Genomic DNA, 57671 nt, shown 5'->3' on the forward strand with positions numbered 1-57671 from the left:
ACGCAATGGGCCTCGTCGATGGCGAACAGCGCGATGCGAACCCGGTCGAGGACGCTTAAGAAACGCTCGGTCAGCAGCCGCTCCGGCGCCACGTAGAGGAGGTCCAGCTCGCCCCCCAGGAATCGGCTCTCCACCTGGCGCTGGGTGTCGAAATCCAGGCTGGAATTGAGGAACGCGGCCTTCACGCCCAATTGCAGCAGGGCGCCGACCTGGTCTTCCATCAGCGCGATCAGGGGCGAGACCACGACCCCAGTACCCGGCCGCAGCAGCGCCGGAATCTGGTAGCACAGCGACTTGCCGCCGCCGGTGGGCATCAGCACCAGCGCATCGCTTCCCTCCAGCAACTGCCCGATGATCTCGGCCTGCAGGCCGCGGAAACGCTCGTACCCGAAGACGGTCTGCAGCGTTTTCAAGGGACTGGAAGCATCGGCAGGCATAAAGGCGGCGGCGGAATCCAAAAAGGCTCCACTATAAAGCATCGAAGGGAGATAATGGCGCCCGACTTCCCCGAGAGCACCGGTATGCCGAAAACCGACAACCTGTACTCCGCCATACCCGCCGACCTGCCCGAAGAACTGTTCGAAACCCTCGAACAGACCGACGGCTTCCGGCTGGAACGCATCGTGTCCCGCGGACACGTCACACCGGAAGGCACATGGTACGACCAGCCACAGGCGGAATGGGTGGTACTGGTGCAGGGCGAAGCCTCGCTGCGATTCGAGCACGAATCCGAACCGCGGTGCCTGGCTCCCGGCGACTGGCTGCGCATCCCGCCGCATTGCCGGCACCGGGTGGAATGGACTTCGAGCCAGCCGGAAGCGGTCTGGCTCGCCCTGCATTATCCCGAACCGGTCCACACCGAAACCCTGGAATCCGAATGACCCGCGGCAAGTCCGTCTACCGCCTGTTTCCCCCGCCGTTCGAGGAGGTCGCGCTGCATGGCCTGTACCTGAGCCTGAACCTGCATCGTTTAGGCCGTGCGGGCAAACCTTTCGTGTACGCCAACTTCCTCACCAGCCTGGACGGGCGCATCGCCCTGGAAGATGCGAGCGGCCAGACCTATTTGCCGAAGTCGCTGACCACGCCGGACGATTTCCGGCTGTTCCTCGAGCTGGAAGCCCAGGCCGACTGCCTCATCACCCACGGCGGCTATCTGCGTTCGCTGCAGGAAAGACGGCTGGGCAACATCCTGCAGATCGGGCAGGAGGAACGCTCGCGCGACCTGGCCGCCTGGCGCGTAGCCCAAGGACTCAAGCCCCAGCCGGACATCGTCGTCGCCAGCGCCAGCCTCGACTTCCCCATGCCCGCCTCGATCCGCGAACACGGCCAGCGCTGCCTGATCGCCACCGGCCAGCAGGCCGATCCCGGCCGGGTCCTGCATTGGCAGAAGCAAGGCCATCAAATCCTGTTCGCCGGCGGCGGCGCCATGGCCGAAGGCGACACCCTGGTCGACCAGCTCGACGCGCTCGGCTACCGCTCCATCTATCTGATCGCCGGCCCCCACATGCTCGACACCATGGTCCGCAACGGCCGCCTGTGCCGGCTGTTCCAGACCATCACCCACCAGCTGCTCGGCGGTGAAGGCTTCCGTACCCTGGTGCCGGGCCCGGAACTCGGCCCGCATGGCCACCTGAAGATGCAGTCCTTGTACTACGACCCGACCTCGCCACTCGACACCGGGCAGTGGTTCGCGCAGTTCGAAAACCTGGCCGGCACGGCTTGAGCTACACTGCCCCGTCGATACCACCGCGTTAAGCCGCATGCTCGTCGAAACCTTCAATACGCTCCGCGACTTCGTCCGCCTGCACGAGATCGCCTCAGTCCTGGTCCGGTTCGGATTCGGCGAGGCCGTGCACCGGCTCGGCATCCATCATGTCCTGGAAAAGGCCGGCAAGTCCCTGGCATGGAAATATGCCGAGGAGCAGGCGCAACTCTCGCTGCCGGCCCGCATGCGCCGCGCCTTCGAGGAAATGGGACCGAGCTTCATCAAGCTCGGGCAGATTCTGTCCACACGCGTCGACCTGCTGCCGCCGGAATGGATCGAGGAACTGAGCCACCTTCAGCGGCGGGTGCCTCCGCTCCCCTTCGAGGCGCTGCGGCCGGAGCTCGAAAGGGACCTGGGCGCGCCCGTGGACAAGGTGTTCGCGGCGTTCGACACCCGGCCGATCGCCGCCGCCTCGATCGCCCAGGTGCACCGCGCCAAGCTGCACGGCGGCGAAGACGTCGTAGTCAAGATCCGCCGGCCCGGCATCACCAAGACCATCGACGCGGACCTGCGCCTGATGGCGAAGCTGGCGAAGCTGATCGAATTCGAGTTTCCCGAGCTCGATTACCTGCGCCCCGGCGAAATCGTGCGCCAGTTCGGGCTTTCGATCCACCGCGAGCTCGATTTCATCAACGAGTGCCGCAACACCGACCGGCTGGCTGCGAATTTCCGGACCGACCCCAGGATCGTCATTCCGCGAGTGCACTGGCAGTACGTGCGGGAGCGGGTCTGCGTCCTGGATTACATCGAAGGCATCGACGCCATGAATCTGGATGCCGTCCGCGCGGCCGGGCTGGACCAGCGAACCCTGGCACGGGTCGGTGCCGATGCCATGCTCAAGATGATCCTGCTGGACGGCTTTTTCCATGCCGACCCGCACCACGGCAACCTGCTCTATCTGCCGGACAACCGCATCGCCTTCCTGGATTTCGGCATGGTTGGCAGGCTGCCGGAACTGCGCCGCCACCAATTGGTCGATCTCCTGTCCGCCATCGTCGGCCGGGACGCGCAAACGGCGGCGGACGTCCTGCTGGACTGGGCGGGCACGGTCAACGTCGACCCCGACCTCTTGATCGCCGACATGGACAATCTGATCGACGACTATCACGGCGCCACCTTGAGGCAGCTCAGCCTGACCCAGATGCTGACCGACCTGACCCAGCTCATGCGGCAGCACCAGTTGGCATTGCCGCCGGATCTGACCCTTTTGTTCCGGGCGCTCATCGCACTGGACGGCATCGGCAAGCAGAACGATCCGGACTTCGACATCTTCACCCAGGCTGCGCCCTTCATCGAAAAAAGCCTGAAGGAGCGCTACGACCCCGAGAAGATCGGCCGCAATGCCTGGCGCAACGCCCTGCACGCCCTGGACATGGTCGCCGGCCTGCCGACCGAGCTGCGGCGGGTGTCGCGCGCCGCGCAGAAAGGCGCGCTCAAGCTCAACATCGACCTGGCCCGGCTCGATCACCTGGGCTGGCAGGTGGAGCGGGCGCTGGGCTGGCTCAGCCTCGGCCTGGTGGCCTCGGCGCTGATCATCGCCTCGGCCATCGTCATGACCGTGCAGGGCGGCCCGACGCTATGGGGACTGCCGGCGTTCGGCTTGCTGGGCTACGTCGGCGCCAGCGCCATGGCGACCTGGCTGCTGGTCGCGATCTGGCGCGGCACCCGGGGCAAGCACTGATCGCGGCGTCCAGACACTGCTCCCGGTGTCTTCGGCCGCTCGCTCCCAGCGGGTGACGGCCAGCGTGGCGACGGCGTTGCCGATCAGGTTGGTGAGCGCCCGCGCCTCCGACATGAACCGGTCCACCCCGAGCAGCAGCGCCAGCCCCGCTACCGGCACCACGTCCAGCGAGGACAGCGTGGCCGCCAGGGTGATGAAGCCGGCCCCGGTCACGGCCGCCGCGCCTTTGGAGGTCAGCAGCAGCACCGCCAGCAGGGTGAGCTGGTGCCCGAGGGTCAGCGGCGTGTCCGTCGCCTGGGCCACGAACACTGCGGCCATCGTCAGGTAGATCGCCGTCCCGTCCAGGTTGAAGGAATAGCCGGTCGGCACCACCAGCCCGACGATCGAACGCGGGCAGCCCGCGCCTTCCAGTTTTTCCATGAGGCGAGGCAAGGCGGCTTCCGATGAAGAAGTGCCCAGCACCAGCCACAGTTCCTCCTTGACTAGCTTCAGCAGCCGCCACAGGCTGAACCCGGAAACTCTCGCCACGGCCCCCAGCACCAGGACCACGAAGGAAACGCAGGTCAGATAGACCCCGCCCATCAGCTTGCCCAGCGACAGCAGGGTGTCCGGCCCGTACTTGCCGATCGTGAACGCCATCGCCCCGAACGCGCCCACCGGCGCCGCACGCATGATGAGGCCGATGGTGGCGAACAAGGCTTCCGACACCCGTTCCAGGAAATCCAGCACCAGCTTGCCGCGCTCGCCCTGCCTGCTCATGGCGACGCCGAACAGGACCGAGACCAGCAGCACTTGCAGAATGTCGCCCTTGGCGAAGGCGTCGACGGCGCTGGCGGGGATGATGTTCAACACGAAATCGACGCCGTTCAGGGCCTTGGCGCCACCGGTGTATTGGCCGATCGCCGCGGCGTCCAGGGTCTTGGGATCGGCGTGGATGCCCGCCCCCGGCTGCAGGGCGTTGACCACGACCAGGCCGATCACCAGTGCCACGGTCGTCAGTACCTCGAAGTAGATCAACGCCTTCAACCCGACGCTGCCGATCTTGCGCAGATCGCCGACCTTGCCGATGCCCAGCGTCACCGTCAAAAACACGATCGGCGCGATCATCATCTTGATGAGCTTGACGAAGCCGTCGCCCAAAGGCTTCAGCTTCACCCCCAGCTCCGGCCAGAGGGCGCCCAGCGCCACCCCGACGATCACCGCCAGGATCACCTGGACGTAGAGTTCCTTGAATATGCGCCGCCCGGCCATCCGCCGTCCCCCGCCAAAAGATTCAAGCATACCCGAGCGGCCGGCATCACAGTCAGCCGCAACAGGGAGGGTAACGGCTCTCCTTTGCGGCGGCTCGGACACCGGGTTTTTCCAACCCCAAGATAGACCGTTACGCCCGACGGGATGACAATAGGAACCGTCTCCGGTTTCTCCGCCCCGGCGATCTGCCGACACGTCGGCGATGCCGCAGTCATCCCCTGATCGGGACAAATGAGCGGATGATTGGATTCCGAATAACAACACCTGGGAGAGATCGACCGTGAAACGCATCCTGAACCTGTGCCGCACCAGCCTCCGCCCCGCCGCCTATGGCCTGCTGCTGCTGATTCCGGTGGCCCAGAAACCGGCGCACTCGCAGCAAACGCAGTGCCAGGTGAAACTCTACCGGCATGTCGGCGAATACCTGCGTTGCCGGATGAACGCCGAGGCCGCCTTGGCCAGAGGGCAGGATCCGGCCAGGAACGAGCACATCCGAAAAGCCTGCGACGATGCCTACAAGAAAGGCTACCGAGCGGCCCTGAAGCTATCGACCGAAGGCTGCCCCGCGGTCGGCGACACCGAATCCGGCGCACAGTCGCCGTTAGAGCAAGAGGTCCGGCAGACGGTGGCCGAAGTGCGCGGCATGGTTGCGGGAACCCCGCCCGAGCCGGTACCGGGGCAACTCATCGTCTACAACAACTGTACCCAGCCCATAAAGTTCATGTCGCCCACCAGCAGCACGATCAACGGCACCACGCTGCAGCCGTATGACAGCACCTTTTACCCGACCGCTGCCGGCGGGGGTTTGGGCCAGAACACACCCAACACCTTCATGTTCGCGCCGATCACCACCGATGCCCAGTGCGCCCAGGTGCAATGCGGCAACTGGAAGGACATACAGACCGCGGGACAGCGCACGGGCTACATGTGGATGGACAACACTTCCAACAACCCTCCCGGCAACGACAACCTGGTTTATGCGGCCTATTGCCAGCCCACGAATGCAGCGGCGGGACAGTGCACCACCACCTCCACGACCCCGTGCTGCGGCTCGCAAATGAATTACGACAAGACCTTCGGCACGACTTTCGAGATCACCCCGAACGGCGGTAACACGAATACCCAGGATTTCGTCGATCTCAGCACGAATTACGGCTCGGGTCCTAACTCGCCTCCCACCTTGTGCAGCGCTCCCGGTGCCGACTCCAACAATTGCGTGACCGCGACCGCGAACATCTTTTTCAACGTCCCGATCGGCGTGACCATGAGCAGCGGCGCCGGCTGCACGTTTCCGCAAGGCGGGTCGGATCTCACCTGCACGGATGTCTCGTGTCCGGACGCGTACCAGTATCCCGAAGACAATAAGCAGGTCGCCTGCCCGGCCGGCACCGGCTACGTCGTCACGCTCTGTCCGGGCACCAGTCAACTGCCGGCACTGGGCCAGGCCGGGGCCAGTCAGAACAAGATCACGGTCCAGAACAACCTGAGCAAGAGCTCTCCCTGCGCCAACGGCAACACCGTGAGCATCTTCACCTCCGGCGGACAGCAGGTCGTCCAGCCCGGAGGCGGCTCGGTCACCTTCCAGGGCGATTATTCCGCCTATCCCGGCCTCGGCCTGCAAGTGAACAACTGGTACTGGACTTCGGAAAACCTGCCGGTTCAGAAGGGTCCGCCGCAGAATCCGGACAACTCGGGCGCGCAGTTCATGATTTCCGACCAGTGCGTCTTGTCGCAGGCGCCGCCGGTCTACGGCAAAGGCATCGAGACCTATAAGATCTCAACGGTAACCGCCCAGAAAAGCGGGACCAACGCGTGTCTGATAACGATCGGTGAGACTCAGCCCTACACCGACGCCGTCACGCCGGGCTGCTGCGCCCCGCCCCTGCAGAACATGGGCAACGTCTGCACCGGTCCGTGGGGCGTGACCAACAACCAGCAGCCCTGGCCGCCGCAATGATTGTCGGCGGACTCGGTTCAGTGCCGTCTCAGGCGTCCGCGTCTATATAAACCAGCTCGCCGGCCGGCACCCGGTCGAACAGATCGATGACGTCGGCGGAAGTGAGGCGGATGCAGCCATGGGACTGGGGCGTGCCGTCGACGCCGGCATCCGGACTGCCATGGATGTAGATGTAGCGCCAAGCGGTGTCGACTTCGCCGTAGCGGTTGAAGCCGGGCTGCAGGCCGCCCAGCCAGAGGATGCGGCTCAAGATCCAGTCGCGGCCGGGATGGCGGGCGGCGAGTTCGGGCGTGTGGATCTCCCCGGTGGGCCGGCGCCCGACCAGCACCGTGCCCGGCGGAAGGCCCGCGCCGATCTTGGCGCGGACCCGGTGCCAGCCGCGCGGCGTGCATTCGGAGCCGCGCTTTTCGCCCACGCCGTTCTTCGCGGTGGATACGCGGTAGCGGGCCACCACCCTCCCCGCTTCGATCAGCTCCAGACATTGCCGCGGTACGCTGATGCGCAGGAAATCGGTGGCGTTCTCAGGCGCTGTCATGTTCTTGTCCCAGGGCTTTGCTGGACAGGCCAGACTTGATTGCCCTCACCCCGCCCCTCTCCCAGAGGGAGAGGGAGAGGGAGCGCCATTGGCTTCGGTGTATCCGGTACAAGCAGCGGCAATTACTTGTAAACTTCGCGGTTTGTCTTCCATGGCTTCCGACGATGCTTCGAATCTGCAATTCATTGGCGAACCTGTTTCCGGTCTGGGTGCTGCTGTGCTCGGGGCTGGCGCTGTATTTCCCCGCCTGGTTCACCTGGTTCACCGGGTCGATGATCGTCTGGGGACTGTCGGTCATCATGCTCGGCATGGGCATCACGCTCACTTTCGACGACTTCCGCCGGGTGGCCAAGATGCCGCGGATCATCATCGCCGGCACGGTCGCGCATTTCGGCATCATGCCGTTCCTCGGCTGGTCGATCGCGCATGGATTGGCGCTCGAACCGGAACTGGCGGTAGGGCTCATCCTGGTCGCCTGCTGCCCCTGCGGCACGGCGTCCAACGTGGTGAGCTACATCGCCCGCGCCGACGTGGCGCTGTCCGTGCTGCTGACCATGGTGTCGACCTTCACCGCCGTCGTGATGACGCCGCTGCTGGTGAAGTTCCTGGCCGGCGCCTACACGCCGGTGGACGGCTGGGGCATCTTCCTGAACACCCTGCAGGTGATCGTCATGCCCGTCACCGCCGGCCTCCTGCTGAACCGCTATGCGCCGCGGCTGGTGCGTGCCGTCAGCCCGGTGACGCCGCTGGTGTCGGTGATCTTCATCGCCTTCATCTGTGCCAGCATCATCGGCGCCAATGCGGAAACCATCAAGGCTACCGCGCTCAAACTGTTCGGCGCCGTGGCGCTGCTGCACGTCGGCGGATTCGGGCTGGGCTATGTCTTCGCGCGCGTTCTGGGCTACCGCGATGCGGTGGTCCGCACCATCGCCATCGAGGTCGGCATGCAGAACTCGGGACTCGCCACCGTGCTGGCCAAGGCCAATTTCGCCAGCATGGCGCTGGCGCCCATTCCTTCGGCGATATCCGCCAGCTTCCATTCCATCATCGGCAGCCTGCTGGCGGGCTGGTGGCGGCTGCGCACGCACCAACCCTTACCGGCCATGGGGCACGGATTCGACGCCCCTATACCAGCCCCAGCGGATTGTCCGGATCGATGTGAGCCATGAAGGGCTTGCGGCGGTCCTGGTCGGTAATCTGGTATATCTTGCCGAGCCAGTTGTTGAACACTGCCTTGGCGGTATCGCGCCAAGTGTTGTCCAGGTGCCGCAGCACGAACTCCTCCGGGAATTCCGGCGGCGCCTTCCCCGAGCGGCGGGCGCTGCGCAGGGCCTGGCCGTAGTCGTTGAGCGCAGCGCCCACCTCCAGCGAGAAATAGTGTTCGGGGAACGGCGGGTAATCCTCGCGCTCGCCGGAATAGTGCCTCAGGATTTCTCGCTTGTATTCCTTGAGGAGGCTCACGGTGTCGTATTCCGGATGGGCCTGGAAGTAGACGACGCGGAACAGGTCCGGGCTCACCGCGAGATGCACCCCGGCTTCCTCACTCTCGACCAGGACCCGCAGCCCCGCGGCCTCCATGTCCTCTCGGAAGATTTCGTTGTAGCGGGAATGGGGCACGTCGAAGCGGGTGTTGATGTCCGCCACCAGCGGATGCAGCGGCTCGACAACCCGGTGCGAATACACGCCCCAGCGCTTGAAGCCGAGATGGGTGCGCTCCACGCCGTAGCTGTACTGGAACAGCGCGTGGGTGGCGAGGCACGAGCAGAGAATGGAGGTGACGTTGCCGCGCGCCCAGTCGAACACTTCGGTGAGCGGCTGCCAGAACTGCTCCTGCTGCAGATGCGGCTGGGTGACGTTGGCCCCACTCACGATCAGGCCGTCGAGGCCCTCCTCGCGGATGCGGTCGAAGCTCTCGTAATAGCGGGCAATATGCTCCGCCGCCTGTTCGCCGCGCGGTAAGCCCTCGATGGTGAACGGATGCATGTGGAACTGCACGATCGGATTGGCACCGCCGACCAGGCGGAAGAACTGCCGCTCGGTCGCCTCCAGCGCGGCGTCCGGCATCATATTCAACAAGCCCACGTGCATTTCCCGGATGTCCTGCCGGGCGGCCCGCTCGACGCTCAGGACATCCTGGCCTTCTTCCCGCAGGCGCTGAAAGGTGGGCAGATCGGTGTGTGCGACCAGGGGCATGGCTGACTTCCCTCAGCCGCCCAGGACCGAGGCCACGAGCCTCACGAAATCGCTCTCGTCGCGCACCTTGGCCACATCCGCCACGTCCACCGTATAGCCGTAGCGGTCGGCGATGGCCTGATAGCGCGGCAGCCGCGATTTGAACAGGTACGGAAACACCCAGCTCACGAATTCGTCGGGCGGCATGGCCTCGACCGCAGGATAGCCCTTGTCCTTCAGAAAAACCGGCAGGTGTTCGTCCAGGAAAGCCTCCCGGTAATACAACGGTTTCGGATCGCGGGCGGCGCGTTCAACCAGCATCTGCTCCAATTCCGGGCTGGTGCGGATGTACAGGATCAGCGTGGTTTCCGCCAGCGCTTCCAGGGTTTCCGGATCGTCCAGCTCGCACACGCTGCCGCCGGCATCGTTGATGAAATGCTGGTAGCCGTAAATCTCGCGCACCTTGTCGATGAATTCCGGTACGTCGCGCATCGCCGCGATCTCGGCCTGGCGGTGCAGCGCCTGGCGCCGCTTGAATTCCTTCAGCGGCAGGCCGCCCCGGTCCGGATCGCCCAGTTTGCCCAGGAAGGACGAGATCGGGGCGAGGTTGTCGACGGTGATGTTGCTGCAGATGTAGATCGAATCCGACATCAGCAGATCGCGCAGGAACGGCACGTCCATGGCCTGGCGCTTGATGTTGTCCAGGATCGGCTCGTCCAGATAGCGGGTGCCGATCCTGTAGTCGCCGGAATAATGGAACCAGGTCCGCTTCGGCAGCCTGTTGGCCAGCGTGGTCTTGCCGGTACCGGACATGCCGAGCAGGGTGATCTTCTTGCGGTCCCAGTCCAGGAATTCTTGGGGGGTCAAACGCATGGAGTGCTATCGGTCTTCGCGGTTGATCATGTGGTGGGCGGTGCGTGCCAGCGCTTCGTACAGCGCCTCACGGAACGGGCTGTCCATCGGGATGTCGTCGAGCGCCCTGCGCATGCACAGCAGCCACTGATCGCGCTCGGGCACCCCGATCGAAAAAGGGAAATGCCGCGCCCGCAAACGCGGATGGCCGAACTCCTGCATGAACAGGTCCGGGCCGCCCAGCCAGCCCGAGAGGAACTTGAACAACTTGGATTTGGCGCCCGACAGGTCATCGGCATGCATCGCCCGGATCGGGGCCGCCTCCGGCAGCGTGTCCATGTAGCCGTAGAAGCGTTCGACCAGTTCGTGCAGCACTTCTTCGCCGCCGAGGCGCTGGTAGGGCGTCTGTGTCACGGGTTCCTGCATGGCTGAAACGATCTCACTTGGCGTAAAGCGAATCCCGACGGATCAGTTCGAGCACCGCGTCCGGCATAAGATACTTGGCGCTGCGCCCTTCCCGCAGCATGCGGCGGATCGAAGTGGAGGCGATGGCGAGCTGGGTCACCTCCAGGAAGTAGATCATCCCGTCCGGTTGCGTGGCGAGTTGCGCGGGGTCCGCCACCTGCCGCTCTTCGACGCAATGCTCCAGGTCTTCGACGTATTCGATGTCGTAATCCGGGCGCTGCAGCACCACGATGTGCGCCAACCCGAACAGCCGGCGCCAACGGTGCCAGGCCGGCAGCGCGAGGAACGCGTCCGAGCCCAGGATGAGGCAGAGCGGCTCGTCGCCGATCTCCTTGCGGATCGAGCTCAGGGTGTCGACCATGTACGACGGACCGCTGCGGTCCAACTCGCGGGTATCGAGGGCGAAGCCGCCGTCGGCGTCGGCAAGTGCGGTCTGCAGCAAGCGTAGCCGCGCCTGGACATCGGCCACAGGCGGCGGACGGTGGGGTGGCTGGCGGCAAGGCAGGAAGCGCAGTTCGCGCAGCCCCAAAGCTTCCCGGACCTCCAACGCAGCCCGCAGATGCCCGTAATGGACCGGATCGAAAGTGCCGCCGTAGATGCCGATCATCCTTGCGCCATCTCAAGTTCTGACCTGGCCGTCGCCGAGGACGATGAACTTCTGGGTCGTTAGCCCTTCCAGCCCGACCGGCCCGCGCGCATGGAGCTTATCGGTGCTGATGCCAATCTCCGCCCCCAGGCCGTACTCGAAACCGTCGGCGAAACGCGTCGAGGCGTTCACCATGACCGAAGCCGAATCGACCTCGCGCAAGAAGCGGCGGGCGCGGCCGTAGTCCTCCGTGACGATGGCGTCGGTGTGGCCGGAGCCGTGACGGTGGATGTGCTCGATCGCCTCGTCCAGGCCGGCGACCACGCGGACCGCCAGGATCGGCGCCAGGTATTCCGTGTCCCAGTCCGCCTCGGTCGCCGGAATGCAGCCCGGCACGATGCGGCAGGTTTCGGGGCAGCCCCGCAGTTCGACACCCTTGTCCCGGTAAAGCGCGGCCAGCTCCGGCAGGATCGCCGATGCGACGCCCGCGGCGACCAGCAGGGTTTCCATGGCGTTGCAGACCCCGTAGCGCTGGGTCTTGGCGTTGATCGCGATATTGCGGGCTTTGGCAAGGTCCGCACCGTCGTCGATGTAGACGTGGCAGATGCCGTCCAAATGCTTGATGACCGGAATCCGCGATTCGGCAACGATGCGCTCGATCAGCGAACGCCCGCCGCGCGGCACGATGATGTCGACATATTTGTCCGCCCCCAGCAGCGCGCCGACCGCCGCCCGGTCGGTGGTCTCGACGAGTTGGACCGCATCGGCCGGCAGGCCGCCGGCTTCCAGCCCCTGGCGGATGCAGGCCGCGATGGCCTTGTTGGAGTGGATCGCCTCGGAGCCGCCGCGCAGGATGCAGGCGTTGCCGGACTTCAGGCACAGCCCCGCGGCGTCGGCAGTCACGTTGGGGCGGGATTCGTAGATGATGCCGATGACGCCCAGCGGCACCCGCATCCGTCCGACCTGGATGCCGGATGGCCGGTAGGTCAAACCGCTGATTTCGCCGACCGGATCGGGCAGCGCGGCGATCTCCCGGAGGCCCGCGGCCATGGCGGCCACGCGTTTGGCATCGACACCCAGCCGCTCGAGCTGGGCCCGGTCCAGCCCCTTGGCCGCCCCCGCATCGAGGTCCTTGCGGTTCTCCTCGATCAGCCTGCCCGCCGAATTCTCGAGCGCATCGGCGATCGCCAGCAGCGCCCGGTTCTTCGCCGCCGTCTCGGCCCGCCCCAGCACCCGGCCGACTTCACGGGCGCGCCGGGCCAGACCGTCCACATACGCCGCCACGGCCACCGGTTCGGCCGGACGCGGTGCGCTCGCCGCCGTCATTATTCCTTCGGCCCGCTGCGTTCGATCGCCTGGCCCATGCAGGTCATGATGTAGTCGGTCATGCGCAGCGCCGCCTGGTTCGCGGCCTTGACCGATCCGAACAGGTCCTTGTACTCCTCTGCGACTTTCTCGAAATCGCCCGAGCCCCTCACCGAATAGAATTTGGCGTAAGCCGTCAGATACTGCTTGCGCCTCGGGTCCCCCGGAAAGCCGGGCAGATCGTTCGTCAGATCGTTGACCACGCAGTCCGCGATTTCACCCGGATCGAGCTTGTAGTCCTTGAGATCGCTGTCGTCCTGGAGCTTGGCCAGCAATGCTTCGCGCAGATCGCCCTGTTCCTTGGCCGCGCAGGCAGTCAGCAGCGCGAGCAATAGAACCAATGAGAATTTCCCCTTCATGGAATCAACCGTTTGATGATAATAATGCCGAGTCGGCCGGTCGCCGTCATCGGTCTGGATTGTACTCGCAACTCGGATATACGAGGCGTCAAGATAGAAATGATACAGCGAATCCAACCCTTTTGCGGCATGGATCGGCACCGGCGCTCGCCGCCCCCGACGAGCATCCTATAAATGTCCAATGGCTTACACGTCTTGAGGCTATTCTGGGTCAGAGCCACGGCACTGCGGTAAGAACGTATAAGGTGCAGAAGATGACGGATTGCTACGCGCTTTCGCCGATGCAGGGAAACATGCTCTCGGCGACGCTGTTCGATCAGCGGGAAGGTACCTACATCCAGCAATTGGTCTTGCGAACCAGCGAAAATCTCGACGAAGCCGCTTACCGGGAGGCCTGGACCCGCCTGGTCGCCAGGCATGACATCCTGCGGACGGCGTTCGTCTGGCGAAACCTGGAGGCGCCGCTGCAACGGGTCGAGCCCGCGGTGACGATGCCCTGGGCCGACTTCGACTGGCGCGGTCTGGCGCGGGCGGAACAGGAGAGCCGGTTCGACGCTTTCCTCGCCGAGGACAGGCTGCACGGCTTCGACATGGCCGAGGCGCCTCTGCACCGCCTGAGTTTGATTCGCATCGCCGGGGACGAACACTGGGCGGTCTGGACCTACCACCACGCGCTGCTGGATGGACGGGCGCGGCTCATCATCATGGAAGAGCTGTTCCTGATCTACCAGGCACTGCGGGACGACCACGAGCCGGAGCTGCCGCCGGCGACGCCGTACCGCGGCTACATCGACTGGCTGGACTCCGTCGACTTCGCGGCGAGTGAAGACTACTGGCGTGGTCTGCTGGCGGATTCCGAAGAACCCAACCGCGTCCTGAGCGCCCTGCCCGAGCCGCGGCCCTTGTCGCCCGCCCACACCGGCGGACTGGTTCAAGCCTGGGCGCCTCCGGCCCTTTATGAGGCGCTCCAGGAACTCGCGAAGAAGCAGGACGTCACGCTCAACACCCTGGTCCAGGCCGCCTGGGCCCTGCTGATTGCACGCCACAGCGGGCTCGACGATGTGGTGTTCGGCGCCACGCGTTCCTGCCGTAAATCCGTGCCGGCGGGCGAGGCCATCGTCGGGCCGATCATCAACACCACGCCGGTGCGCCTGAAGGCAGACCCCGCCAAGTCCGTCGCCGAATTCATCCGCGAGCTTCGGCGCCAGCACCTGAGCGTGCGCGACCACGAGCACACGCCGACGGCCCGTATCCACGCCTGGAGCGGCCTGCCGGCCGGGATGCCGTTGTTCACCACCATCGTGGTCTTCGAGAACTACCACGTGGTGAAGTCCCGGGGCGGCGACTGGGACAAGCGCCGCTTCGAACTGAAGGAACAGACCGACCACCTCATCCTGGCGGGCTACCTCGCCGACGGCCTGCTGCTCAAGATCGAATTCGACCGCCGCCTGTTCGAGGACGACACCGTCGAGCGCATGCTGCAACAACTGCTGACGATCCTCGAGAGCCTGGCGGCCTGCGCCGACGGCAAACTCGCAGACCTGCGCAGCCTCCCGGACGGCGAACTGCACCGGCTGCTGGTGGAGTGGAACGACACCGGCACCCGCTACCCCGAAGTCACCCTGGGCGAACTCTTCTCCGCGCAGGCGCGCCGCACGCCGGACGCCATCGCGGTCCAAAGCGGAAACCAGCGCCTGAGCTACGGCGAACTGGAACGGCGCTCGAACCGGTTGGCGGCCCTTTTGCTGAGCAAAGGCGCGGGTCCCGGTTCCGTGGTCGCCCTGCTGCTCGACCGCAGTTGCGAACTGGCGGTCGGCCTCCTCGGCGTACTGAAGGCCGGTGGCGCCTACCTGCCGCTGGATCCCGCCTATCCCGAAGACCGGCTCGCCTACATGCTCGAGGACTCGGGCGCGCGGATCGTGCTGACCCGGACCGCCCTGGCCGATGCCCTTCGCCATCCCGGCGTCGAACTGCTGCGGCTGGACACCGGCTGGGAATCCGACCCCGCCGGCTCGGACGAAGCTCCCCCGTGCTGCGCGAAGCCGGACCACCTCGCCTATCTGATGTATACCTCCGGTTCGACGGGCCTGCCGAAGGGCGTGATGGTCCCGCACCGCGGCGTCGTCAACCTGTGTGGGGCGATGCAGCGCCGCTATGGACTCGGCCCGCACGACCGCGTCCTGCAGTACGCCTCCATCAGTTTTGACATCTGCGTGGAGGAGATTTACCCGACCTGGCATGCCGGCGGCACGGTCGTGTTCCGCGACGAGACCCAGGGCCATTCGGTCCACGAGTTCCTGGACTGGGCCGCCCACGAAGGCATCACCGTGTTCAACCTTCCTACCGCGTTCTGGAACGAACTGGTACGGGGACTCGGCACGAGCGGCGCAGGTCTGCCCGACAGCCTGCGATTGACCGTGGTCGGCGGGGAAAAGGCCTCCCGCGCCATGCTGGAGGCCTGGAACCGCCTGCCCGGCGCAGCCCGCGTTGCCTGGCTCAACACCTACGGGCCGACCGAAACGACGGTCACCGCGACCGTCTACCAGCCGCCGCAGTTCTCCCCTGCCGGCCCGCCGGCCACCGATCCGCCGATCGGCCGGCCCATCGACAACGTCCGCCTGTACGTGCTCGACCGCCATCTGCAACCGGCGCCTATCGGGGTGCCGGGCGAGCTGTACATCGGCGGCGCCGGCGTGGCGAAAGGCTATCGGCGGCGTCCCGAACTCACCGCCGCGGCCTTTGTCCCCGATCCGTTCGCCGGCGCCCCCGAGGCCCGGATGTACCGCACAGGCGACCTAGTGCGTTACGGCGCCGACGGCCAGTTGTCTTTCGTGGGGCGCAACGACAACCAGGTCAAGATCAGCGGCTTCCGGGTCGAACCGGGCGCAATCGAAGCGGCGATCGAGCGTTATGACGGCGTGGCCCAGGCCGCGGTGAAGGCCGTCGAAGCGCCGGGCGGGAAATATCTCGCCGCCTACGTCGTTCCGGCGCCGGGCGGCCGGTTCGACGCCAAGGACCTGGAAACCTTCCTGCGGGACACCCTGCCGGAGCACAAAATCCCCCGGGTGTTCCTAGCCTTGGCGGAATTCCCGCTCACACCGGGCGGCAAGCTGGACCGCAAGGCCCTGCCCGATCCTGCAGCGCCCTCCCCCTCAGCCGGCGGCGCCGAAGTTCCCCGCAGCGGCAGCGAGAGGAAACTCGCCGCGATCTTCGAGGAGCTTTTCCCGGCACGCTCGATCGGCCTCCGGGACAACTTCTTCGCCATCGGCGGCGATTCGCTGCGGGCCTTCCAACTGCTCACGCGCATCGAACTCGCCTGCGGCCAACGGCTTTCGTTCGCCGCCCTGGCGAGGGCCGCCACGGTCGAACAACTGGCAGCACTGATCGACGGCGGGGGCGATGCGGAGACTCCGAACACCCACATCGTTCCCTTGAGCCTGGAGGCCGCCCAGGGGCCTGCGCTTTTCCTCGTCCACGGCGTGGGCGGCAGCGTGCACTGGTATCACGCCCTGGCCGAATCGCTGAAAGCCGACTTCAACCTCTACGGCATCCAGTCGCCCGGCATGGACGAAGGCGAGGACGCCCTGATCGGCGCCGACGTCGAAAGTCTGGCCCGCCTCTACATCTCGGAAATCAAGGCCGTCCAGGCGCAGGGGCCGTATTGGATCGGCGGCCACTCCATGGGGGGCATCATCGCCTTCGAGATGGCCCGTCAGTTCCACGCACTGGGAGACGAGGTCGCGCTGGTGGCGAATTTCGACAACTGGAACCGCGCGGCGGACGCCCCCGGTTTCGGCACCAAGCTGCTGCGTCTCGCCGTCCATTTCGTGAAACTCGGCACCGCGGACAAGCTGCGGTTCCTGCGCGATAAGATGCAGTGGGCGAAACAGTGCCTCAGCGCGCGCTTGGCACCCGGCCGGGCCGACGCCCGTCCGCTGGAGGAAATGAAAGCCGCTAACGTCAAGGCCGCCTACCGCTACCTGCCCGGCTTCTATCCCGGCACCCTCACGCTGTTCCGGGCCCGCCAGCAGGCCGCCACCGCCCTGGACGATCCGCTGCTCGGCTGGAACGGACTGGCGGAGGAAATCGACGTCGTGGAAGTACCCGGCAATCATTACACCCTGCTCGGCGAACCGCACGTCCGCACGCTGGCCGACGAACTGAGGCGCCGGGCGCGGCCCCTGGGGAGCAGCGGGCGCTGACCCCGCATCCCCACCTCGCCGGAAATCATGCCGTTCAGCCATTCCTACCCGTTCGATCCGACCTACGGGTTTTCCCTCGACCAGCTGCTCCGGGTGGAACCGCCCGACCCGCCGGAAGACTTCGCCGCCTTCTGGTCGGCGAGGTATGACAATGCGAGAACCGTGGCTCCCCGGCCGGAACTCCGCCGCTGCGGCTGGAGCCATCCGCGCTTTCAGACATTCGACCTCACCTACCGCTCGACCGGCTCGATCGACATCGGCGGCTGGGCGCTGATCCCGGCGCACGGCCGGATCAACCGGGGCTTCGTGGTCGGCCACGGCTACGGTGGCCGCGGCGGTCCCGATCTCGATCTCCCGTTCGACGACGCCGCCGTCCTGTTTCCCTGCTTCCGCGGCCTCTCCCGCAGCCGCTGTTCCGGCATTCCCGACGCTCCGGACCGGCATGTGCTGTGCGGAATCGAGGATCGCGACCGCTACGTCCTCGGCGGCTGCGTGGACGACCTCTGGCTGGCCGTCAGTGCCCTGCTCGAACTGTTTCCCGAGGTCGAAGGCCGCGTGGGCTACCTCGGCATCAGCTTCGGCGGCGGCATCGGCGCCCTGAGCCTGCCGTGGGAGCCGCGCATCCGCAGGGCCCATCTCAACGTGCCGACCTTCGGCCACCAGCCGCTGCGGCTGACGCTGCCGACGGTCGGCAGCGGGGAATCGGTCCGGCGCTATCAAGCCACCCACGGTAACGTGACGGCAACCTTGGCCTATTACGATGCCGCCATCGCCGCGCGCTTCACCGGCATCCCGGTGCACGTCGCCGCCGCCCTGTTCGATCCGGCGGTCGCGCCGCCCGGCCAGTTCGCCGTCTACAACGCGCTCGCCGGGCCGAAAGAGCTGTTTGTGCTGGACGCGGGACATTTCGACTATCCGCGCAAGCCCGAACAGGACCGATCGTTGTCCGCCGCCATTGCGGCATTTTTCGAGCCGCTATGAACCGGGAATATCACCGCTGGTACACCGAACGCCTGGGCCGCAACATGGAACTGCTCGTGATCGGCCATGCCGGCGCAAAAGTGCTGGTCTTCCCGACCCGTGACGGACGCTTCCACGAGTACGAAGACCTCCGGCTGGTGGAAAGCCTGCGGCACAAGATCGAGGCCGGCCACCTGCAGCTGTTCTGCCTGGACAGCATCGACCACGAAGCCCTCTATTGCTTCTGGCGCCATCCGGCCGAGCGCATCCGGCGCCACGTCCAGTTCGAGGAATACATCCTGAACGAAGTGTTCCCGCTGATGGCCGCCAGGAACCCGCATCCCTGCACCATCGCGCACGGCTGCAGCCTGGGCGCGTACCACGCCGTCAACATCGCCTTCCGCCACCCCCACCTGTTCCGCAAGGTGGCCGCCTTCTCCGGCCGCTACGATCTGACGCTTGGCGTGGAACACTTCCGCGACCTGTTCGACGGCTATTACGACGACACCATCTACTACCACACCCCCTCGCATTTTCTCCCCAACCTGGAATGCCCTTGGCGGCTCGAATCGCTGCGGCGCATGGACATCGTGCTCGTGGTGGGCTGCGACGACCCCTTTCTGGGCAACAACCGCGACCTGAGCCGGATTCTGTGGTCCAAGGGCATCCCCCATGCCCTCCATACCTGGGACGGGCGCGCTCACCAGGGTCATGCCTGGCGGAAGATGGCGCCGCTGTACGTCTAAGCAGGGAATGTTTCCAACTGGTGTCTGCCCTGTTCGATTCGGGCATTGAGCAGGCCGGCTGATGTGGCATCTGTTCTCGTAAAGGGACCGCCCCCCGGCCGGTAGCTCAACACGCCGAAGACAGCTCGCGACCCGTTGCCGCCAGTCAATCGGAAGGGTCGAATGGGTGGTTTTCGGTCACTAAGGTATGGGTTATCCAGAATAGCGGACGCCGAATCTGCTGGTGATGCTGGTGGGCAGATGCGGTCTAGCTAGGTATTCCAGATTGGACGCATCACGATACTACGAAGAGGGCATCAACCTATGTCAATGGTCGCTGGCCAGCGGCTATTGAGCGAACCGGCGGCTCCGGTGGGCCGGATTCACCGGATGAAGGATGGGGGCGGAAAGACTCAGTGGTTGTCCGGTGGACGGTTCGGGTATCATTATTTCATAGTAAAGCTCGATTGCATGATGGACCCCTTACCGCTGGAAGTCAGATAGACAGAAGGATAGAGCAGGCAACTCAAAGCATGTTGCCGGGCGGCATGATGAGAATGACCGGAAGCTATACGGAAACAATTTAATCAATTGTTATGCATAGCATCGAAATCACCCTGGATGTATTCAAAAAACCCGATGGCACCTGGAAACAGTGCAAATAGATTCGATGCCCGCCTTGGACTCGGCCTCGCAGTACTGGTCACCAGTAACTTGCTGTTCATTGTTCCTTTCCTCATTCAGGAACATTGGCCGGGATGGCTTAAAGCCGTGGCCGGCTCCATGCTTCTCGCGCCGGATATTGGAACCCTGGCGGCGGTCGCAATCATGGGCAAGGAGAACTTCGAGCGCATAGTGTCCACCGCGAAACGCTGGCTTGCCAGCAACAAGCCCGCTGGTAACGTCGGGCCAGTCCGTCATTTCATCGGGCTGGTCCTATTTCTATCGCCACTGGTCGTAACTTATGTCCAAGGCTATGCCCCTGAATGGCTTCCAGACCGTTCGCCTTGGAGGCTCTACACGAACATTGCCAGCGACCTGGTATTCATTACTAGCCTCTTCGTACTGGGCGGCGATTTTTGGGACAAACTCCGAGCCTTATTCGTACGCGAAGCCCGTGCGGTGTTTCCGGAAACGGCGCAGGTGGAAAGTCAACCGCTATAATAGGCCAGCGCGGGGCCGGCCGGACATCAAACCCCGCCGAATCAGCGCGGCGCCGTTCCGCCGCAAGTGATCCGGCGTTGTCTTAATTCATCGAGGCAAACCCCCAGGCATTGCCGGGGGTAATCTAACTTATTATTATTGCGCCAGCGGCAATAAGTAATTCCCATGACAACTCCCCTTCCCACCCATCGCCCTTCAACCCATCTAGCCTACCAGAAATACCGCCCTGATATCGACGGCTTACGCGCAGTTGCGGTGTTTGCTGTCGTTGGTTTTCACGCCTTTCCCGATTTCCTCAAAGGTGGATTCATCGGTGTTGATATATTTTTTGTCATCTCAGGTTTTCTCATCTCTAATATAATCCTCAGCAGTCTCGAACAGGAGCGGTTCAGCTTTACCGAGTTCTATGGACGTCGTATCCGTCGCATATTTCCTGCATTAAGTACGGTGTTGATGACTTCTTTTGCATTTGGCTGGTTTGTACTGCTGGCCGACGAGTATAAGCAACTCGGAAAGCACGTGGCTGGCTCGGCAGGATTCATTTCCAATTTTATTCTATGGCAGGAGAGCGGCTATTTCGATAACGCAGGGACGACGAAGCCTTTACTTCGCTTATGGAGTCTTGGAGTCGAAGAACAATTCTACCTCGCCTGGCCGTTCCTACTCTGGCTGGCATGGAAATATCGTTTCAACTTCCTGGCAACAACTATTGGGATTATAGTCGTTTCTTTTCTGGTGAACATGACGACATATCGCAGCGATGCCGTAGGAGATTTCTATTCGCCACAAACACGGTTTTGGGAGCTCCTCACGGGCTCCATCCTAGCTTATTCCATTCAGCATAAGGGTTGGCTTTCGGGTAACTCCAGGCAACTTCTAGGCATCTTGGCAGGCAAAGTTAATTCCGTATGGCACGCTGATCAAAATACCATCCAAACCAGGACTCTCCAATCAGTACTGGGCATACTTATCATTGGCACGGGGATATTTGCTATATCCAAAGAAGATAACTTCCCAGGGTTTTTGGCTACGGTGCCGGTCGCCGGTGCCGCATCGATTATCGCGGCCGGGCCTCATGCATGGGTAAACCGCGCCATACTATCAAAGAGGTTGATCGTCTGGTTCGGACTGATCAGCTACCCGCTATATTTATGGCATTGGCCGCTCTTATCGTTCGCGAACCTCGTTGAAGGTGAAACCCCCAGCCACTCCGTTCGCATCGCCGCAGTGTTATGCTCAATAGTACTCGCTTGGGCGACATACCAAGCAATTGAGAAGCCGATTCGCTCTGGGAAACATGGTAAGCCGGCAGCTATTTCCTTGTTTATACTGATGACGCTTATCGGGTCTCTTGGATACGGCGCGTACGAAAAAAACGGGCTGCCTGATAGATTCTTTGCCGAACAACACAATAAGATTTCTGAAGCTATCGATGACTGGGAGTGGCCAAACGGCCTGAAAAAAATTGAAGCCGATGGCTTGACTCTTTATGGAAACTCCACCCAGCCCGCCCAAATGATTATCGTTGGAGATTCGCACGTCATGCAATTCAGTCCCAAAGTAGCGCATGCCAGCGAACAGGGACAGATTCCGCCTGTATTATTCATGGCTGACATAGGCTGTCCCGTAGTTCCTTTTGTTTTTGACGATGCAATACACCAGCATTGCAGGAGTTTCGTAGAGAAATTTCTGGAGCTGCTAAAAAAATCGCCGGATATCAAGAAGATCGTCATTGGCGGGTGCTGGAATTGCTACTTCATCGACCAAACCCGCACAAAAAGGCTTAAAAACGATCCGCAGGATTTCTACTATCAGAAGGACGGTGACAAGGTGTTATTCCGAGGCCAGGACGGCAGGAGGCTGGCTCTGGCGTCCCTTAAGGAGCTGCTCACCGAACTTTCGAGAGGCTACTCTGTTTATTTGCTGCTGGACAACCCAAATGGACACTTCTTTAATCCGCGTAAAATGCTTAAGAACAGGCTCGACATTGGACGGAATTCGGAGGGAAATGTCATGACCCTTCCCCAGGAGCAGATCGACCTGAACAATGAGTTACGCATGATTGCTCTCGAATCGGGGGCTCAGGTTATCGATCAAGTCTCAAGCCTATGCCCGGACTATAGATGTTCACGGCTCGACAAGGATGGCCGCCCCATCTACAAGGATGAAAACCACTTGCGCTCCAGGTTTGTTATCGAAAACAGAAGCCCTATAGATGCCGCTTTATCGCCATAGCTGAAGCTCGGAGTTCGAGTTGAGTATTCTGCCTAACCCTTCTATGCGCCAGGATATACGGAATCTCGAGAAAGAGGACTCCCTATTCTAGGCAAGCGGATTATCCGGGCCGCGCCCACCACAGGGCTGTTCAATGCTGAAAAATTGATGTAAGACACTTAATGCTTAGTATGCACCAACGCCCCAGATCTCGGAAAAAGGTTTGCATTGCTAAAAGACCTCGTCGCATAAACGGTAACCGATACCGGCTTCGGTCAACAAATAGCGGGGCCGGGCTGGATCTGCTTCGATCTTGTGACGGAGTTGTCCCATGTAAATTCGTAAATAATGACTATGTTCTACAAAGGAAGGCCCCCAGACCTTTTCGAGCAATTGTCTGTGAGTAACCACGAGCCCGGCGTTGCGCGCCAGTACGCAGAGCAAGCGGAACTCGATAGGCGTTAGGTGAATTTCCTCCACACCCACGAAAACCCTGCGTTTCGTCAACTCTATTTTCAGCTCGCCGACGTGGAGAAACTCCTGAGAACCACCGGGCATTCTTGCAATGCGTCTAAGCAGGGCTTTAATGCGAGACACGAGTTCGGCCGCATTGAACGGCTTAATCAGGTAATCGTCGGCTCCATTGTCCAGCGCTTGGGTAATATCGTTTTCCTGATTACGGGCAGAGAGAACGATGATGGGCATATCAGACCACTTGCGCAAACGACGGATGACATCCTGACCATCCATGTCTGGTAAGCCCAGATCCAGTATCAACAGGCTTGGCTGTCGATTACGGGCAGCGATCAACCCGTCCCGGCCATTAGCAGTAGCAAATACCGAATAGTCTTGGGCTTCCAAAGTGGTGTTCAACAACTGTCGAAACTGTGGGTCGTCTTCGACGACTAATAGCAAGGGGGCGGGTTGTATCATCGTCAGCCTCTCTCTTCCGGCGTAATGGTGGGAGCATGTTCCGGAATGGGAAGACGCAGCTTAAACACCGCGCCGCCCCCATCGCGGTTACTCATCTCGATCATGCCGCCGTGGGCCTCCACGATAGAGCGGCAGATGGATAAACCCAAGCCAACCCCGCTCTGTGCAGTTTCTGCGTGCACGCGAAAAAACTTATTGAAAATTTTTTGCTGCATGCTGTCAGGAACTCCAGCACCCCGATCTACGATGGATATGAATAAGCCGAGGGGCGTTGTTTGCAACTCTATGTCGATGGGCAAGCCTGCAGGGGAATATTTGTCGGCGTTGTCCAACAGATTGACCAAGACCTGCTGCAGCAGGACGGCATCGACATAGATCAGCGCCTGACCATCTTTCATATTCAAATTGATTGACCGACCTTTAAGTCGTTTGTCGAGTCGGCGTAATGCGCTGCCGATGATTTCCTCGGGGGCGTACCATTGTCGATTGAGGACGACTTCACCGGCCTCCAGTCTCGCCATTGCCAGTATTTTGGTGGTCAGGTCCGACATACGCTGGGCTTCCTCACTGATGGCGGCCACCAATTTTTTCCTGTGGGCATCGTCCAAACGCTCCCCATCCGCTTCTAGCGTCGTGGCCGCCGTGACGATTGTGGCAAGGGGCGTTCTCAAATCGTGGGAGATACTGCTGAGCAAGGAGTTCCGCAGGGTTTCCGCCTCTATCTTCAAGGTTGCATCTTGGGCTTGCTCAGCCAGACGAGCCCTTTCGAGGGTATGAACGATCTGGTTAAGAAACGTGTCCAGGAGTTGGCGTTGTTCCGGTGCCGAAATCTGCGGCAAATCGACAGCTTCCAGTGCGAGAACGCCAAGAGGTCCCGTCGATCCGTTGAGGGGCACGTATAACGCAGTGACATTAGCGACCGGATCAGTCCCATAGCCGGTTATCTGGCCTTTCTGAAATGCCGATTGAGCCCTGTCCAAATCGGCTCCCTGCAGAGAGATCTCCAATGGAGGTTCGCCGGGATAACCGATGAGCCCATTGTGGTCAGGAAACAGCAATGTGTTTCGACTGCCGAACTCAGAATAGACATGACGTACGCCGATTTCTACTATTTCGCTTTCGAGCTGCGCCTCCGCCAATTCCTTACTCAGTCGGTAAAGAGCCGATGCTCGATGTTCGCGCTGTTCTGCCTCCCGTTTCTGGAAACGGATTGTTTGAGCCAGCTTGCTGGTGACAGCGCCGACCAATATTGTCACTGCGAGTCCTGCCAAATTTTCCCGATCGGCGATCGCAAAGGAAAAGATGGGAGGTGCGAAGAAAAAAGCAAAGGACGCGGCGTTGATCAAGGACGCCAATATGGACGGCCAGAAGCCGAAGCGAATAGCGACGAAAAATACCCCCAGCAAATCGAACATCAGGATGTTACTTGAGGTGAGCCACTGACGGAACAGCCAATCGAGGAGAGTCAATATCAAGGGAACGACGACCCCCCAAAACCAAGGCCAATAGCCGTACCTAGCTCTACTAACACCGGTACAATTACCGTTTGATTTACTGTCCTGGCTCATCATTATCGAAGCGCTGAACACCTAATATTGGGCCTGTAACGGATGATGTCGTTCCCTTTTTTCATCCAATTCATTGGGATGCAACAAAGGCCTTGCTCAACTTTTCTCTGACACTGTCGGAGCCATCATAGAGGCAAGACTGCATCAATTTCCAGTTGCGTTGGCACCCGATTTTCAAAGCGGGAAAAGCCCAAAAATTTGAAAAGCGGCTTAACCGTCAGATCATAATAACCACTAGAACGTTCATAGACCAGGTGGGCAATGTCCAGCATTACTGCAATCTCCGCCTATACAGGCAGCCAATCGGCTGTCTCTTGCTGATTGATATGAGAGATCTCCGAATCAGCCCGGTAATTGGATAGCATAGCGTCGATCTCAGTGAGGGAGGCTGTCACCTGCTGCTTGATCTCTTCTAGGGAGGCTTGACCATCGTCGAGCACGAGCTTGATATGGTAGGTGGTGTCTTGTGCTTCGCCAGAAATTTCGGCTTCGGTGGGCGACTGACTACAGCCCGACAGCGCCAAGATCATCAACAACGGAGCAGTCATCCAAAACCTGTTCATGTGCGGCGATCTCAGGTGTGAACGCATAGTCAAAACATGCCGCCGTTAACGGAAAACAGCGCCAGAATACTGGCAAAAAACCCTAACAAAATGGCTGGCAACCAGCGAAAATGAAACGAGAAGGTATAACCTTCGCCTTCTCCCAGGCTTCCCTTCATTAATCCCAACACATGCAACCCGGGGGCCGAGCCTATCGCCAGTAGACTGCCACCGACGCCCAGTGTGAGAGTGAGTAATAACCATTGCCCAATGGGGAATGGCGGGCGCATATTGAGAACCGCGAACATCAACGTGCCATTGTCAATGGAGGAAGAAGCCAAACCAATAATGATGTTGGCAATTGTGGCACTAATTTCCGTGAACAGAAAATGCGCCATCGCATCTAGATACCCTAAGAAATTGAGGGCACCGACTATCATCATCGCGCCATAAAAGAACAGCAAGGTATCCCAATCCACGCCGGCAATGCACTTGAAAACATCAAATCCTTTTTGTGAATCCAAATAGATTTGCCTTTCATTAGCCTCATAGTCGGTCAGGAAATGGTGCAATTTCTCTGACTTGGTTAAGTAATAGGCGAAGAATTGCAGTATGGCTAAACCAAACATCATGCCTGCTATCGCCGGCATGTCGAGAAAGACATTGGATAGGATAGTGATACTAAAAGTCAGGACGAATATTAAAATAATTCGCTTGCTGCCGCGCTTCAGCATGGGCGTTTCTTTCGGGAAGCTCGGTTTACCCTTCGTCACAGAGAAATGCATGATGGCGGCCGGTACCAGGAAATTGACGATGCAGGGGATCGTCAGGTCGAAGAAATCCGTGAAGTGCAGCATGTTCTGCTGCCAGACGAAGAAGGTGGAAATGCCCCCCAAAGGGCTCATGGTACCGCCCGCGTTAGCTGCAATCACCGCATTCAGGCCTGCAAGACCGACAAACCGGTGCTGACCTTTTCCTATCTCTAAGACGATGTAGCCCATCAGCAGGCCGACCGTCAGACTGCTGATTACTGTAGACAGCACAAAGGCCAAAATGCCGGTAATCCAAAATAACTGCCGATAACTGTATTGCCGATTCGCCAGACCGATGCGCAATGCGTCGAAGATTCCGCGTTCTGTCATGGAGTTCAAGAACGTCATCGACACGGTAATAAACAAAAATAGCTCCGCATAGGCCATCAAATTGGATTGAAAGGCGGGAGTAACATTTTTTGCGGTTCCCGTTTCTACGGAGTAATACACAAATATGATAAACCACATGAGCGCCGATCCCAGCACCATTGGCTTTGCCTTGCTCATTTGATGCAAGTCCTCCGTCATAGCAATGGCATAGGCGAGTACCGTTATTACAATCGCGGCATACCCGACGAAATGATGCTTCAAGTCTATCTGCATTGCCGCCGTTGCTTCTTGTGCGAAACCCAAGCCAGGCATAAGCAAGCCAAAGATAAATATCAGTAGATTACAATAATAAAATCGTTGCGTTGATGTTTTCATTTAGACTCACTGGTATTCTTGGATTTGGCGGTCGCAGCTTTTTTGGAGAAACGCGTTCGACAACGAATTTGTCGAGGAATGTCTCTTTGAAAGCCCTCCACCTTGCGTTGAAAGCGCGTGAGCTAAGCTAAGGCATCTCGGCTAAATTTTTCGTAAAGAAATGTGCTCAGGATAGAAACAGTGCTTTGTCTTTATGCGGTATTTCCAGGCAGACAAAGAACTCGCTCCGTCCATACTGAAACGGGGAGACTCATGAAGATAGAGGACGTTCGTGAACGGCCGATATTGATCAGGGCGAATGGCCGTTGAGGCCGAGGAGGAGTCATTCCCTGCAGCGTCCTGCGGAAATCGCTTCCTGACCGAAAGAAGCCGAAAAATACATGAGCCTCCGGAGGAGGGACACTTCCATCCCGACGTCCATCAACTCAGATGCGATCCTGTGGCGAATGGTAAGCAATCCTTCTGCCCTTAACTTGCCTCCCTCGCGTTTCGATAAACCTTTCCGCGCCGCCGAGGCAATGCAAATCCTGCCTTCGGCAACCAAGCCCTCAAACAAGGCGTGGTCAGAACGGTGCTGACGATGGCCATCAGCACCAGCATGGTGAAGACGTTGCGGGAGATCACGCCGAGGTCGTAGCCCACGTTGAGTACGATCAGCTCCATGAGGCCGCGGGTGTTCATCAAAATCCCGAGTATCGCCGATTCGCTGCGGCTGAGGCCGGACAGGCGGGCGGCGAAGTAAGCGCCGCCGAGCTTGCCGAGGGTGGCCAGCAGGATGATGAGAGCGCACCAGCCCCACAATTGCAGGGTGTCCAGTCCGCCGATCTCGGTGCGCAGGCCGGTGAAGGTGAAGAAGATGGGCAAAAAGAACACCGTCACAAAGTGCCCTACCTTCTCCTTCCAGGCAGCCCGGAGTGCGGGTTCGTCGTGCAGCACGACGCCCATCATGAAGCCGCCGAAGATCGCGAAGATCCCCAGCTTGTAAGTGCACATGCCGGCGAGGAATATCCCGGCCAGCAGCACGCCGAGCAGGTTGCCCGACAACCCGGCTTCGGACTTCTGGAAGCGCCGCACCAGCCACTTCATCGCCGGCCGCACTACGAACCAGCTCAGCACGATGAACGCGGCGACCAGTCCCACTTTGAGCGCGAATTCGGCATGGGAGTATTCGGCGACCGTCAGGGTGGTCACCAGCGCCAGCAGCAACCAGCCGACCACGTCGTTGATCGCCGCAACGCTGATGGCGATGACGCCGAGTTTGTGATCGGTCATGCCGAATTCGATCATGATCCGGCCCAGGATCGGCAGGGCCGTGATCGAGAAGGCGGTGGCAATGAACAGCGACGAGGCGAGGCGGTCGGCCTCGGGGGAAAGCAGCGGTGCGGTCTGATAGCCGAACCCCAGACCGAGCACGAACGGCAACACCAGGCCGACCAAGGCGACGTTGCGGACCGCGCGGCGGTTGCGCTGCTCCTTCAGATGCGAGAAATCGAACTCCAGGCCGATCTGGAACATCAGCAGGATCAGGCCGAGCTGCGAGAGTATGGTGAGCGGCTCGGGCGGTGCGGAGCGGAACACGAATTTGAAGATGTCGGGCGAGAGCAGCCCGAACAGGGAGGGACCCAAAACGATGCCGCCGATGATCTCGCCGACCACAGGCGACTGGCCGGCGCGCGAGGCCAGGGCGCCACCGATCCGCCCGATCAGCACGATGACGGCGAGTTGCAGCAGGGTGAAAAACAGCAGGGTTTCGGCCGCGTGGACCGATACGGTAGTTGCGGGGGACGTGCTCATCGTCGTCTTCGGAATGGGGTGATTGCGGATTAAACCAGAAATGAGCAGGCTCGACCGGCTTATCATCAGGCCCGTAAATACACCCCGGATATTTCGGGCGCCATCAAGCCGGTACCTGCCCGGCCTGGGCTCATGCGGCTAGTCGCCGCATCCCGGCAGGAACGACTGCCGTCATGCCGGATCGGATTCCGGCATCCCGATCCCAGGGAGAGGAAGCTGGCCGGACCCGTACGCGCCGAAATCGCCAACGGCAGCCGGCCGCAACAGGGCCGCTTAAATGATCCCACCGTTGATGGAAATGATCTGCCCAGTGATATAGGCGGCCCGTTCGGAGACCAGAAACGCCACCAGATCGGCCACCTCTTCCGGCCGGCCGGCCCGCTTCATGGGCACCAGCCGTTCGACGGCAGCCCGGTCGAACGCGCCTTCCGCCATGCCGGTTTCGATGATGCCCGGCGCCACGGCGTTGACGGTCACGCCCCGGCTGGCCAGTTCCAGCGCCAGCGACTTAGTCGCAGAGTGCAACGCGCCCTTGGCGGCGGAATAGTTGACCTGGCCGCGGTTGCCGGTCAGCGCCGCCACCGAGGAGATGTTGACGATCCGGCCCCAGCGCTCGCGGATCATCGGCATGACCAGTGGCTGGGTGAGGTTGAAGAAGCCGTTCAGCGAGACGTCGATGACCCGGTGCCATTGTTCGGCCCGCATGGCGGGAAAGACGGCGTCGTCGTGGATGCCGGCATTGTTCACCAGCACCTGGATGGGCCGTTCGGCGCACATCGTCTCGATGGCCGTGGCGGCCGCCGCCGCGTCGCAAACATCGAAACCGATCGCCTCCGCACTGCCGCTGCCGGCACGGATGGCATCCACGACCTGCTCCGCGGACTCCCGATTGCCGTGGTAATGCACCCAGACGTGCAAGCCATCGAGCGCTAACCTCCGGCAGATCGCCGCGCCGATACCACCGCTGCCGCCACTGACCAGGGCCTGCCTCATGGTTTCGCTCCTCCTTTACCCGCTTCCGCGTCCAGCCGCACCGCCAGCCGCCCGGTCAGCAGCTCACGGCCATCCGACGCCAGCAGACGGAATTGATAGAGCGCATCGTTGCCCTCGCCGGTGAGGCGTTCCGCCTCGACCACGAGATCGCCGCCCAGCGTGTCCAGCCGGCGTACTTTGAATTCGACATTGCGCACGCTGACCAGGAAGCCGCTGCGCGGCGCTTCTTCGTGTCCGTCCGCGCGCAATGCGCCATGCACGGCGGTAGCCTGGGCCGCATATTCGATCCCGCAGACCGCCGACAACCGGCCATCCGAGCGGAGCGGGTTGTCCGGGCGGAGGTGGCTGGTGGCCAGGCAGCGCAGCCGGTCGGTATCCCAGGCCAGCACGCGGTCCAGCAGACACATCGCACCGGCGTGCGGGATTCGCTGCGCGATCCAGTCGCGGTCTAGCGGCATGGCACAAGCTCCAGTTCCAGCCGCAGCGGATCGAGATAATCGATGACGAGACGGCACGGTTCCGAAAGCACTAAAGCCCGCAGCAAGGGCAGCCCGCGCCCGGCGGGAATGCTGCGCCGCATGGCTTCCAGACCGGCTTCCGGCAGTTCGCTGCAACGCCCCTCGCCCAGATTCAGCGTCAGCCGCGCCAGGCTCCGGGCCGTGGGCTCGGGCGCCAGCGCCAGCGCCAGCGCCAAACCCATGGCCCCGCCGATTTCCCGAACCCGGTTGAGGGGGTAGGGATACGGCACGTCGTAAGCGATGAGCAGACACGGCTGGCGGTCGTGGACGAGCTGCACCATCGATTCGAGGAGCCCCGCACCGAAGCTGGCGTCGAACGCGCACAGGCTGGTCGAGGTCGCCGTGGCGCCGAGGGCGATGCCCCAGTAGCCGGAAGGGGCGTTGTGTACCGAGTTGTGAAACCGCGTGGGGGAAATCTGCCGGTCGTCGGAAGCCAAGGCCTCGCAGATATTGTGGCAGTTATCTCCATCCCCGCCGGAGGAGGCGAATACCGTCGAGAGCGACCTGGGATCGCGGCTGGAAGCCTCCAGCGCCTGCAACCCTGCGGCCAGGGCGAGCTTGATCGGCGTCCCGGCGCGCCGCCGCTCCGCCGCCGGCAGACAGGCCGGCGGCGGCACCGGGGTCAGCGCCGAGGGATCGGCCCGGCCCGTCTCGATCAGCCTCCGGAATTCTTCAGGGCTGGCGAAACCGGGGCCGATTGCGCCCACGCCCTCGATATGGCACTGAAGTAGGGTCATGGCCGTCCGAACACCAGCGAACAGTTGGAGCCGCCGAATCCGAACGAATTCGACAGCACAGCCTCCAGACGCGCATGGCGGCAGAAACGGACATAGTCCAGCCCAAATCCCCGCTCCAATATCCCCGTATTCACTCCCGCGGGCATGAACCCGTGCCGCACCGCCAAGAGGCTGATGACAGCCTCGACGGCCCCAGCCGCCCCCAGGGTGTGGCCGGTCGAGCCCTTGGTGGAACTGCACGCCACCGCATTGCCGAAGACCGCCTGCACGGCCAAGGCCTCCGCCGCGTCGTTGGCGCGGGTGCCGGTGCCGTGCAGATTGACGTAGCCGATCTGCGCCGGCGACAGGCCGGCCGATGCCAATGCCGCGCCGATCGCCGCTTTTGCGCCCAGCCCTTCCGGATGCGGTGCCGACATATGATAAGCATCGCTGCTCTCACCGATGCCGAGCAGATACAGGGCCTCGGGTCCGGCGTCGTCCGGCGTCCGTTGCAGCAGGGCGAAAGCCGCCGCCTCCCCGATCGAGATGCCGTCGCGGCGGGCGTCGAAAGGCCGGCAGGGCCGGGGCGAAAGCAGTTCCAGCGAATTGAACCCGTACAGCGTGGTCAGGCACAGCGAGTCGACGCCGCCGACCACGGCCGCGTCGATCAGCCCCGCATGAATCATGCGGGCGGCATTGCCGAAGACCTTGGCGCTGGACGAGCAGGCGGAAGACACCACCACCGCCGGACCCTCAATGCCGAAATAGTCGCGCACGAAAGCGCCGGCCGAAAAACAGTTGTGGGTCCCGCCGTAGTCGAAATCCGCCGGTAATGCGCCGCTGTCCGGATCGCGCCGGCGGTAGGCCAGCTCCGTCTCCAGCATGCCGGAGGTGCTGGTACCGATGAACACGCCGACGCGGCGCGTCCCGAACCGCCCAACCGCCTCCCGCACCGCGTCCGCGAAACCGTCCTGTTTCAGGCCGAGCAGGGCCAGACGGTTGTTGCGGCAATCGAACGCGGACAAACCGGGAGGAATGACGACCTGGTCGACTCCCGCCGCTTCGCCGACGAAGGTATTCAGGGCGACGGTTTCGAAGCGGCAGGGTATCAGCCCGCATTCACCGTTCGTCAGAGCGTGAAATGTGGACTCCTGTCCGCATCCCAGGGAACTGGTGACGGTGAATGCTGAAATAAGAATTGGAACCACGACAACCAATTAGGGAATAACTGCAAAATTCATGTGCCTGGACGAACGGGGCGAAACCGGGATGAAACACCCGTCATACCAACTCATCTCAAACCGCTTCGAATGAACATCGGCATATTATATGCCATAATTTTCAGTATTTATCCATATCGAACCGATCCGGCATATCAAAGCAGGATTAGAATGGCTACGACATTTGAAAAAAGCCCAATATCACCACGCCGGGACACCAGCCGGGTCCGGTTGGCCGTGGCGCTCATGCTGCTCGCCCTGACTTTCGCAATACATGGCGACGCCCTGTGGATGGGATTCGGCAGAGATGACGGCGGAGGACTGGTCCAGGCGGCGAGACTGAGTCCCGCCGATTATTTTTTCGATCCGCCAACTTCCGCGGCGATTTCGGGCGGCAGCATCAGCCCGTGGCATGCCCTTGTTTACGACGTCAACATTCTGCTGTTCGGGCTGGATTCCCGCTGGCATCATTTCCACCTGGTTCTCGTTCTCTGGCTTACCGCGCTCGCCACCTACTTCCTGCTCCGGTCATGGCTGACTCCGGACTGGTCCCTGCTGGGCACGGCGCTGTTCCTGACAGGCGCGCCAACCCTATATGTAAGCCATGAGGAAATGTCGGGCCATTATTTATACGGTCTGATTTTCTGTATATTGTCAATACAGTGCTTCCTATCCTCTGAAAAACCTCATGGTGGTAAATCCGGTGCCGCTTCGGCCATGTTCTATCTATTGTCCGTCGCGTCCAAGGAAATCTACGTTCCGTTGCCGCTGGTACTCTTGCTGTATCCTGCTGAAAATAGCCGAAGGCGTCTGAAAAAAACCCTGCCACATTGGATCATACTCGCTTGTTACGCGATATGGAGATACCTCGCCTTTGGCGGCAGCTTGGTGGGGCCGAAAGGGCTGGGAGCCCACCCGCCCGACGCCCTCGCGCACTTGGCGGCGATCCCGGACAGGCTGTTCGGCGGCTCGGTTTTCCTGACCGCGGCGGCTTTCGCCTTCACGGTCAGCGGAATCGCAAGGCTGCGAGGCCGGCAATGGCTTTTCCTTCTGGGAATTCTGGCCGCCCTTCTGCTTCCGCTCGTCCCGGTTGCCGTCAACCCCGGTTTATCCGCCCCCAACCGGCTTTTGTACCTGGTATGGTGGGCCGTTTGCGCAGCGTTCTGCTGGAGCGGATTCATGATTCCGGCCCGCCTGCAAAAACCCGCCCTTCTGCTGATGGCCGGTACCTGCGTTTCGTCGACGCTTGCCACAGCCCCATGGAGGCAGGAAATCGAACGCAGCAAACGGATGTGGGCCGAGTATTACGCATTTCCGCAAATGCCGGGAAAAGAGAATAACCTGTACATCCCCAACAACATGGAAGACGGATACTTTGTCATATCGGGAAACGTGAGCGGCATGCTGGAAGCTTCCGTCCGGCTCGGCTTATCACGGGGAGAGCGAGTGAACCTGATCACAGAAAAGCGGGCCATAGCATTGCTGGAAAAATCTTCCGACGTACCGAAAAACTCCTATATATTCGACGCGTCTGCCGCCCGTATCCGCCCGGCGAACGGCGATGGCGAACTGGCGCAATGGAAAAATCAAATTGGAGACGCCGTCGGCATCTACCAGTTCAACGCCATCCCAAGATACGGACTCCGGCTCAACGGGCATGTGGATGGCATAAAGGTGTCTGCGGATCGGATATTCATTTCCGGCTGGGCACCGGAGGGCCAGTTGGCCGTTTCCCTCCCGGCGCGCTGCCACAGCCTGGGGTATGAAATTTCCGAGCGTCCCGACGTGGTCGCGGCGACCGGAAATACGGCCTGGCTGCGCTCGGGTTTCCGCATCGCCTTGACATGCCCCGACGCCGAGGTGGCGCACCTCGCCGCTGCCAATCTCTGCCTGATCGCCGGCGCAAGGAGCTTCCCGGCGGTGTTGGAAAATCCGGGGAACAGCCGTTGCCGCAAATTGGCGGAGGGACACGGAGAAAGCAACATCGTCATGCCCGGTGAACATCTTCCTTCCTTGCCGCCAGCAATACATTAGCAAAGGGCGTTCCTTCGCTCATCGGTATGGCCTCTACGCTGAAACCGAGGTCTTCCAGCAAACTGCGCCAAGCCCGCAACGGGCGGCAGTATAGCGCCGGGAGGCGGTGTCCGCGGAGGAACGTCACCAGCCGGTCGACCCAGAAGCTCGCCAGGAACGGCAGCCCGGCTTCCGCATCCCCTACCCTCAGCAGCAGCACGCCGCCAGGCGTCAAAGCGTTGCGAATTCGGCGCAGCACGGTTTCCTGATCCGGATACGCCATGTAATGCAGCACGTCCAGCACCACCACGGCGTCGGCAATGCCGAAATCGGCAAAGCGTACGTCGCCCTCGACGATTTCGGCCCGCTCCGCCAGCGCCTGTCTGGCCCTGGCGACATCGGCCGGCATCAGCTCTACGCCCCGCACGCCGTCGAGCCGTGGCGGTGGTGCCCAGTCCGGCGGCCAGAGACCCGCCTCATGGAGGGAGCGCGCGGCCAACAGAAGTGAGGCCACGAGCCCCTGGCCGCAACCCAGGTCCAGCAGCCTCGCCCGCTTCGGCAGCAGATTGCGTTCGAACAAAGCAATGAAGACCGGATCGGACTCGAGCTTCCCACGGGCGAAATGCCAGGCGAAACGCCCCGCCCGGCGGTAAGGCGCGGCGGCGGTTTCGACCAACAGCCGTTTGACGGGTTCGATCATGGGCAGGCGGCGCGCAGGGTCACGGGTTTGAGCCGCCGCTCCCGGATGGCATCCAGGAGCGGCGGCAGCACTTCCAGAATGACGGCGCGGCCGCCGTCTGTACGCGCGGCGTTGCCGTCATGCAGCAGCAGGATGTCTCCGGCCCGCAGTTGCCGGGTCAGTGAAGCCAGCACGCGTTGCGGCTGGCGGCGGCGGGTGTCGAAGCCGCGGCGGGTCCAACTGACCAGCGAAAGGTCCAGCCGGGCCAGGACGGGATCGAGCAAGGGGTTGCGCAACCCGGCGGGCGCCCGGAAAAACCGGGGCGGTGTTCCGGAAGCCGCGGTGAGCGCCTCCTGCGCCAGACGCAGTTCGCGCTCGAAGCCGCGCTGCCCGCATAAAGAAAACGTATGGCGATGGCTGTAGCTGTGGTTCTCGAGCGCATGGCCCCGGGCCGCGATCTCCGCGCAAAGCACGGCGTGTTCCCGGACCTTGCGGCCGATGCAGAAAAACGTGGCTTTCGCGCCGTAGGCTTCCAGGATCGCCAGCACCTGCGGCGTCACCTCCGGATCGGGCCCGTCGTCGACGGTGATTGCCACCTCGCCGCGCGCCGCGGCCTCCTCCGGCAAGCGCGTGATGATCGGGCCGAGCACGCGGCTGTGCGGCCACAGCCCCGCCGCCGTCAACAGGATGTGGTTTACGGCGACCGCCCCCAGCGCCCAGGGCCAGTCCTCGGGCCGCCATAGAGCCAGCCCCGCCGCGGCCGCATGGAGACCCACGGACGCCTTGATGCCGACGGACGGCGTCCAGCGCCCGGCTTGCCTTGACTTCATGCCGCGTGCCTCTCGGCCGGTTTCGAATACATCGCCGAAATCACCAGCGCCAGGAAAGTACCCGGCGCCACCATCATGCCGATCGCGCTCAATACCGGCACCGTGGAACCGGCCAGCAGGCCGAACACGGCCACCGTGGCGAGATTCGCCAGGGTGAGCGAGACCAGGGTCCTTCCCGGCCGGGTCCCGGCCATGGCGCCGGCCTGGGCGAGGCGGTCGAAAAACAGGCAATAATTGGAACCGATCGCGACCGCCAGCATCATCCCGATGAGATGCAGCATGGTCAGCCGATGCCCGCCCGCGACCAGCACCGCGGTCACCACGGCCAGCGCGGCGCCGAGCGGGAGACAGACCCGCAGCACCCGCCGCGGCGAACGCAGGGCGAAAGCCAGCAGGAGGACGATCGCCCCGGCTCCGCCGGCGGACAGCCGGGTCGCCTCGCTCAGATAGCGCTGATAGAGGCTGTCGGTCTCCGCTTTCAGATCGAGGAAGACGGCATCCGGAACGTCAGACAAAGCGGCACGGATTCTGGCAGCGTCCACGCCCGGCCCGGACGTTTCCACCGGAGCGCGCAGCGGCAGCAAGGCGGTCCACCCCTGGGTGCCCCGCACCAGCAGCGAATCCACCGCAAGCGCGAAACGCGTCCCCCGCAGGTCCTCGGAGGTCAGCAGCGGCGCCCCGCGGGCGGCGCTCACGTCGGCGAAGAAGTTTTCGAAGCGCTCGGCACGTACCGGCAACCCTTCCACCGCCGCGGCGAAGCGTTCGCGCAACACGTCATTCTCCGGCAAGGCCTCGCGCCGCAGTCCTTGGGTCAGGAGGCTGGGCAGATAGTTGGACGGGCTCTGGAAGCCGGCGATGACGCCTTCCCCGGCCAGTGCCGCGAGACGCGACGACACCCGCTCCGCGGCCTGCAAGGCGGATTCGGCGTCCCGCCCGCCCACCACGACTAGGTAACCCGCGTCCGGCGCACCCAGATCGGCCCTGAGCTCGGCGTCCCGCCGCTGCGCTTCGAGCGGGACCGGACTGAGCGCGCTGAGCTGCTCGTTCCACAAGCTGTCGCGGTGCAGCCACAGGCTCCCGCAGGCCAGCGCTGCCGCCGCCGGCACCAGCCACCGCAACGGGCGCAGCCCGCCTGCGAGGCGAATCAGCACCTCCCCCGTCCGGCTGAGATCGCGAATCCGGAAACCCCGTGGCAACAACCCCGGCAACACCCAGCGGGTGACGGCCGCCGCGGCCAGCAGTCCGGCGATCGAATAGACGCCGAGTTGGGAAAAACCCGGGAAGCCGGACAAGGCCAAAGGCAGCGCGCCGCACACCGAGGTCAAGACCCCCAGGCGGATGGTCGGCCAGTACAGGTCGAACCAGCCCCGGCTCTCCTCCTCCCGCCGTCCCTCGCCGGCCTGGACGAACAGGTAGATGGCGTAATCCACCGCCTCGCCGATGAGCGTCGCGCCAAACCCGAGGGTGATGCCGTAGACCATGCCGAAACCCAGACTCACGGCCGCGATGCCGGCCAGCGCACCGGTCGCCACCGGTACCAGGCCGAGGACCAGCGCCGCCAGCGAGCGGTACGCGGCGAGCAGCAGGATGACCACCACGACCGTGCCGACCGCCGACAAACGGATCGCCTCGCCCTTGATCCGGTCCCGCGCCTCCACGGTGAAAACCGCGGGGCCCGAGAGGATCAAGCGGGCATCCGCCGCCCCCGCCTGCCCGGCAGCCACGGCGAACGCGGCGCGGATCGATGCGAGCGCCCGCTCCTGGGCATCCGTGTCCGAGCCCGCGGCGCGGATTTGGGCGAGCAGCAGCACACGCCGACGGTCCCGCGACACCCACACGCCGCCGGCGGAATCCGGGCGCGCTTCGGCCTCCATGCGATCGAGAATGTCCAACAGTTCGCCCGTCGGATCGTTGGGCAGCAAGGACTTGGTCATCAATCCCGCCGAAGAGGCGAGCCGGTCGATGGAGGCGCGCACAGCCGTGTGCAGGCCCTCCACCGTGAAGCGCTCCGGCGTCACGGAAGGACTCAGCAGGTAACGCTGGCGGAACAGCAGTTGGCGCTCCGGCTCGCGTTCGGCCGCCGCGCCGTTGCTCACCGCCGAAAACGCAGAATCCTGCCGGAGCCGCTCCGCCATGTACCCGGAGATGAGGACACGGGTGGAATCGGTCGCGCCTTCGACGGCGATCAGGACCAGCCGCGAGGCCGGCCCTTCTTTCAACTGGTCGATCAGGAACTGCTCGCTCGCGCTCGGGCGGCTCGGCAGAAAGGCCGACAGATCGGTTGCGAGCCGCATGTGGCCCACCGCAACGGCGAATACGCCGAGCGAAACGAGCCAGGCGACGAGCGGCCAGCGCCGCGTCACGGTCATCGCTGCCGCATCTCCCGGATCGACATCACGGAATAATCGCCGCCGGGCTGATGGATTTCGACCCGGTCGACCAGGCCTTCCGAACCGCCGATGCGGATGTAAGCAACCAGGTCGGCCACCGCCGGTGTCGAAGGCACCAGCAGCAGCGTCCATCGGCGGACGTCGCCGTTGAGCGACAACCGATAGATTTTTTCCAGGGCGGCGCGGTCGCCCATCAACGTGGAGCGGATGCTGCCCACCAGGGCGGCGATTTCGGGGTATTCATCCAGTCCCACACTGCGGCGCTCGCTGCCCCGCTCCAGGCTGAGCCGGTCGCCCTCCAGCACCAGCCGCTCGTTCAAGGGTCGGACCGTCCGCTTCTCCAGCCGGTCCGGCGCGGCGAACGACAGTTCGCCGGAGGACTCTACCGGCTCGGTCAATACCGAGAGGTACTTCTTTTCCACGAACTCGGCTCGACCGGAATGCTTGGCGGCGAGCGCCTCCATGAGCTGGACGATGCCCCAGGGCCCGGCATGCGCCGCCGTGGCGGCGCAGCTCAACATGAAACAGATGGTGGTGACCCCCGAACGAAATCCCATGATTCCTAACCTGCGCGCCCGGTCCGCGCCTGCCCGGCGGCCCAGAAATCGAAGAAATTGAACCAGTTGTAAGGATGCGTGCGGCACAGCGATTCCAGCCGTTCCACGTAGCGGGCCATGGCCGCCCCCAGTACGTCGGACCGGTCGCCGGTCCCGTCGGAGAAGTCCTCGAGCCTTTCGAAATGGAGCTCGTAGCGGTTGCCGCCCAGGTAAATCCCGGCCATCAGCAGGACAGGCCGCTTCATCAATGCCGCCATCCGCAGGGGGCCGGTCGGGAACCGCGCCAGCCCGCCCAGAAACGGCAGTTGCTGGGCGGGCTCGGAACCCAAGCTGCGGTCGCCCAGCATACCGACGATCTTGCCGCGGTCCAGCGCCTCCCGCAGGCGCAGCATCGAGTCCACCCGTCCCAGCGGAATGACCTCGCCGCCGCGGCCGGGAGCGATGGCCGCCAGCATGGCGTTGATCTTGCGGGCATTTTCCTCGTACATCACCATCGCGGGCTCCAGGCCGGGACGCTGTCTGGCCACCGCCCGCAGCACCTCGAAACTGCCGAAGTGCGCGCCGAGCAGGAAAGCGCCCCGCCCTTCCGCCAGCACCCGCTCCATCGCTTCCTCACCGACGATGCGGATGTCGAAACGGCTGAATTGGCCGTTCAGCAGATACACGCGGTCGTGGATGGTCGACGCAAAGCGGAAGAAATGGCGGTAGCAGTCAGCCAGACCCGGAGCACATCCCAGCACCCGGCGCAGAAAGTTCCGTGACGCCCGATGGGCGCTGGGCGCGAACAGCAGGAAATAGACCACGATGAGATGGAGAACCAAGCGCCCGGCGCGCCGTCCCAGGCGCAGCGAAATCCAGGCCATGATCCGCAGGAAGAACATGTTGCTGCGCTCGGGCCGCTCCGCCCAGTGCGGGGCAGCGCCCAGCCCGCGCGGCGAGGATGGATCGTTCATCGGGGGACCAGGGTTCCGCTGGCGACGGTGCGGCCGTTGGAGGCGAGACAGAACTGGACCGCACCCCGTTCGTCCAGCCGGTAATCCAGCGACACCTCGCTGCCGGGCGGGAGCGGGGCCGGGAACTTCGCGGCCGACAGGCGGCAGCCGTAAAGATCGATCGCCAGCACCGGTTCGAGCCGACTCAGGATTTCATCCAGCAAGACTGCGCCAGGCACTACCGGAAACCCCGGAAAGTGGCCGTCGCAGGCCGGATGGTCTGCCGGAATCCGGAACCCGACGGTACCCGCAGCGGCGCTCACGAGGCCTCTCTCAAGCTGTCCGACAACGCATCCAGCGCCTTTCGGGGCAGTTTCCCCGTGGCATTGCGCGGAAGGCTGGCAACCAGATGCAAAGGGCGCGGAAGGAAGGCGGGATCGAGCCGCTGCCGAAGGGCCTGCATCAGGCCTGCATGGGTCAGGTCCGGCGCAACGGCATAGGCCGTCAGTCGGGTCACGGCCCCGGGAGAGTCCTCGTCCGGCATGACGAACACCGCGTCCGCGACACCGGGAATCGAAGCGATCTGGTGATTCAGATACGCCAGGGAGGTGCGTTTGCCCGCGATGTTGACCATGTCGCCGGAACGTCCCAGCCAGACGAAGCGCTGCGGCGACCTCAGCTCCAACACGTCGTCGAGCCGCACTTCGCCGGCCACGTGACCACCGCGCACACGGAAACCGTCCTTCGCCCGGAAAACGGATATCCCCGGAAACGCCTTCCATTCCGGCCCCTCGACGGAACGCCGGGTCGCGAGCTGGCCGGCCTCGGTGCAACCGTAAATTTCCAGCAGCGGCGCGCCAAAACGGGCTTCGGCGGCCTGGGCGAACTGCGGCGCCAGCGGCGCGGTGGCCGAAATCAGCAGGTCGATGTGGGGCAACTCCCCATCGACATTCAGCAGCGCCCGCAGGTGGAAAGGCGTGGTGACCAGGACGGCGGCGCCCGGCAACCGCGCGATTTCCGCGCACACGTCTGCCGGATAGAAGGGGCGCGCGGCGGAAAACGCAGCACCGTTTTGGAGCGGCAGCAGCACCGTGGATTCGAATCCGTACATGTGCTGAGCCGGCACCGTGCCGAGCACGGTGTGGCGGCCTTGCACGATTCCGAGCCGTTCACCCTCGGCGCGGGCGCTACGCACCAGGCTCCCCCAGGTCTTGGCATGCGGCACAGGCGTACCAGTGGAACCCGAGGTGAGGCCGATCGCCGCGATCTGGCCGGCGTCCAGGACCGGAACCCGTTCCACCTCCTGGGGGGCCAAGTCATCCGGATAGAGCCGGATGGGCAGATCGATCTCGCGGGCCGGATCGTCGGTCAGACAGTAGAGTCCGGGAAACGAAGCAGCCAGCTGCCGCACCGTCTCCGGCGTCAAGGTCGGCGGCAGCAGGCTGACCTGGCGGCGCAACAAAGCTGCGGCAAAGACCACGGCGAACCGGTAACGGTCCGCGCAATCGTTCAGCAGATAGGGCTGCTCCGGCAGCGATCCGGCCAGGGCCGCGGCCTCGCCGAGAAATTCTCGGACCGTCGCCGTGCGCCCCTTCGGGTAGGCAACGGCACCGTCCAAGAAAGGATGCGTCAGCAGCGGAAAATCAGCCATGCCCCCGCGTCCGCAGGAATTCATCCCTGTCCCGGTTCTACGACAGCCGCGCCGGGCTTGGGCGGTGCCGTGAACGAGCGGAAACCGGTCAGGATCGAGGCATGTGGGAAATCCGGGAGCACCCGCAAACGGACGCGGTATTCCACCACGAACATTGCCACCGCCAGCGGCAGGTTCACGAAATTGGCGAAAATCGACCAGGCGTCGACGGAAGCCGAGAAAAACAGCAAGAGGGAAACCGCCGCGACGCCGGCGAAAAATGCCGTCCAAGCCACCGTCACGGCACGCGAATACCGCTCCACCTCGGGCGGCAGTGCGCCATGGACCGAGCGCGCCAGCCGGGTACACAACGCCTCACGCCCCGCCAGGAGGGTGCTTCCGAATCCCCAGCCCAGCAGCAGGTTGATGCCGACGTGCTCGGCAAGATAGGCGTAGAGCACCTTGTCGCCCGGCGCCAGCCGGTCCGGAGCCAGCCAAATCAGCGTCAGCAGGCCGGCGCCGCCGCCGAGCAACGGGTAGCGCCAGCGTGACCGCCAGGCGACAGCCGCCGCCGCGATCGCAACCGGAGCAAGGGGGAGCCACGCCGCCAGCGAGCTGCCCGGATGAACGGCCGTGACGTAATGATTGACTGCGGCATACGCCGCCAGAGCGATACCGGCGACGATCCAGGAGAACGGAAGCCGTGCCCGGGCCATCAACGCTCGACGCGGTTGACCGCGATGTGTTGGGAAAGGCTGCGCAGCGAGCCGAAAATACGGACGTTGTCCTCATTGTCCGCCCTCAGCTGGAACCCGTACCGTTTGGAAACGACCAATGCGATCTCCAGGATGTCGATCGAGTCCAGGCCGAGCCCCTCGCGATACAACGGCGCTTCGGGATCAACCGATTCCGGGCGCACGTCCAGGTTCAAGGTTGAGATGACCAGGTCCGCCACCTCGCGCTCGAGCGTCTCGTCCGGGAACGTCATCGCCATCTTTCCGTGATTCAGTGGATAAGACATAAGCTGTTTGAACAAAAAGAGTCGAAATTATAGGGGTTTCTACGGGGATTTTGCATGGCAGCGGCATCACCGCCCGCGGGTATTCCTGGCAAACGTAGCACATGTAATGCCACACCACCTATCGCATCCGGCGCTTCCTCGCCGGAGCGGCAACCCGCCTTCAGCCGCGAAATTTGGCCGGATCCATGCCGTAGGTGCTCAGTTTCAGGTACACCGCCCTCGGCGTCAGTTCCATCGATTCGGCGACCGCATTGACGTTGCCTTTGGCGCACCGCAGCGCCTGTTCCAGATAGGATTGCTCGAGCCGGCCCAGCGTCTGCCGGCGGAGTTCCTTCCAGGACTGCCTCCCCACAGCCGGTTCGAGGTCCGGCAGGGGAATTTCAGTGATTTCCGGCGGCTGGGCGAACAGCACGGCCTTTTCCAGGGTATTTTCCAGTTCACGCACGTTTCCGGGCCAGGTGTAGGCGAGCAGCCTGCCCATGACCTCCGGACTCACCGAATTCACCGACTTCCCGTAACGGCTGCTCAAGCGCCCGAGTATCAGTCCAACCAGGTGAGGCAGATCATCCGGGCGCTGGCGCAACGGCGGAATCGCGATCCTGACCACGTTGAGCCTGTAGTACAGATCCTGACGGAACCGGCCTTCCGCAACGGCCTTTTCGAGGTCACAATTGGTGGCGGAAATGATGCGGGTATCCACCATCAGCGTTTTGTGCCCGCCGACGCGCTCCATTTCGCCTTCCTGGATGACCCGCAGAAGGCGGGTCTGGATGGCCGGCGTCAGCGCATCCACCTCGTCCAGGAACAGCGTGCCGCCATCGGCCCGCTCGAAATAACCGCGGTGAACTTCGACCGCTCCGGTGAAGGCGCCCTTCTCGTGGCCGAACAATACGCTCTCGACGATCCCTTCCGGAATCGCGCCGCAGTTGACCGCGATAAAGGACTGTTGGCAGCGCTCGCTCATGGCGTGGATGGCCCGGGCCACCAGTTCCTTGCCGACGCCGGTCTCACCATGGATCAGCACCGTGGCCGGCGTCGGGGCGACCGTTTCGATCGCCTGCAACACCCCCTGCATGGCCGGCGACTTGGCGACGATGGTCGGGGGCCGGATCGACCCGCGAGATCGGCGGTGTGCATTCATCTGGCACCAGATCCGGTGCATCTGCTCGTCGATGCGTGCCTGCAACTCGTCCATGGCCCGGCGGTCGCCGCCCGATGCCGGCGGCGCGAGGTACTCGACCCCCTCCACCGTCTTGGCTGCCTGGGGGTCCAGGTGGACGTGCACTTCGCAGCAGGCATCGCCCAAGGCAATGCGACTGGCCAGCGTCACTTTGGCATAGCCGAAATTCCGCGCCGCGATCCCGCCGAACACACTGGAAGTCATCCGGCACAGTTGCGGAGAGTTCTTGACGCCTTCGCCGAAAGGGCAGCGCTGGTTCACCAAGCGAATGTAACCGGCTTCCCGTGAAGCCAGCGAAAACTGGCCGCCGATGCGGTTTTTCAGCCCCACGATCAGCTCCGCGTAGCGCTCAGGTTCCATAGCCCCCTCCACCGCGTACTCCTCCCGGAAAGCCTCCTCGAAAAACAGGCCCGCGCTGCGCGCAATCCGGTCGATCAGGCGCTCCGCAGGAGCCAGTCCGGCCTCCTCGCAGACGTGCATCAATTCCAGGACGAAAGTCTGCAGGAACCCGACGGGGGTCAGATCGGAAAAGTTCGTGCCTTGCATGGATGAACTGAAAAACCGTAAGACCGCCCTGGAACGCCAACGTTCCGCAATCTACGACGACGCAAAGCATCTCCCCCCGGAGCGGCGTAAAGCTTACACGTCCGGCATGGATGTGAAAATCAATTTCAGCCATAGAAACTCAACTTCAGTTCAAGACACCACAACAGTTCGTAAGCGAATGATTTTATTTGCGCCCGGGCTTGGCATAGGCCCTGCTATGAAGCTCACGCGCGCACCCGGGCGCGTTGGATGGCCTACCTGCGCCGCTCAAAATCGTTCGTCGTCAACCGTTGGAGAAGTCCCGAGAATGTACATGGAGAGACCACCGCTCGATCCGCTTCCGCCCAGCCCTTATGCGGCTTGGTGCGGCAACCGGAACGGCGATCCCATCCTTGAGGTGCTGAAAGGCGCCCTCCCGCGGGAAAAATGCCATGTGCTGGAATTCGCTGCGGGCAGCGGGATACATGCGCACCATTTTGCGCAGCATTTCAGCCACATCACCTTCCATCCGTCCGACAGTGACGAGCAACTGCTGACCCATATCGAAGAGCGAACCAGGCAAAGCGGCCTCGGCAACGTCGCCCGGCCGCGCCGGCTGGACCTGGCGCAGCCTCACACCTGGCCGGATGGTGAAGAATTCCACGCCATCTATTACATCAATACCGTTCAGGTCGCGCCGGTTTCCATCGCCGACGGGATCATGGAATGCACATCCAGGATACTGGCGAACGACGGCTTCCTTTTCATCTACGGCCCATTCCTGGATCACGGCAGGTTAACGTCCGCTTTCGACAAGGAATTCGACCGTCTGCTGCGGTCGGGAGACGACCGATGGTCCTTGCAAGACGTCGCCGAACTGGACCGCGCCGCGGGCAGGAACGGCATGCGGCTGGACAATGAGATCGATATGCCTTCCAATGATTTTGTCTTGATATACCGCCGGGCTTGATCCCCCTTAAAAAAACCAACCAGAGGAGATAGACACCATGTCGCAGATTCTCAGCGAAGTGCTGGCAGCCAACCAAGGCTATGCATCCACTTTCGACAAAGGCGATTTGCCCATGCCGCCCGGCAGGCGTTTCGCGATTCTGACCTGCATGGACGCGCGCCTCGATCCGGCCAAGTATGCCGGGCTCAGCGAAGGCGACGCCCATGTCATCCGCAATGCCGGCGGGCGCGCCAGTGACGACGCCATCCGCTCGCTGGTCATTTCGTACAAACTGCTGGGCACCCGCGAATGGTTCGTGGTCCACCACACCGACTGCGGCATGGAGACCTTCACCAACGACGTAATGGGCGACCTCCTCTCGAGCAGTCTGAAAACGGCGTCGATCGACGCCAGCGGCTGGCACGACTGCTGTCAAGGTCCCGGCTGCACCGACGGCAAGTACATCAATTGGCTGACCATCGCGAACCAGGAACAAAGCGTGCTGGAGGACGTCACCCGGATTCGCCGCCACTCCCTGGTTCCCGCCGACATCCCGATCTATGGCTACATCTACGACGTCCGCACCGGCCGGCTGGTGGAAGTGCCGGAGGCCACTGCGGCAGGCGCAGCCGCCTAGTCTGAGGCGGCGTCGACAGCCGGATTCCAACGGGTCCGGCTTCGGACATTCCATGGCTGGACGCCTTCCCTCTTCATTACGGAGGCCAATCATGCCAAGAAGGCGTTTTTATCTGCACCTGATTCCCCTGCTGGGGCTCCCGTGCTTCGGCGCCGGTTCCGCGGCTGCCGCCGACAATCCGACTGCGGCATCCCGACAGCTGCTGCTGCAGAAAGCCGTGACCCTCCCCGCCAACACGGTCGATACCAGGCTCATCCGGGTCCGGTTTCCGCCCGGCTACAAGACGCCACTCCACACCCACGAGGGCCCCGGCCCGCGCTATGTGCTCCAGGGCCGGCTGCGGGTGGAAGACGCAGGCGAAAGGCGCGAATACGGCGCGGGCGACGTGTTCTGGGAAACCGGCAGCGCCATGACCGTAGAGAACGTCGGCGGCAGCGATGCCGAACTGGTGATATTCGAGCTCGGGCCGGTCAAATGAACGACTGAAGCCGACTCCGAACCAGCCCTCCCGGCGGCGTTGTGCCGCCGGCGAAGCGCTCTGGTGTATCATCTTGCAGGGTCCGGACCGCCTCGCGTGTGCCGGCCGGGCCCGGCAGTCCGCCGTTCCGTCCCAGGCATGCTGCATTCCGTTACCTGCCGCGTGCCGCGCCTCCATCAAGCAAAAACACCGTCGATGACTTCCTCAAACACCCCCCATACCCAATCCGAAAGCCGTTCCATCGCCGCATTGCGCGAGATCATCGAGTCCGCGCGGCCGCTGAGCTACATCCGGTCGTCCGAAGAACAGCGCGTCGAGAGACTACTGAAGGACGCCGCGCAGCGCTTCTTCAGCACGAAAGTGCCGGTCTGGACCTGGAGCCTCACCGAAGGCTTGCGTTGCGACGATGGCGCGGTCGACGCCTCCGCCGCCGATCCCCGGGCCGCGCTCGACTTCATCGCTGCGCACCAGGGACCGGCGCTGTTCCACCTCAAGGACTTCCACGAGCCCCTGCGCGAGCGGGCCGACATCCGCCGCCGTCTGCGCGACCTGTACGGCGCCTGCTTCGACCAGGGCAAGTTCGTCGTCATTTCCTCCCCGGTCCGATATATCCCCGAGGAGCTCGGCCGCAGCATCATGTATATCGAGCTGACGCTGCCGGATCTGGCCGAACTGATCGACTTCCTCCGCGACGAAGTCCATGCCGTCAAGGCCTTGGGCGGCAGCGCAGACATCGACGATGCGACTTTGACTCAGATCGCACGGGCCTTGCAGGGCCTGACCCTGGACGAGTCACGCCACGCCATCCGGCGCGCCCTCGCCACGGGCGGCAGTCTGGGAGCGGATTCTCTGCCCGCGCTGTACGAGGAAAAGCGGCTCCTGGTGAACCGCACCGGTATGATCCAGTACGTCGCCGACGGCACCAAGATCGACAACGTAGGCGGCCTGGAAATCATGAAGAAATGGCTCACGGAACGGCGCGAGCTGTTCCAGCTCCGCGACAGCATCAGCGCCGAGATCGTGCCCAAGGGCGTGCTCATCATGGGGGTCTCCGGTTGCGGCAAGAGCCTTTCGGTCAAGGCCATCTCCTCCGCCTTCGGCCTGCCGCTTTACCGCATCGACATGACCGAAATCTTCTCCGGCCGCCACGGCAGCCCCGAAGGCGCTTTCGTCGCCGCCTGCCGCATGCTGGAACAGATCGCGCCCGCCGTGGTGTGGTTCGACGAAATCGAGATGGGCGTCAACTCCACCGAGTCCGCCGGCGAACAGGGGCGCATCTTCGCCTTCTTCCTGACCTGGATGCAGGAAAAGACCAGCGGACTGTTCGTCGCCGCCACCGCCAACCGCATCGACCTCCTGCCGGCGGAAATGACGCGAAAAGGGCGTTTCGACGAAATCTTCTTCGTCGACCTGCCGCTGGACGACGAGCGGGTCGAGATTTTCCGCATCCATTTGGAGCGCCGCGGCATCGACACCAGCCCGTTCGACCTCACCCGCCTCGTCAAGATCACCAAGGGCTGGGTCGGCGCCGAGGTGGAGCAGTGCGTGGTGTCGGCCCTGACCTCAGCCCACCTGGACAACCGCGACGTGACGGTGGAAGACCTCTTGCGGGCCGCCGGCAAGATCGTGCCGCTGTCCAAGACCATGAAAGAGCAGGTCGACCACATCCGGAGCTGGGCCTACAACCGTGCCGTGCGCGCCTCGCCCGCAGAGTTTGCGCACTGAGCCGGGAACGGTCTCCGTTTACCGCTGCAAGGATTGGGTCGTCCTCTTAAGGCGATCCAATCCTGGTCGGTGTCCCCGTTGGCCGCCTTCGGCGCCCGGAAGGATGCCGGGATTCACCACTCGTTTTTCATCCCCCAAGGCGTAGAGCCATCCACCAAGGGCGCTTTGATGCCCTTTTTCTCCATGTCTTCCAAGGTCTTATAGAACGTCGCCTCGTGCATCAAGGTGCCATTCCGGGTGTAAAGCGCAACGTATCTCGCGGCGGTGTCGACGTCGACCACGAAATCCCCGCCAGCGTCTTCGGTGCGACGCGCGTTGCCGTTCCAATCCACGAAAAAGCCAGGTGCTACCGCCATGATCGGTCCTCTGATGGAAAATGTTCTCGCGCTAGGGGCAGCAAGATCCGAACCATGAGGCGACCTCTCAGAAAGGACTTATAAACCATACGGTTACATGTTCACTGGGAGCGACCGGCCGGACGATCCATTGTCGCAATGCCGGCAATGTCGCATTACCGGCAAGCATACTGGCGGGAAATCACTTCACCCCAGCCACCGGCCGCATCTGTGTATCGCATCTCCCGCCGACGCCGACGGTTTTGTCGACCGCAGGCGCCTGGCAGTTTTCTCCGCGATCCTTGAGATGGCAGCGCAGCTCCAGCGATTTGCCCGAGGTCAGCCACGCCGGCGTGGTACGGTAGCGCCCAACGTCGCCGGTTTCGCAGCCGGCTGGGATGCCGTAGGGCACGCAGCGGGCGGTGGGCTTGAGATCGATCTTGCGGGCGTCGATGACGAAACCGGGGTAGTTGTCGACGATCCTGATCTCGTCCCGGTCGTCCTGCTGGGTCACGATGAAGTCCTGGAAGAAATAGCCGCCGTCGGCGCGCTCCTCCAGCTGAATCCGGGTATTGGCGATGAGCGCGAAATCGGTCCCCTTCCTTGCGACGGCACCCGATATGTACTCCGCCCGAGTGTGGCCGGGGAAGCATTTGCCCATGGCCGGAGCGTGGTAGTAGTGCTTGAGGCTCTTCAGATCCGTGAGGGCGGCGCCGGGAAAGATTTCCCGAAGGTCCGCATCGTCGCCGAACAGGATGCGCTGCACGTCCGGGAGACTTTGCTCGTACATGGCCTGCAGCTTGGCGTAGCGCTCGGCATGGCTCAAATCCTGGCGCAGGAAGCAGGCCGTGAGGCCCGTGACCTGGGTTAGGTATTCGTCCCAGATGTTGTATTGCGAGGGCTTCGACGCCACCCCCTCGAAATCCCCCGGCCCGCCGCAGCCCTGGCCGCTGGTGCAGCCGTCCTTGCCGCGGTTGCGGATGGACAGGGCGATGATGTTGCGTTCGCAGGCACCGTAGGCGTTGCATCCGCGCTCCAGGTGCCCTTCGAACAGGGCGGTGCGCATGACGTAGTCGAGATGCCTGGCCTGCTCCAGCGCCCGCGCTGGCCAATGGCCGGGGTTGGCCCGCGAGAACTGATCCCAGGCGCGGTCCAGGGCGGACCGGCGGCCGGTCAGGTCGCCATTGGCGCTTTCGCATTGGGGCGAGTCGTGGAACGCCTTCACGATCCGGTCCAGCTCGCCCTGGTCCGGCCTGGCCGGCCGGCCCGCCGGAGCCGGCGGCGGGTCGAAGAATGGCGCTTTTTCCATCGGGTAAAGCTTGCGGACGTCGATCACGTGCCGGACCGAGCCATCGCAATGATGATTGGCGACGGCCATGGCCTTGCGCTCCGCCACGGCCTGCTTGAATTTCTCCAATGAGGCGGGAGTGGCGGTGCGGGAATCCACGACGAACTTGAAACCCACATACGGCGTGCCGCTGGCATCGGTCAGCGGCTGGCCGTTTTTCAGAACCAGGCAAGGGATGACCGAACTGCCCTGGCTCAGCGTCCCGGCTGGCGACGCGGGGCCGTTGCGCAGGAAAGCGTCGGCGTCGTAGTACGGAAGTTCGAGCGGCCCGTTGAACTGGTACAGCGTCATCACCGGAGTGGCGGGGATGGCCAGGGCGAGTCCGGGCGCGGCGGCCAACGCGAGTAGCAGTCTTTTCATAGTGAAATCCCGATTCAGCGCTCGAACAGAGCGATGGATTCGACGTGGGCGGTGTGCGGGAACATGTCCATCACGCCGGCCTGGAGCAGACGGTAACCGTGTTCGTGGACCAGGATGCCCGCATCCCGCGCCAGGGTGGAAGGATTGCAGGACACGTAGACGATGCGCCCGGCTTTCCACTTTGGCACGCACTGCAAAATTTCCTGGGCGCCGGCGCGGGACGGATCGAGCAGCACCTTGTCGTACTCCCGCTCGGCCCAAGGGCCGCAGCGTTCCGGCTTGGACAGGTCGGCGACGTGGAATTCGACGTTGCCGATACCGTTGTCCGCCGCGTTCCGGATCGCCCTCGCGACCGACTCCGCGCCGCCTTCCACCCCAGTGACGTGGGCGGCGCGGCGTGCCAGCGGCAGAGTGAAGTTCCCCAGGCCGCAGAACAGGTCGAGCACGCGCTCGTTCGGCTGCGGATCGAGCACCTGCATGACCCGGTCGATCATCTGGCGATTGATCGCCATGTTGACCTGGGTGAAATCCAGGGGACCGAAGCGGAAGGTCACGTCCCATTCCGGCAGGCTGTAGCTCAGGTCATGCGCGGTCTCCGGATAGACCGGCGCGACCGAGTCGCGCCCTTGGCGCTGAACGTAGACGTCCAGGCCATGGTCCTTGCCGAACTGCGCCAGCCTGGCGAAATCCTCGGGCGTCGGATCTTCCAGCACCCGGAACACCAGCGCGGTGCGCTCCTCGCCCACGGCCGCCTCGATCTGCGGCAGCCGTTCCCGCAGCGAAAGACCTTCGATCAGCTCGGCGAAAGCTCGAATGCGCTCGCCCAAGGCGGGATGCAGCACCGGGCAAGCCTGCATGTCGACGATCAAGGCCGTGGATTTTTCGCGGAACCCCACCAGCTCCCTGCCCTTCTTGGCGACATAGCGCGCCCCGAGCCTGGCCCGGCTACGATAGCCCCAGTGCGGCCCCCGCAGCGGCGGAAACTGGGCCGCCGGCTCCACCTTGCCGATGCGGCGGAACTGCTCCAGCAGCAGATCCTCCTTCAGGGCGATCTGAGCGTCCTCGGACAGATATTGCAGGCTGCAGCCGCCGCAAAGGGCGAAATGTTGGCATCGCGCCGGCACGCGATCGGGCGAGGCCGTGACGATATCCTCCACCCGCCCGGCGGCGTAGTCCCGCTTGATTTCGGTGTAAACGAAGGTGACATTCTCGCCCGGCAAGGCGCCGTCGACGAACACCACCCGCCCGTCGACGTGGGCGATCCCCTTGCCGTCGTGAGCGAAGGATTCGATGTGCGCAGCGATCGGCTCGACCGGCAGCGGCTTTTTTTTACCTCGATAACCCATCTTATTCCGGAAATACGCCTGTGGAGAGATAGCGGTCGCCGCGGTCGCAGATGATGACGGCGATCACCGCGTTCTCGACTTCCCGCGACAGGCGCAGGGCGGCCGCCACCGCACCGCCGGAGGAAATACCGGCGAAGATGCCTTCCTGCGCCGCCAGTTCGCGCGTGGTGGATTCCGCCTCTTCCTGGGTCACGTCGAGGATGCGATCCACCAGCGAGGCGTCGTAGATCTTCGGCAGGTATTCCTCCGGCCAGCGCCGGATACCGGGGATCTTGGCCTCGTCCTTGGGCTGCACGCCGATGATCTGGATCGCCGAATTCCGCTCCTTGAGATAGCGCGCCGTGCCCATGATGGTGCCGGTGGTGCCCATGGAACTGACGAAGTGGGTGATCCGCCCCTGAGTGTCGCGCCAGATTTCCGGTCCCGTGCCTTCGTAATGAGCGCGCGGATTGTCCGGGTTGGCGAACTGGTCGAGGATCTTGCCCTCGCCCCGCGCCTCCATCGCCCGCGCCAGATCGATCGCCGCCTCCATGCTGCCCGCCGCCGGCGTCAGGATGATCTCGGCCCCGAAGGCCTTCATCGTCGCCCGGCGCTCGGCGCTCATGTTGTCGGGCATGATCAGGGTCATTCGGTAGCCCTTGATGGCAGCGGCCATGGCCAGTGCAATGCCGGTATTGCCGCTGGTCGCCTCAATCAGCCGGTCGCCCGGCTGGATGTCGCCGCGCGCCTCGGCGCAGCGGATCATGCTGAGGGCCGGCCGGTCCTTGACGGACCCCGCGGGGTTGTTGCCTTCCAGCTTGGCCAGGATGACGTTGCCGGTATCGCCAGGCAGCCGCTGCAGACGCACCAGCGGCGTGTTGCCGACGAAGGATTCTATGGTGGGAAACATGGAGGAGAATGCCTGTGGAAACTTGGGATGGCCCTATTGTAGCCGGCAATAGTTTAGCGATTTTCTAAGGATTAGCCGCCAAACGGCCAACGCTCTGTTCATCGCGAAACACCGGCTCATTCTTCGTGATAGCGGTGATTCGGCCTGGAGATGTCGCAATACAGGAGATCCGGCTGGCAACTCTCGGACTCCAGTTGCAGCGTGGTACGCGCGATGCCGTAACGTCGAGCGAGCAGGCGGGTCACCCGCTTTTGCAGCGCCTCGCCTTCGCTCAGCCGGATGTCGTCCGTCACGATATGGGCCGATAGCATGCGCAACTGCCGAGAGATGCTCCACACATGAAGATGGTGCACGCCGCGCACGCCTTCGACCTGCATCAAATCCCGCACCATCGAACTCATGTCCACGTCCCGCGGCGTACTTTCCAGCAGGATATCCAAAACCTCGGCCAGTAGCCCTTTGGCGTTCCAGATGATGAGCAGGGCGATCAGGATACTGACCGCCGGATCGAGCCAGTACAGGCCGGTGTAGTGGATCGCCACGCCCGCGGCGATGGCGCCGAGAGTTGAAACCACATCGCCCAACAGGTGCAGGAAGGCGCTGCGCATGTTCAGGTCGTCGTGGCTGCCGTGATGGACCAGCCAGGCGGTGAAGGCATTGACCAGCAGCGCCGCCCCACCCACCCCGATCAGGATGTCTGCCTGAACCGGCGCGGGGCTCTGCAGCCGGCCATAGGCGTCATAGAGGACGTACAGGGCAACGACCACAAGTCCGGCGGAATTGGCCAGGGCGGCAAGGATGCCGGCGCGGTGGTAGCCGAACGTCTTGGCCGCGTGCGCCGGCTGCGCGGTCAGCCGCATCGCGTACCAGCTCAAGCCCAGCGCCAGCACGTCACTCAAGTTGTGCACGGCATCGGTCAGCAGCGCGAGACTGTTCGCCTTCCAGCCCGCCAGCGCTTCGAACACGACGAAGCCGGCGGTGATGATCAACGCCCAGACCAGTCGCCCTTGTGCTCCGGCAGAATCAGCCGCATGATGATGTTCGTGGTCGTCGTGAGGCACAGCGTTCTCCAGGCCGCGCGAAAATACCCATTTTAACGGATTTACCGCACCGGCAGCCGCTCAGTGCCCCGAATCGTCCGCTTTACGAAAAATCCGAGCAGGTCATCCCATGGCAAGACTTTCCCGGCGCATCGCATGCGCAATCCTCGCATCCCCTTTTTCCATCGCCCCGGCTTTCGCCGACAGCACCCTGCAATATCAGGTCGCCGGTGAAAAAGCGCCGCAGTCGCTGTTCGTCAAGGACGGCCAAGTGCTGATCAAGTCGGCGGGGGGCGACACCAAGCTGGACATTCTGTTCAACCAGTCCCGAAACGCGGCATTCCTGATCGATCACCGCAAGCAAGCCTACATGCCGGTGACCGAGCAGCGAGTCGCCGAGCTTGCGTCCCAGGTCCAGGACGTGCAGCCGCTGCTGCGCGGGCTGGGCGAACAGTTGAAAAAAGTGTCCCCGGAACAAAAAGCCAAGTGGTCGGACATGCTGGGCGGAGTCGATCTGGACCGGGTCACGGCGAAATCGGAAGACAATCGGCCGATCACCTTGTCGCAGGCCGGCGCCGCAAAAACTCAAGGCGGCATCGCCTGCAGCAAAGTGGAATTGCGCCAGGGTGGCGACAAGAAGGGTGACATCTGCCTCGCTTCGGCCGAAGCGCTCAAGCTTCCGGCCGGAGACTACGAAACCCTGCGCGCCATGCTGGTGTTTTCGTCCAGAATCGCCGACAAAGCCAAGGGCGTGGCGGCACGCTACGTCGATCTGGGACCGCTACCGGCTGTGAATCTCAGCGAATATCCCGGCATCCCGGTTGAACTCCACGACGCCTCGGCCAAACAAGCCGCCACCATGACGCTGAGCAAGATCACCTCGGACGCCCTGTCGGCCGGGGTCGTGGGCCTTCCGGAAGGCTATTCGGCCAAGAAGCTGAAACTCTGGTGAGCGATCAGACGGCGTCCGTCACGGCCTGAACGGGACGAGGCGTTTCTTTCCCGCGCTGCCTCGACCGTTGGGCCAGAAGCGACAGCGATACGACCACGATCAGCGCCGCCAGGCTGAGTTCCAGCAGCAGGAAAGCCCCGATTTTGAAATAGGCAAACGCCGGGTGGGCGAAACGGACCAGCCAGCCCGCCGCTTCATCCGCCACCGCGCCGAAAAATGTCAAGCCGGTCAGCCAGACTTTCAGGCTGGTGGGCAAGGGAGTGAATAGCACCAGGTGTGCGAGCGTGACCACCAGTATCCCCATCGAAAACAGGTGGAAATGCGACACTTCCAGCAGACTCTGGTAACTCCGGGGCTGGGTGAACTTTTCCGGCGAGCCGAGGTAATACTCGACCACCGATTGCGCCGTCAGCCCCATCTTGTGGAAATACATCAGGCCGTTGCTGATCCAGAACAAGGCGATGTACCCCAGAAACAAGAGCACCACGGCGTTGAGCATCATCTGCCGATTCTGCTCTCCGGTAACGAAGAATCGCATCACTCACCTCCGGCAGGATGCGCCTGCCTGAAAATCGCCTTGACTTTCCTGACGCTGGCCAGCGCCGCCATCGAACTCAGGGTAGCCCCGGAGACCGCATCGATGCCGTTGCCCGGTATCAACTGTTCGATCGTCCTTCCCTTCATCTGTTCGAACCAGCGGGCCGCGGGCTGATACTCCGGCGGCTCGTGGAAAGCCAGCACCTCCACTCGCACCACCTCGCCCTTGGGGGACAGCACGATCAGGAGACTCTCCGGCTGGGTACGCACAGTGTGGGACTCGATGGCCGCGAATCCCAAGGACTTGCCGTCCCGCTCGGCGGTGTAAAAGGTGAAAAGGCCCGATTCGAGCTTTACCCGGGCCTCCCGCTCCACGGCCTCAATCTGCTCGTCGGTCAGAAAAACCGGCTCCGCCGTCACAGAAACACCGACGCCGAATGCCAGTTCGAAAGCTTCCTCCTGGCTGTGATAGACCGTTGCACCGGCACCTGGAACGACTCCGACCAGGAGGGTGCCCATCAACAGGCCGGCGAAAGACGCGATCTTCTTTTCCCCCCGACCCAGGCCGGAGATACGAGACTGGCTATGCAAAGAAAAATACTCCTCAATGTCATTTACAGGCCCATGCTACACCAAAGACCGCGTTTTACGGACCACCTTCGGTCACGAAAGCGTCAAAATCCGCTGAGGATCCGGTAAACGATCTTGTGGTTGTCGGCCGCCAGCACCTCGGCCTTCAGATTGCGGAAGCTGATGGTGGTCGGAAAGGAGTCGACCGCGTAGCTCATGTCCAGCGTGACCATGGGCCGGTCGAAATCCCCCCCCTTGTACTCCATGAACCGGAGGCTGAGAGTATTGTCGGCGAACCCCTGATAGATCAGTTCGTAGCGGAAAGCGCCTCCGTGCGGCACGACGACATCCTGGGTCTTGTAAGGCAGCCGCGGCGACAGCGGCTGTTTGATCCAGGACGATTCCGGCGCAACCCGGACGTGGTCGAACAAACCGTCGCCCGTTTCATCCGAGAAGCAGGCCGTCTTGTAGGCACCGATCAAGGGATCGATGTACAGCAGCTTGTCCGAACAATAGACCGGATCGTTCTGCACCGTCGCCGGGAATACCGCATCGCCGGCATCGACGAAAACCGCGCCTTCGCCGACCACCTGCCGGTTCGAGTCGGCGAATACGGCGCCCTTGCGGTGCCAATAGTTGTAAACCGTGAAGATCCGACCGCCGGCCGGCGCCTGCGCTTGCTGGCCCAGGGGCGGCTCGAGCCCCGAAACGTCCGAGAAATTCGACTTGTCGATGACCGGTGCCGGCGAGCAAGCGACGCCCGCAATCGCCACCACCGCCAATAAAAGTCCGCGATACAGCATGGGTTTTCCTTTCGACTGGATTGATCAGTAAATGAACCCGACACCGAGGTTGAACTGGCCCGGCAGTTGCCCCGCCCCGGAACTGATGTTCTGGTAGTCGGCCTTGATGACGATGTTGGTGATGGGTTTGTAGGTGAGGCCGGCCTGGTAGATGCGTTGGTCGTAGAGGCCGTCGTAATCGGTGAAACCGTCCGGCACAGTCGCCAGGGTATTGTAGCGTTGGTAACGCACGAACGGCGCGAGGTACTGGGTGGTCCCCTGCCACAGCCAGGGCAGCACATCATAAGCGCCTTCCACGTACCAGCCGTAGTTGGAACTGCCCACCGTCTCACCTTTGGCCTCGCTGAGTATCGCCGCATCGCCGACGCCGCCCCAGGCACCCAGGGCCCGGAACTCGAAGCCACGGTAATGCCACTGGAGATGGCCTTCATAGAGCTGGGTGAACACGTTCGGCTTCTGCGGCCCCGCAGCCGTCATGTACACATTGCCTTGCCCCGCGTCGCCCACGAACGTCGAGGCGCCGACCATCAGGCCCGGCAGCTCAGGCGGCATATAGTCCACCCGACCGGTAAACGCCAGGTTTTCGGCCACCGCGGTGCTGCCGCCCTGCCTGCCTTCCCGGATGCCGAGCGAATCGAAGCCTTCCGAATTGAGGCCGTTGATGCCGTAGGCGCGGTATACCAGGCCGGGCACGATCTCGCCGTGCACTCCAACGCCCATTTCCCGCCAGGTCGTCGGGATGATCAGCTGCTCGACCGCAGGACGCCGGTTGCCGTGGAAGAATGTCGGCTCGTGGATTTCGTTGATGAAGCCCATGGGCACGAGCATCAAACCGGTACGGACGTTGGCCCTGGGATCGAACAGAAAGTCGAGGTACGAAAACTCGACGGAAACCTCGCCCTTCTCTTCGTCCCCTTCGCCGGTCGAACCGTGCTCGAACTCGAGCTCATTGTTCAGCACGATCCAGTCGTTGAACTTGTAGCCGGCGTAGAGAACGAGCCTGGCCATGTCGGCGGTGTTTTTCCGCTGCAGCGATTTTTCCACCCCGTCGTTCTGGAAATTGGTATAGAAGAATTCACCGTAGCCGCCGATCGACAGTCCCCGCTTGTTCATGTACACCTGCGAGGCCGCCGGTGCCATGCCGTACATGCTCTTGTATTCGCGCTTTTCCGGGATGATCAGTGAAGTCTTGAGTTTCTCGACCTCGGCCGCAAGGATATCGGTCTTGCGGTCCGATTCGGACTTGGCTTTTTTCTTGATTGCAGTATCACCCGGCTTTTCCGGTTCGGCTGCGGCCTCCGCCTTGTTGGCCGTCTTGAGGTCCTGCACCTCCTGCTTGACCTCCTTCTGCACGGTCTCGGTCTGACCGAGTTTGGTCTTCAGCGCTTCGATTTCCTGCTGTTGCTGCTGAATCACTTTCCACAGATCCTCGACCGAAGGCATCTTCTGGGCGGCATTCGCCTCTCCCGCGATACCGCAGGACAGAAGGGCGGTGGACAATGCCGCCCGGAACGGGCTCGGCTTGACTGCTGGTTCACTCATTGCTGACTCTCCCCTCTTGGAAAAATAACACGCATGCAAATGCGATTGATTTGCGTTTGCGCGGACATTAGCATTAGCATGGAAATCATGCAAGTGCCCATTGGCTGAAAGAGTCCATTTACGGCGATACGCTGAGCCGAACCGTCAGGACTTGGGTCGCGGTTGAATACAACGCTTGACCATGTCTGATCATATAACGAGAATTGTTCTCATTAATTACAGACGCAAGATCGGGGGAACCTGGAATGAAATACCGTCGCACCCTTGCCGCAGGCATCTTCGGCCTGATCGCCTCCCACCCGGCTTTCTCGGACGATCTCGCACTGCCAGGCGGAAAGCACCTTTCCCT

General features: G+C 62.7%; 53 protein-coding genes and 1 pseudogene (2 of these 54 running past the window's edge). 17 read left to right on the plus strand and 37 right to left on the minus strand.

What is annotated here, in order from left to right; genetic code table 11:
* Positions 1-437 carry the 5' end (the start) of a DNA helicase RecQ gene (gene recQ, locus OOT43_RS04900; protein ID WP_266023644.1) on the minus strand. The gene continues 1723 nt to the left of window position 1, outside the view, so only the first 437 of its 2160 coding nucleotides appear in the window; its start codon is at positions 435-437; its stop codon lies off the left edge, out of view.
* Positions 438-521: 84 nt separating this feature from the next.
* Between recQ and OOT43_RS04905 the strand changes: the two genes are divergently transcribed.
* Genes OOT43_RS04905 through OOT43_RS04915 form a run of 3 tightly spaced genes read left to right on the plus strand, consistent with a single transcriptional unit; the run spans position 522 to position 3446 of the window.
* Positions 522-881 (plus strand): cupin domain-containing protein, encoded by a 360-nt coding sequence (locus OOT43_RS04905; protein WP_266023645.1) that lies wholly within the window; start codon positions 522-524, stop codon positions 879-881.
* Entirely contained in the window at positions 878-1723 is an 846-nt protein-coding gene (locus OOT43_RS04910; RefSeq protein WP_266023646.1) for a RibD family protein, read from the plus strand. The genes OOT43_RS04905 and OOT43_RS04910 overlap by 4 nt, the downstream gene beginning before the upstream one ends.
* 37 nt (positions 1724-1760) lie before the next feature.
* Entirely contained in the window at positions 1761-3446 is a 1686-nt protein-coding gene (locus OOT43_RS04915) for an ABC1 kinase family protein (RefSeq protein WP_266023647.1), read from the plus strand.
* On the opposite strand, the gene OOT43_RS04920 is transcribed toward OOT43_RS04915, so the two are convergent.
* On the minus strand, positions 3342-4727 hold the full coding sequence (locus OOT43_RS04920) for a dicarboxylate/amino acid:cation symporter (RefSeq protein WP_394358037.1): 1386 nt from the start codon (positions 4725-4727) through the stop codon (positions 3342-3344). The two genes, OOT43_RS04915 and OOT43_RS04920, sit on opposite strands and share 105 nt — an antisense overlap.
* A 250-nt stretch (positions 4728-4977) precedes the next feature.
* Here OOT43_RS04920 and OOT43_RS04925 point away from each other — a divergent pair, with 250 nt between their 5' ends.
* Positions 4978-6654, plus strand: a complete 1677-nt coding sequence (locus OOT43_RS04925) for a glycoside hydrolase 64/thaumatin family protein (RefSeq protein WP_266023648.1) — start codon at positions 4978-4980, stop codon at positions 6652-6654.
* A gap of 28 nt (positions 6655-6682) precedes the next feature.
* On the opposite strand, the gene OOT43_RS04930 is transcribed toward OOT43_RS04925, so the two are convergent.
* Positions 6683-7189 carry a L,D-transpeptidase gene (locus tag OOT43_RS04930; protein ID WP_266023649.1) on the minus strand — a complete coding sequence of 169 codons (507 nt, stop codon included), beginning with the start codon at positions 7187-7189 and terminating at the stop codon, positions 6683-6685.
* A 164-nt stretch (positions 7190-7353) separates the two neighbouring features.
* Between OOT43_RS04930 and OOT43_RS04935 the strand changes: the two genes are divergently transcribed.
* A complete protein-coding gene (locus tag OOT43_RS04935; protein WP_266023650.1) occupies positions 7354-8358 on the plus strand; it encodes a bile acid:sodium symporter family protein in 1005 nt (334 codons plus the stop codon).
* Here the strand turns inward: OOT43_RS04935 and metA are convergent.
* The 6 genes from metA to OOT43_RS04965 are packed head-to-tail and all read right to left on the minus strand — an operon-like array spanning position 8315 to position 12970.
* The gene (metA, locus tag OOT43_RS04940) at positions 8315-9382 is read right to left on the minus strand and encodes a homoserine O-succinyltransferase MetA (RefSeq protein WP_266023651.1); all 1068 of its coding nucleotides are present in this window, start codon (positions 9380-9382) and stop codon (positions 8315-8317) included. The two genes, OOT43_RS04935 and metA, sit on opposite strands and share 44 nt — an antisense overlap.
* A gap of 12 nt (positions 9383-9394) precedes the next feature.
* Positions 9395-10234 (minus strand): ATPase, encoded by an 840-nt coding sequence (locus tag OOT43_RS04945; protein WP_266023652.1) that lies wholly within the window; start codon positions 10232-10234, stop codon positions 9395-9397.
* Between the two features lie 6 nt (positions 10235-10240).
* Entirely contained in the window at positions 10241-10639 is a 399-nt protein-coding gene (locus tag OOT43_RS04950) for a group II truncated hemoglobin (RefSeq protein WP_266023653.1), read from the minus strand.
* 13 nt (positions 10640-10652) lie between these two features.
* Complete coding sequence (gene nadD / locus OOT43_RS04955; protein WP_266023654.1) at positions 10653-11285, minus strand: nicotinate-nucleotide adenylyltransferase; 633 nt, start codon at positions 11283-11285, stop codon at positions 10653-10655.
* A gap of 12 nt (positions 11286-11297) precedes the next feature.
* Complete coding sequence (locus OOT43_RS04960; RefSeq protein WP_266023655.1) at positions 11298-12590, minus strand: glutamate-5-semialdehyde dehydrogenase; 1293 nt, start codon at positions 12588-12590, stop codon at positions 11298-11300.
* Positions 12590-12970: a hypothetical protein gene (locus OOT43_RS04965; protein WP_266023656.1), complete on the minus strand. Its 381-nt coding sequence runs from the start codon at positions 12968-12970 to the stop codon at positions 12590-12592. Before OOT43_RS04965 ends, OOT43_RS04960 begins: the two co-directional genes overlap by 1 nt.
* A gap of 272 nt (positions 12971-13242) precedes the next feature.
* Here OOT43_RS04965 and OOT43_RS04970 point away from each other — a divergent pair, with 272 nt between their 5' ends.
* The 5 genes from OOT43_RS04970 (at position 13243) to OOT43_RS04990 (ending at position 22274) form a co-directional block, all read left to right on the plus strand.
* Entirely contained in the window at positions 13243-17190 is a 3948-nt protein-coding gene (locus OOT43_RS04970; protein WP_266023658.1) for a non-ribosomal peptide synthetase, read from the plus strand.
* A gap of 27 nt (positions 17191-17217) precedes the next feature.
* On the plus strand, positions 17218-18171 hold the full coding sequence (locus tag OOT43_RS04975; RefSeq protein WP_266023659.1) for an acetylxylan esterase: 954 nt from the start codon (positions 17218-17220) through the stop codon (positions 18169-18171).
* Positions 18168-18896, plus strand: coding sequence for an esterase family protein (locus tag OOT43_RS04980; protein WP_266023660.1), 729 nt, complete (start codon positions 18168-18170; stop codon positions 18894-18896). The genes OOT43_RS04975 and OOT43_RS04980 overlap by 4 nt, the downstream gene beginning before the upstream one ends.
* A gap of 600 nt (positions 18897-19496) precedes the next feature.
* Complete coding sequence (locus tag OOT43_RS04985) at positions 19497-20039, plus strand: hypothetical protein (protein WP_266023661.1); 543 nt, start codon at positions 19497-19499, stop codon at positions 20037-20039.
* Positions 20040-20204: 165 nt separating this feature from the next.
* Positions 20205-22274: an acyltransferase family protein gene (locus OOT43_RS04990; RefSeq protein ID WP_266023663.1), complete on the plus strand. Its 2070-nt coding sequence runs from the start codon at positions 20205-20207 to the stop codon at positions 22272-22274.
* 210 nt (positions 22275-22484) lie between these two features.
* Here the strand turns inward: OOT43_RS04990 and OOT43_RS04995 are convergent, their stop codons facing one another.
* The 9 genes and pseudogenes from OOT43_RS04995 to OOT43_RS05035 form a co-directional block, all read right to left on the minus strand.
* Positions 22485-23186, minus strand: a complete 702-nt coding sequence (locus OOT43_RS04995; protein WP_266023664.1) for a response regulator — start codon at positions 23184-23186, stop codon at positions 22485-22487.
* A gap of 2 nt (positions 23187-23188) precedes the next feature.
* Positions 23189-24757 (minus strand): DUF4118 domain-containing protein, encoded by a 1569-nt coding sequence (locus OOT43_RS05000; protein WP_317134050.1) that lies wholly within the window; start codon positions 24755-24757, stop codon positions 23189-23191.
* 122 nt (positions 24758-24879) lie between these two features.
* A pseudogene (locus tag OOT43_RS05005) lies at positions 24880-25344 on the minus strand (FAD:protein FMN transferase).
* A gap of 2 nt (positions 25345-25346) precedes the next feature.
* A complete protein-coding gene (gene nhaD / locus OOT43_RS05010; RefSeq protein WP_266023666.1) occupies positions 25347-26813 on the minus strand; it encodes a sodium:proton antiporter NhaD in 1467 nt (488 codons plus the stop codon).
* Positions 26814-27281: 468 nt separating this feature from the next.
* Complete coding sequence (locus tag OOT43_RS05015) at positions 27282-28607, minus strand: cation:proton antiporter (RefSeq protein WP_266023667.1); 1326 nt, start codon at positions 28605-28607, stop codon at positions 27282-27284.
* Positions 28608-28880: 273 nt separating this feature from the next.
* Positions 28881-29600, minus strand: coding sequence for a 3-oxoacyl-ACP reductase FabG (gene fabG, locus OOT43_RS05020; RefSeq protein WP_266023669.1), 720 nt, complete (start codon positions 29598-29600; stop codon positions 28881-28883).
* Complete coding sequence (locus OOT43_RS05025; protein WP_266023670.1) at positions 29597-30058, minus strand: hotdog family protein; 462 nt, start codon at positions 30056-30058, stop codon at positions 29597-29599. The genes fabG and OOT43_RS05025 overlap by 4 nt, the downstream gene beginning before the upstream one ends.
* Positions 30049-30855 (minus strand): beta-ketoacyl synthase chain length factor, encoded by an 807-nt coding sequence (locus tag OOT43_RS05030; RefSeq protein WP_266023671.1) that lies wholly within the window; start codon positions 30853-30855, stop codon positions 30049-30051. Before OOT43_RS05030 ends, OOT43_RS05025 begins: the two co-directional genes overlap by 10 nt.
* The gene (locus OOT43_RS05035) at positions 30852-32042 is read right to left on the minus strand and encodes a beta-ketoacyl-[acyl-carrier-protein] synthase family protein (RefSeq protein ID WP_266023672.1); all 1191 of its coding nucleotides are present in this window, start codon (positions 32040-32042) and stop codon (positions 30852-30854) included. Before OOT43_RS05035 ends, OOT43_RS05030 begins: the two co-directional genes overlap by 4 nt.
* Before the next feature lie 183 nt (positions 32043-32225).
* Between OOT43_RS05035 and OOT43_RS05040 the strand changes: the two genes are divergently transcribed.
* Positions 32226-34088 carry a hypothetical protein gene (locus OOT43_RS05040; RefSeq protein WP_266023673.1) on the plus strand — a complete coding sequence of 621 codons (1863 nt, stop codon included), beginning with the start codon at positions 32226-32228 and terminating at the stop codon, positions 34086-34088.
* Here OOT43_RS05040 and OOT43_RS05045 read toward each other — a convergent pair.
* From OOT43_RS05045 to OOT43_RS05090, 10 genes are all read right to left on the minus strand, one after another.
* Entirely contained in the window at positions 34042-34767 is a 726-nt protein-coding gene (locus tag OOT43_RS05045) for a class I SAM-dependent methyltransferase (protein WP_266023674.1), read from the minus strand. The genes OOT43_RS05040 and OOT43_RS05045 overlap by 47 nt on opposite strands.
* Entirely contained in the window at positions 34764-35576 is an 813-nt protein-coding gene (locus OOT43_RS05050; protein ID WP_266023675.1) for a polysaccharide deacetylase family protein, read from the minus strand. Before OOT43_RS05050 ends, OOT43_RS05045 begins: the two co-directional genes overlap by 4 nt.
* Positions 35573-37945, minus strand: a complete 2373-nt coding sequence (locus tag OOT43_RS05055; RefSeq protein ID WP_266023676.1) for an MMPL family transporter — start codon at positions 37943-37945, stop codon at positions 35573-35575. Before OOT43_RS05055 ends, OOT43_RS05050 begins: the two co-directional genes overlap by 4 nt.
* Positions 37942-38523: a LolA-related protein gene (locus OOT43_RS05060; RefSeq protein WP_266023678.1), complete on the minus strand. Its 582-nt coding sequence runs from the start codon at positions 38521-38523 to the stop codon at positions 37942-37944. Before OOT43_RS05060 ends, OOT43_RS05055 begins: the two co-directional genes overlap by 4 nt.
* A gap of 5 nt (positions 38524-38528) precedes the next feature.
* Positions 38529-39476, minus strand: a complete 948-nt coding sequence (locus tag OOT43_RS05065; RefSeq protein ID WP_266023679.1) for an LpxL/LpxP family acyltransferase — start codon at positions 39474-39476, stop codon at positions 38529-38531.
* Positions 39473-39778: a hypothetical protein gene (locus OOT43_RS05070; protein WP_266023680.1), complete on the minus strand. Its 306-nt coding sequence runs from the start codon at positions 39776-39778 to the stop codon at positions 39473-39475. Before OOT43_RS05070 ends, OOT43_RS05065 begins: the two co-directional genes overlap by 4 nt.
* Positions 39775-41106, minus strand: a complete 1332-nt coding sequence (locus tag OOT43_RS05075; protein WP_266023681.1) for an AMP-binding protein — start codon at positions 41104-41106, stop codon at positions 39775-39777. Before OOT43_RS05075 ends, OOT43_RS05070 begins: the two co-directional genes overlap by 4 nt.
* Positions 41107-41126: 20 nt before the next feature.
* Complete coding sequence (locus tag OOT43_RS05080; protein WP_266023682.1) at positions 41127-41801, minus strand: COG4648 family protein; 675 nt, start codon at positions 41799-41801, stop codon at positions 41127-41129.
* Entirely contained in the window at positions 41801-42073 is a 273-nt protein-coding gene (locus OOT43_RS05085) for a phosphopantetheine-binding protein (protein ID WP_266023683.1), read from the minus strand. The genes OOT43_RS05080 and OOT43_RS05085 overlap by 1 nt, the downstream gene beginning before the upstream one ends.
* 193 nt (positions 42074-42266) lie before the next feature.
* Positions 42267-43832 carry a sigma 54-interacting transcriptional regulator gene (locus tag OOT43_RS05090; protein WP_266023684.1) on the minus strand — a complete coding sequence of 522 codons (1566 nt, stop codon included), beginning with the start codon at positions 43830-43832 and terminating at the stop codon, positions 42267-42269.
* On the opposite strand from OOT43_RS05090, the gene OOT43_RS05095 reads away from it, so the two are divergent.
* The 4 genes from OOT43_RS05095 (at position 43831) to OOT43_RS05110 (ending at position 47600) form a co-directional block, all read left to right on the plus strand.
* Positions 43831-44781, plus strand: coding sequence for a DUF938 domain-containing protein (locus tag OOT43_RS05095; protein WP_266023685.1), 951 nt, complete (start codon positions 43831-43833; stop codon positions 44779-44781). The two genes, OOT43_RS05090 and OOT43_RS05095, sit on opposite strands and share 2 nt — an antisense overlap.
* Positions 44782-44818: 37 nt before the next feature.
* Positions 44819-45397, plus strand: coding sequence for a beta-class carbonic anhydrase (locus tag OOT43_RS05100; RefSeq protein WP_266023687.1), 579 nt, complete (start codon positions 44819-44821; stop codon positions 45395-45397).
* Positions 45398-45488: 91 nt separating this feature from the next.
* Positions 45489-45875 carry a cupin domain-containing protein gene (locus OOT43_RS05105; RefSeq protein WP_266023689.1) on the plus strand — a complete coding sequence of 129 codons (387 nt, stop codon included), beginning with the start codon at positions 45489-45491 and terminating at the stop codon, positions 45873-45875.
* A 195-nt stretch (positions 45876-46070) separates the two neighbouring features.
* Entirely contained in the window at positions 46071-47600 is a 1530-nt protein-coding gene (locus OOT43_RS05110; protein ID WP_266023690.1) for an AAA family ATPase, read from the plus strand.
* Between the two features lie 113 nt (positions 47601-47713).
* Here OOT43_RS05110 and OOT43_RS05115 read toward each other — a convergent pair whose 3' ends face one another.
* The 5 genes from OOT43_RS05115 to OOT43_RS05135 form a co-directional block, all read right to left on the minus strand.
* On the minus strand, positions 47714-47956 hold the full coding sequence (locus OOT43_RS05115) for a hypothetical protein (protein ID WP_266023691.1): 243 nt from the start codon (positions 47954-47956) through the stop codon (positions 47714-47716).
* A 181-nt stretch (positions 47957-48137) separates the two neighbouring features.
* The gene (locus OOT43_RS05120; protein ID WP_266023692.1) at positions 48138-49643 is read right to left on the minus strand and encodes a hypothetical protein; all 1506 of its coding nucleotides are present in this window, start codon (positions 49641-49643) and stop codon (positions 48138-48140) included.
* Between the two features lie 14 nt (positions 49644-49657).
* Positions 49658-50989, minus strand: a complete 1332-nt coding sequence (rlmD, locus tag OOT43_RS05125) for a 23S rRNA (uracil(1939)-C(5))-methyltransferase RlmD (protein ID WP_266023693.1) — start codon at positions 50987-50989, stop codon at positions 49658-49660.
* A 1-nt stretch (position 50990) separates the two neighbouring features.
* Positions 50991-51878 (minus strand): cysteine synthase CysM, encoded by an 888-nt coding sequence (gene cysM / locus OOT43_RS05130; RefSeq protein ID WP_266023695.1) that lies wholly within the window; start codon positions 51876-51878, stop codon positions 50991-50993.
* Positions 51879-51994: 116 nt separating this feature from the next.
* A complete protein-coding gene (locus OOT43_RS05135; protein WP_266023696.1) occupies positions 51995-52939 on the minus strand; it encodes a cation diffusion facilitator family transporter in 945 nt (314 codons plus the stop codon).
* 109 nt (positions 52940-53048) lie between these two features.
* Between OOT43_RS05135 and OOT43_RS05140 the strand changes: the two genes are divergently transcribed.
* Positions 53049-53870, plus strand: coding sequence for a hypothetical protein (locus OOT43_RS05140; protein ID WP_266023697.1), 822 nt, complete (start codon positions 53049-53051; stop codon positions 53868-53870).
* Between the two features lie 4 nt (positions 53871-53874).
* On the opposite strand, the gene OOT43_RS05145 is transcribed toward OOT43_RS05140, so the two are convergent.
* From OOT43_RS05145 to OOT43_RS05160, 4 genes are all read right to left on the minus strand, one after another.
* Positions 53875-54408 (minus strand): hypothetical protein, encoded by a 534-nt coding sequence (locus tag OOT43_RS05145; RefSeq protein ID WP_266023699.1) that lies wholly within the window; start codon positions 54406-54408, stop codon positions 53875-53877.
* A complete protein-coding gene (locus OOT43_RS05150; protein WP_266023701.1) occupies positions 54408-54998 on the minus strand; it encodes an FMN-binding protein in 591 nt (196 codons plus the stop codon). The genes OOT43_RS05145 and OOT43_RS05150 overlap by 1 nt, the downstream gene beginning before the upstream one ends.
* An 83-nt stretch (positions 54999-55081) precedes the next feature.
* Positions 55082-55780, minus strand: a complete 699-nt coding sequence (locus OOT43_RS05155) for a hypothetical protein (protein ID WP_266023703.1) — start codon at positions 55778-55780, stop codon at positions 55082-55084.
* Between the two features lie 24 nt (positions 55781-55804).
* Positions 55805-57322, minus strand: coding sequence for a hypothetical protein (locus OOT43_RS05160; RefSeq protein ID WP_266023704.1), 1518 nt, complete (start codon positions 57320-57322; stop codon positions 55805-55807).
* 245 nt (positions 57323-57567) lie between these two features.
* Here OOT43_RS05160 and OOT43_RS05165 point away from each other — a divergent pair, with 245 nt between their 5' ends.
* Positions 57568-57671 carry the start of a cytochrome-c peroxidase gene (locus OOT43_RS05165; RefSeq protein ID WP_266023705.1) on the plus strand. It continues 1069 nt past the right edge of the window, so the window shows 104 of its 1173 coding nt (coding positions 1-104); it begins with the start codon at positions 57568-57570; its stop codon lies beyond the right edge, outside the window.

Origin of the sequence: Methylococcus mesophilus (assembly GCF_026247885.1) — a bacterium.
GTDB lineage: Bacteria > Pseudomonadota > Gammaproteobacteria > Methylococcales > Methylococcaceae > Methylococcus > Methylococcus mesophilus.

Bases quoted from the DNA above. Each gene is read 5' to 3' on its own strand.
- OOT43_RS04905 (WP_266023645.1), top strand. From the start codon at position 522: ATGCCGAAAACCGACAACCTGTACTCCGCCATACCCGCCGACCTGCCC.
- OOT43_RS04910 (WP_266023646.1), top strand. From the start codon at position 878: ATGACCCGCGGCAAGTCCGTCTACCGCCTGTTTCCCCCGCCGTTCGAG.
- OOT43_RS04915 (WP_266023647.1), top strand. From the start codon at position 1,761: ATGCTCGTCGAAACCTTCAATACGCTCCGCGACTTCGTCCGCCTGCAC.
- OOT43_RS04920 (WP_394358037.1), bottom strand. From the start codon at position 4,727: ATGCTTGAATCTTTTGGCGGGGGACGGCGGATGGCCGGGCGGCGCATA.
- OOT43_RS04930 (WP_266023649.1), bottom strand. From the start codon at position 7,189: ATGACAGCGCCTGAGAACGCCACCGATTTCCTGCGCATCAGCGTACCG.
- OOT43_RS04935 (WP_266023650.1), top strand. From the start codon at position 7,354: ATGCTTCGAATCTGCAATTCATTGGCGAACCTGTTTCCGGTCTGGGTG.
- metA (WP_266023651.1), bottom strand. From the start codon at position 9,382: ATGCCCCTGGTCGCACACACCGATCTGCCCACCTTTCAGCGCCTGCGG.
- OOT43_RS04945 (WP_266023652.1), bottom strand. From the start codon at position 10,234: ATGCGTTTGACCCCCCAAGAATTCCTGGACTGGGACCGCAAGAAGATC.
- OOT43_RS04950 (WP_266023653.1), bottom strand. From the start codon at position 10,639: ATGCAGGAACCCGTGACACAGACGCCCTACCAGCGCCTCGGCGGCGAA.
- nadD (WP_266023654.1), bottom strand. From the start codon at position 11,285: ATGATCGGCATCTACGGCGGCACTTTCGATCCGGTCCATTACGGGCAT.
- OOT43_RS04960 (WP_266023655.1), bottom strand. From the start codon at position 12,590: ATGACGGCGGCGAGCGCACCGCGTCCGGCCGAACCGGTGGCCGTGGCG.
- OOT43_RS04970 (WP_266023658.1), top strand. From the start codon at position 13,243: ATGACGGATTGCTACGCGCTTTCGCCGATGCAGGGAAACATGCTCTCG.
- OOT43_RS04975 (WP_266023659.1), top strand. From the start codon at position 17,218: ATGCCGTTCAGCCATTCCTACCCGTTCGATCCGACCTACGGGTTTTCC.
- OOT43_RS04980 (WP_266023660.1), top strand. From the start codon at position 18,168: ATGAACCGGGAATATCACCGCTGGTACACCGAACGCCTGGGCCGCAAC.
- OOT43_RS04985 (WP_266023661.1), top strand. From the start codon at position 19,497: ATGTATTCAAAAAACCCGATGGCACCTGGAAACAGTGCAAATAGATTC.
- OOT43_RS04990 (WP_266023663.1), top strand. From the start codon at position 20,205: ATGACAACTCCCCTTCCCACCCATCGCCCTTCAACCCATCTAGCCTAC.
- OOT43_RS04995 (WP_266023664.1), bottom strand. From the start codon at position 23,186: ATGATACAACCCGCCCCCTTGCTATTAGTCGTCGAAGACGACCCACAG.
- OOT43_RS05000 (WP_317134050.1), bottom strand. From the start codon at position 24,757: ATGATGAGCCAGGACAGTAAATCAAACGGTAATTGTACCGGTGTTAGT.
- nhaD (WP_266023666.1), bottom strand. From the start codon at position 26,813: ATGAAAACATCAACGCAACGATTTTATTATTGTAATCTACTGATATTT.
- OOT43_RS05015 (WP_266023667.1), bottom strand. From the start codon at position 28,607: ATGAGCACGTCCCCCGCAACTACCGTATCGGTCCACGCGGCCGAAACC.
- fabG (WP_266023669.1), bottom strand. From the start codon at position 29,600: ATGAGGCAGGCCCTGGTCAGTGGCGGCAGCGGTGGTATCGGCGCGGCG.
- OOT43_RS05025 (WP_266023670.1), bottom strand. From the start codon at position 30,058: ATGCCGCTAGACCGCGACTGGATCGCGCAGCGAATCCCGCACGCCGGT.
- OOT43_RS05030 (WP_266023671.1), bottom strand. From the start codon at position 30,855: ATGACCCTACTTCAGTGCCATATCGAGGGCGTGGGCGCAATCGGCCCC.
- OOT43_RS05040 (WP_266023673.1), top strand. From the start codon at position 32,226: ATGGCTACGACATTTGAAAAAAGCCCAATATCACCACGCCGGGACACC.
- OOT43_RS05045 (WP_266023674.1), bottom strand. From the start codon at position 34,767: ATGATCGAACCCGTCAAACGGCTGTTGGTCGAAACCGCCGCCGCGCCT.
- OOT43_RS05050 (WP_266023675.1), bottom strand. From the start codon at position 35,576: ATGAAGTCAAGGCAAGCCGGGCGCTGGACGCCGTCCGTCGGCATCAAG.
- OOT43_RS05055 (WP_266023676.1), bottom strand. From the start codon at position 37,945: ATGACCGTGACGCGGCGCTGGCCGCTCGTCGCCTGGCTCGTTTCGCTC.
- OOT43_RS05060 (WP_266023678.1), bottom strand. From the start codon at position 38,523: ATGGGATTTCGTTCGGGGGTCACCACCATCTGTTTCATGTTGAGCTGC.
- OOT43_RS05065 (WP_266023679.1), bottom strand. From the start codon at position 39,476: ATGAACGATCCATCCTCGCCGCGCGGGCTGGGCGCTGCCCCGCACTGG.
- OOT43_RS05075 (WP_266023681.1), bottom strand. From the start codon at position 41,106: ATGGCTGATTTTCCGCTGCTGACGCATCCTTTCTTGGACGGTGCCGTT.
- OOT43_RS05080 (WP_266023682.1), bottom strand. From the start codon at position 41,801: ATGGCCCGGGCACGGCTTCCGTTCTCCTGGATCGTCGCCGGTATCGCT.
- OOT43_RS05085 (WP_266023683.1), bottom strand. From the start codon at position 42,073: ATGACGTTCCCGGACGAGACGCTCGAGCGCGAGGTGGCGGACCTGGTC.
- OOT43_RS05095 (WP_266023685.1), top strand. From the start codon at position 43,831: ATGGATGAACTGAAAAACCGTAAGACCGCCCTGGAACGCCAACGTTCC.
- OOT43_RS05090 (WP_266023684.1), bottom strand. From the start codon at position 43,832: ATGCAAGGCACGAACTTTTCCGATCTGACCCCCGTCGGGTTCCTGCAG.
- OOT43_RS05100 (WP_266023687.1), top strand. From the start codon at position 44,819: ATGTCGCAGATTCTCAGCGAAGTGCTGGCAGCCAACCAAGGCTATGCA.
- OOT43_RS05105 (WP_266023689.1), top strand. From the start codon at position 45,489: ATGCCAAGAAGGCGTTTTTATCTGCACCTGATTCCCCTGCTGGGGCTC.
- OOT43_RS05110 (WP_266023690.1), top strand. From the start codon at position 46,071: ATGACTTCCTCAAACACCCCCCATACCCAATCCGAAAGCCGTTCCATC.
- OOT43_RS05115 (WP_266023691.1), bottom strand. From the start codon at position 47,956: ATGGCGGTAGCACCTGGCTTTTTCGTGGATTGGAACGGCAACGCGCGT.
- OOT43_RS05120 (WP_266023692.1), bottom strand. From the start codon at position 49,643: ATGAAAAGACTGCTACTCGCGTTGGCCGCCGCGCCCGGACTCGCCCTG.
- rlmD (WP_266023693.1), bottom strand. From the start codon at position 50,989: ATGGGTTATCGAGGTAAAAAAAAGCCGCTGCCGGTCGAGCCGATCGCT.
- cysM (WP_266023695.1), bottom strand. From the start codon at position 51,878: ATGTTTCCCACCATAGAATCCTTCGTCGGCAACACGCCGCTGGTGCGT.
- OOT43_RS05140 (WP_266023697.1), top strand. From the start codon at position 53,049: ATGGCAAGACTTTCCCGGCGCATCGCATGCGCAATCCTCGCATCCCCT.
- OOT43_RS05145 (WP_266023699.1), bottom strand. From the start codon at position 54,408: ATGCGATTCTTCGTTACCGGAGAGCAGAATCGGCAGATGATGCTCAAC.
- OOT43_RS05155 (WP_266023703.1), bottom strand. From the start codon at position 55,780: ATGCTGTATCGCGGACTTTTATTGGCGGTGGTGGCGATTGCGGGCGTC.
- OOT43_RS05160 (WP_266023704.1), bottom strand. From the start codon at position 57,322: ATGAGTGAACCAGCAGTCAAGCCGAGCCCGTTCCGGGCGGCATTGTCC.